The sequence below is a fragment of the Streptomyces sp. LUP30 genome (assembly GCF_001746365.1).
GTDB lineage: Bacteria > Actinomycetota > Actinomycetes > Streptomycetales > Streptomycetaceae > Streptomyces.
In genome coordinates, this window is sequence record NZ_MJAJ01000039.1 from 1 (window position 1) to 56,999 (window position 56,999).

The window sequence follows — 56,999 nt, forward strand, 5'->3', positions numbered from 1 at the left end:
CGGACGTGGAACGCGGCTCGGGATCCCGCGCCGATCGGCCGCCGGTCGCGGGGCGGGCCGTCCCGGCGCCTTCGGCGGCGGCCGGTCCCGTCGGGTCCGTCGGGGCGCCGTCCGGCGTCGGGGGCCGGGACGGACGGGGCGGAGCCGTCGGGCGCGGGGGCACGCCGGGCTGGGGAGGCACGTCGGGTCGCGGGGGGACCGAGGCGCGGCGTGCTTCCGTGCTCATGCGCCCCCCGTTTCTTCGTCCCCGGGCCGTCGTTCTGGTACGCGGGCCGTCGTTCTCGTCGCCCGGCGGCCCGGGCGGACGCGGCGGTCCGTTCCGGGCAGCCATACCCGCACGGGCGGAGCGGCATCCCGACGCGGGCGTCCGGTCGGAGCCGTCCCTGCGTGCGTGCGCGTCACTCTACGGCTTGTCGCCCGGCAAACGGGAACCCGTCCCTGCCGCCGGGGGCTTCTGCCCGGAACGTCCCCCTACCCTGCGGTAATCCTGTCTGGCAGGCTGCGTGCATGACTGCGCGCGCCGCCGACCGGGCCCGTTACGACCGGGCCACCGCCCATCTCGACGCTCCCCTCGCCCTCGTGGACCTGGAAGCCTTCGACGCCAATGCCGACGATCTGGTGCGCCGTGCCGGGGGCAAGCCGATCCGCGTCGCCAGCAAGTCGGTGCGCTGCCGAACGCTGCTGGAGCGCGTCCTGGCCAGGGACGGCTTCGCCGGGATCATGTCGTTCACCCTCGCCGAGTCCCTGTGGCTGGCCCGCTCGGGATTCGAGGACATCCTCCTCGCCTACCCGTCGGCCGACCGCAGCGGCTTCGCGGAGCTCGCCGCCGACCCCAAGCTCGCGGCCGCCGTCACCGTCATGGTCGACGACGTCGCCCAGCTGGACCTGATCGACGCGGCGCGCGGCGAGGGCGCCGAAGTGGTCCGCGTCTGCCTGGAGCTGGACACCTCGCTCAAGTTGCTCGGCGGCCGGCTGCGGGTCGGCGCCCTGCGCTCCCCGCTGCACTCCCCCGCCCAAGTGGCGGACGTGGCGCGGGCGGTGTCCCGGCGGCCCGGTTTCCGGCTCGTGGGGATCATGGCGTACGAGGGACACATCGCCGGTGTGGGGGACGCCGTCGCGGGGCGGCCCTTCCGCTCCCGGGCCGTCCGGCTGATGCAGGCCGCCGCCCGGCGCGAGCTCGCCGAACGGCGCGCCGCGGTGGTGCGCGCGGTGCGGGCCGTCGTCCCGGACCTGGAGTTCGTCAACGGCGGCGGCACGGGCAGTGTGCAGCACACGGCAGCCGAGGACGCGGTCACGGAGATCGCGGCCGGTTCGGGGCTGTACGTGCCGCGTCTGTTCGACAACTACACGTCGTTCAGCGGGCGTCCGGCCGCGCTGTTCGCCCAGCCCGTCGTGCGGCGGCCCGGGGTGGGGATCGTGACCGTCCTCGGCGGCGGGTATCCCGCCTCCGGCGCGGCCGGGCCCGACCGGCTGCCCGTGCCGTATCTGCCCGAGGGGCTGCGGTACGACCCCCAGGAGGGCCCCGGCGAGGTGCAGACCCCGCTCATCGGCTCCCCCGCCGACGATCTGCTGATCGGCGACAAGGTGTGGTTCCGGCACGCGAAGGCCGGTGAGCTGTGCGAGCGGTTCGACGAACTGCACCTCGTCGAGGGGGACTCGGTGACGGCGACCGTGCCGACCTACCGGGGCGAGGGACGCACGTTCCTGTGATCCGGAGCGCGCTCTACAGCGGCGTCACGTAGGCGCCCGAGATCCCGCCGTCCACCAGGAAGTCGGTGGCGTTGACGAAGGAGGAGTCGTCGCTGGCCAGGAAGGCGACGGCGGCGGCGATCTCCTCGGCCTCGGCGAACCGGCCCACCGGGATGTGGACCAGGCGGCGGGCGGCCCGCTCCGGGTCCTTGGCGAACAGCTCCTGCAGCAGCGGGGTGTTGACCGGGCCGGGGCACAGGGCGTTGACCCGGATGCCCTCCCGGGCGAACTGCACGCCGAGTTCACGGGACATGGCCAGCACACCGCCCTTGGACGCCGTGTACGAGATCTGCGAGGTGGCGGCGCCCATCCTCGCCACGAACGACGCCGTGTTGATGATCGAGCCCCGGCCCTGGCGCCGCATGTAGGGGATGGCGGCCTTGCAGCACAGGTAGACGGAGGTCAGGTTGACCTCCTGGACCCGCTTCCAGGCCTCCAGGCCGGTCTCCAGGATGGAGTCGTCGTCGGGCGGCGAGATCCCGGCGTTGTTGAACGCGATGTCGACGCTGCCGTAGGTGTCGTGAGCGGTCCTGAAGAGTGCCTCGACCTGCTCGGGGTCGGTGACGTCGACCTTCACGAAGAGGCCGCCGACGTCTTCGGCGGCGGCCTTGCCGCGGGTCTCGTCGACGTCGCCGCAGACCACGTGCGCCCCCTCGGCGGCGAGCCGGCGGGCGGTGGCGAGGCCGATGCCGCTGCCGGCTCCGGTGACGACGGCGGTCCGGCCCACGAGCCGGCGGCAGACGATCTCTCTGGTCACTGTGCGGGGCCCTCCGTGCTGATGAAGACGTTCTTGGTCTCGGTGAAGGCGGTCAGGGCGTCCGGACCCAGCTCACGGCCGACGCCGGACTGTTTGTAACCGCCGAAGGGGGTCCAGTAGCGGACGCTGGAGTGGGAGTTGACGGACAGGTTCCCGGCGCGCACGGCCTGCGAGACGCGCAGGGCGCGGCCCACGTCCCGGGTCCAGATGGAACCGGAGAGGCCGTAGGGGGTGTCGTTGGCGAGCCGGATCGCGTCCGCCTCGTCCGTGAAGGGGAGCAGGACGGCCACCGGCCCGAAGATCTCCTCGCGGGCGGCGGCCGAGTCGGGCGCGGCGCCGGTGAGGACGGTCGGCGGGAACCAGAAGCCGGGGCCCTCGGGCGCTCCGCCGCGCAGCGCCTCGGCGTCGTCGGGGACGAACGACCGTACGCGGTCCACCTGCTGACGGGAGATCAGCGGGCCCATCTGCGTGCCTTCGTCGGCCGGGTCGCCGACCACGACGGCGGCCAGTTCGCGCGCGAGGTGGTCGGCGACCTCGTCGTACACCGACTCCTGGACGAGGATGCGGGTGCGGGCGCAGCAGTCCTGGCCGGAGTTGTCGAGGAACGAGAACGGGTCGACGGCCCGCTTCAGGTCGGCGTCCGCGAAGACGACGTTGGGGCTCTTGCCGCCGAGTTCGAGGGTGACGGGCTTGACCTGGCCGGCGCAGCGCTCCATGACCTCGCGCCCGGTGCGGGTGGAACCGGTGAACACGATCTTCGCGACGCCGGGGTGGTCGACGAGCGCCCGTCCGGCGACCGCGCCGTGGCCGGGCAGCACCTGGAAGAGGTGCTCGGGCAGGCCTGCCTCCAGGGCCAGTTCGGCCAGGCGCAGGGCGGTGAGCGGGGTCGTCTCGGCGGGCTTGAGGACGACGGCGTTGCCGGCGGCGAGGGCCGGGAAGGAGCCCCAGGCGGCGATCGGCATGGGAAAGTTCCAGGGGGCGATCACGCCGACCACGCCGAGGGGCTCGTGGAAGGTGACGTTCCAGCCGCCGGGGGCGGGGATCTGCCGGCCCAGGAGCCGCTCCACGCCGCCGGCCGCGTAGAGCAGCAGGTCGCGGGCGTTGCCGGCCTCCCAGCGGGCGTTGCCGAGCAGATGACCGGCCTCGCGGACCTCCAGCAGCGCCAGTTCCTCGACGTGGGCGTCGACGACGTCGGCGAAGCGGCGCAGCAGCCGGGCCCGGTCGGCTGGGGCGGCGGCTGCCCAGGCGGTCTGGGCGGCGCGCGCACGGGTGACCGCGCGGTCGACGTCGGCCGCGTCGGCGGCGGGGACCGTGGCGATGACCTCCTCGGTGGCCGGGTCGAGGACGGTCAGCTCGTGCGGGAACGGCTCGGGCGGGCGCTGCTCGCCGGAGGACGGCGCGTGCGGGTGGGACACGGCAGGACCTTTCACAGGCGTTCGAAGGAGCGGCGCAGCTCCCAGTCGGTGACCGCGGCGTCGAAGGCGGCCAGCTCGACGCGGGCCATGTTGCGGTAGTGCGCGACGACCTCCTCGCCGAAGGCGGCTCGCGCGATCGGGCTGCCCTCCCAGAGCTCGGCGGCCTCGCGCAAGGTGGTGGGCACATGCGCGTAGTCGGCGGTGTAGGCGTTGCCGGCGCAGGCTTCGGGCAGCTCCAGTTTCTGTTCGACGCCGTGGAGGCCCGCGGCGATCAGCGCGGCCACCGCGAGGTGCGGGTTGACGTCGCCGCCGGGCAGCCGGTTCTCGAAGCGCATGGAGCGGCCGTGGCCGACGACCCGCAGCGCGCAGGTGCGGTTGTCGTGCCCCCAGGCGACGGCGGTCGGGGCGAAGGAGCCGGGCTGGAACCGCTTGTAGGAGTTGATGTTGGGGGCGTACAGCAGGGAGAAGTCGCGCAGGGCGGCGAGCTGTCCGGCGAGGAAGTGGCGCATGAGCCCGGACATGTGGTCCGGGTCCTGGTCCGTGCCGGCCATGACGTTCGTGCCGTCGGCGTCGGTGAGCGAGAGGTGGATGTGGCAGGAGTTGCCCTCGCGCTCGTTGAACTTGGCCATGAAGGTCAGCGAGACGCCCTCTTGCGCGGCGATCTCCTTGGCGCCGGTCTTGTAGATCGCGTGCTGGTCGCAGGTGACGAGGGCTTCGTCGTAGCGGAAGGCGATCTCGTGCTGCCCGGGGTTGCACTCGCCCTTGGCGGACTCGACGGTGAGTCCGGCGCCCGCCATCTCGTTGCGGATACGGCGCAGCAGCGGCTCCACCCGGCCGGTGCCGAGCACCGAGTAGTCGACGTTGTACTGGTTGACGGGGGTGAGGCCCCGGTAGTTCGCGTCCCAGGCGGCCTCGTAGCTGTCCTTGAAGACGATGAACTCCAGCTCGGTGCCGACCTGCGCGGTGAGGCCGTGCTCGGCCAGCCGCTCCAGCTGGCGGCGCAGGATCTGGCGCGGGGCGGCGGTCACGGGCGATCCGTCGTGCCAGGCCAGGTCGGCGATCAGCATCGCCGTTCCGGCGTTCCAGGGCACGCGCCGCAGGGTGGAGAGGTCGGGACGCATGGCGAAGTCGCCGTAGCCGCTCTCCCAGGAGGACATGGCGTACCCGTCGACGGTGTTCATCTCCGTGTCGACGGCGAGGAGGTAGTTGCAGCCCTCGGTGCCGTGCCGGAGGACCTCGTCGAGGAAGAATCCGGCGGCGAACCGCTTGCCCTGGAGCCGCCCTTGCATGTCGGGGAAGGCGAGGACGACAGTGTCGATCTCACCGCCCGCGACGAGGGCGTGCAGTTCCTCGACGGCGAGCGGGGGTGTGCGGTCTGCCACGGGAGGGCCTCCTCAGGCTTCCTGGCTTCCGTCGCCTTCTGCGGGACGGCGGTCGATGGCCATAAGGTATTGCGGAGAACCATTGCTTGGGAAGGGGGCGCGGCCTGATGGCGGTGAGCGCTGACGGCGGACCGGACGACCGGCTGACCCCGGTGCTGCGGCCGGTGCGGGCCGGGAACGGCTTCGAGGAGGCGCTGGAGCAGATCCTGCAGGTGGTCCGGCTGGGGCTGGTGCCGGGGGGTGGCCGGCTGCCGGCCGAGCGGGAGCTGGCGGAGCGGCTCGGCATCAGCCGGGTGACGCTGCGCGAGGTCCTCAAGGTGCTCCAGGACCAGGGGCTGGTCGAGTCCCGCCGGGGCCGGTACGGCGGGACGTTCGTGCTGCCGCGCACGGACGGCGGCGGCGAGGACGAGCTGCGGCGGCGCGTCGCGGAGACCGACGTCGAGGACGTGCTGCGCTTCCGGGAGGTGCTGGAGGTGGGCGCGGCGGGTCTGTGCGCCGCGCACGGGCTGTCGGACGAGCGGGCGGGGCGGCTGCGCGCGGCCCTGGCCGGCACGGCGGACGCCCCGCTGGCCGACTACCGCCGCCGGGACACGCTGCTCCACCTGACCCTGGCCGAGCTGTGCGGCTCCCCCTCGCTGACGGCGCAGTACGCGGCGGTGCGGGCCACGGTGAACGACCTGCTGGACTGCATACCGCTCCTCGTGCGCAACCTGGAGCACTCCCAGCGCCAGCACGCGGCGCTGGTGGAGGCGGTGCTGGACGGCGACGCGGACGGCGCGCGGGAGATGATGCGGGAGCACTGCGCCGGGACGGCGGCCCTGCTCAGGGGCTTCCTCACCTGAGGGGCGCGCACGCAGGGACCGTACAATGGTATGAAGGCGGTCCATTGAACGGCCGGAGGGGCACATGACGACTACGGCGGAGGCGACGGCGACCGGGACCGACGCGGCGGGCCCAAGGCCGCTGATCGGCGTCAGCACCTATCTGGAGTCGGGTGCGCGCTGGGGCGTGTGGGAGCTGGACGCGGCGCTGCTGCCCGCCGGATACCCGCGGCTCGTGCAGCGGGCCGGCGGACTGGCCGCGATGCTTCCGCCGGACGCGCCCGGACACGCGGCGGCGACCGTGGCCCGCCTCGACGCACTGGTGATCGCGGGCGGCCCCGACGTCGAACCCGGCCGCTACGGCGCGGAGCCGGATCCCCGCACCGGGCCGCCTGCGCGGGAGCGCGACGCCTGGGAGCTGGCCCTGATCGAGGCGGCGCTGGCGGCCGGCCTGCCGCTGCTCGGCATCTGCCGCGGCATGCAGCTCCTGAACGTCGCTCTCGGCGGCACCCTGACGCAGCACCTCGACGGGCACGTCGAGGCGGTGGGCGTCGTGGGCCGCCACCCGGTCGAGCCGGTCCCGGGCACGCTGTACGCCCGGGTGGTGGCGGAGGAGACCTCCGTGCCGACCTATCACCATCAGGCGGTGGACCGCCTGGGCGCGGGGCTGATCGCGGCGGCGCACGCGGCGGACGGCACCGTGGAGGCCGTCGAGCTGCCGTCCGCCGCCTGGGTGCTGGGGGTGCAGTGGCATCCGGAGATGGGCGAGGACGTCCGCGTGATGCGCGCCCTGGTCACCGCCGCCTCCCGCCCCGGGGCCCGGACCACAGGCCCCGCTCAGTGACGGACGCCGGGCGCGGGGCCGGTCAGCCTCGGGTCAGGGTGAGGAGTTCCCGCGCCGGGCCTGTCGGGCGGTGCCCGGTGGGCCACACCGCGCGCAGGTCCCGGGTCAGCGACACCCCGTCCACCGGAATCCCCACCAGCCGCCGCAGTGCCAGCTCCTCGCCCACCGCGAGTTCGCTCAGCACCGCCGGTCCGGCCCCGCTCACCGCCGCCGCCTTCACCGCCGTCGTCGAGGAGAGTTCGATCAGCGGGCGCGCCAGGCCCCCCAGGGCCGTGTCGAGCACCTGACGGGTCCCCGAGCCCTCCTCCCGCAGGATCAGCGGCGTCGAGGCCAGCTCGGAGGCGTCCAGCGGCCGTCGGCGGCGGGCCCACGGGTGGCCGGGCGCGACGACGACGAGGAGGCGGTCGTGCGCTATCACGGCGGAGTCCAGGCCGGCCGGCACCGTGAGCCCCTCCACGAAGCCGAGGTCCGCCTCCCCCGTGAGCAACCGTTCGGCGACGGCCGCGGAGTTGCCCGCGAGCAGCGACACCGCCGTGTCCGGCCGCCCCGCGCGCAGCGCGAGCAGCCAGCCCGGCAGCAGGTACTCGGCGATCGTCATGCTGGCCGCCACCCGCAGGCGCGAGTCCCGCCGGTCCCGCAGCGCCTGCGCCCCCGCGTCGAAGGCCCGCGCCGCCTCGACGACCCGCCCCGCCCAGTCCGTCACCAGCGCGCCCGCGTCGGTCAGCCGGGAACCGCGCGGCGAACGGTCCACCAGGGCCACGCCCAACTGGCGTTCCATGGAACGGATCCGGCTGCTCGCGGCGGGCTGGGTGATGCCGAGCTCCCGCGCGGCCGCGCCCAGGCTGCCCAGCCGGGCCACCGCCAGCAGCAGCTCCAGCGCGCCCAGGTCCGGGACCCGGTGCGCGATCGAGCCGCCGCCGTCGCGTCGGTCTTCCTCCACACTCCCCATAAGCCCAGCTTATGCCCCCATAGAGACATCCTCCCTGGTCGCGGCCGCACCAGCGGGCGACCGTGGAGGCATGGTCACCGCCGCCCAGCCCCTGTCCGCGCTCGCCCGCCCGCGCGCCGCCGCCGTCCGTCACCTCGGACCGAACTGGTACGCCACGGTGATGGGCACCGCGATCGTCGCGACCGCGGGCGTCGCGCTGCCGGTCCGGGTGCCGGGGCTGCGGCCGCTGTGCGCCGCGTTCTGGGCGCTCTCCCTCGTCCTCCTGACGGCATTGCTCGCCGCCCGCGCCCTGCACTGGCGACACCATCGCGACCAGGCCCGCGCGCACCTCCTCGACCCGGCGACGGCCCCGTTCTACGGCTGTCTCGCGATGGCGCTGCTCGCCGTCGGGGGCGGCGCGCTCGCCGTGGGCCGGGACTGGATCGGCGTCGACGCCGCGGTCGCCCTCGACGCCGTGCTGTTCACGGCCGGCACGGTGATCGCCCTCACGGCCGCCGTCGTCGTGCCGTACCTGATGGCCGTGCGTCACCGCGTGGCGGCCTCGCAGGCCACGCCGGTGTGGCTGCTGCCGCTCGTCGCGCCGATGGTGTCCGCCGCGCTCGGCCCGCTGCTGGTGCCGTATCTGCCGGCCGGACAGCCACGGCAGACGCTGCTGTTCGCGTGCTTCGCGCTGTTCGGACTGAGCCTGCTGGCCACGTTCGTCATGCTGCCGCTGGTGTTCGGACGGCTGGTGACCGGCGGACCGCTGCCCCTCGCGCTCACGCCGACCCTGTTCCTCGTGCTGGGGCCGCTCGGCCAGTCCACGACCGCCGCCGGGAAGTTCGCCGAGGTCGCTGCGGGCGTGGCGCCGGGGGCGGACGGCCGCCCTCTCGGTGGGCCGGGTGGTCTCGGTGGTCTCGCCGTGCTCTACGGGGTGCCCGTCATGGGCTTCGCGCTGCTGTGGCTGTGTCTGGCCACCGCGCACGTGGCGCGGGCCCGCCGGCACGGCATGGGCTTCGCGATGACGTGGTGGGCGTTCACCTTCCCGGTCGGCACCTGTGTGACCGGGTCGGCCGCGCTGGCCCGGCACACCGGGCTGGTCGTCTTCGACGTGCTCGCCTGCGCGCTGTACCTCGTGCTGGTCGTGGCCTGGGGCGTCGTCGCCCGGCACACCGTGCGCGGACTGCTCAGCGGTGCGCTGCTCGCAGCGCCTCGCCCAGCGCCTTCGGGGCCTCGGCGAGCGACGGGCCGTACCACGTCAGGTGCCGTCCGCTGACCAGCGCGCAGGGCACTGCGGGGAAGGCCTCGGGGCCGTCGTCGGCGGTGAAGCGGTAGGGCTCGTCCGGCAGCACGACGAGGTCCGGCGCGGCCGCCCGCAGCTCCTCGACGGGGATGCGCGGATAACGCTCGGGGTGACCGGCGTGGAGATGGTCGACGCCCAGGCGGGCCAGCACGTCACCGGCGAAGGTGTCCCTGCCCAGCACCATCCAGGGACGGCGCCAGATCGGCACGACGGCGGTCCTGCGGCCGGCGAGAGGCGGCGGCGCCGCCCAGGCCTCCTCGGCCCGCGCCAGCCAGTCCGGTCGGGAGGGTCCCCCGCAGGCGTCGAGGACCCGCGCCAGCTCCCGGAAGGCCTGCGGGACGTCCCGGACCTCCGTCACCAGGACCCGCAGTCCGGCCGCCCGCAGAGCATTCAGGTCCGGTTCCCGGTTCTCCTCCTCGTTGGCGATCACCAGATCGGGGGCGAGGGCGACGATCCGCTCCACGGCGGGATTCTTGGTTCCGCCGATCCGGGTGACGTCCAGGTCCGCCGGGTGGCTGCACCAGTCGGTGGCCCCGACCAGGACGCCGGGGACGGTGGCGGCCACGGCCTCGGTGAGCGACGGCACCAGGGAGACGACCCGCACTACCGCTTCCGCCCCCGGTCCCGTACCGCCTCGATGTGCTCGGCCACCGCGACGACGACCACGCGGGTGTCGGCCACGGTCGCCCGCCAGCGATGGCGGACGCCGCCGGTGAGGTACAGGGTGTCGCCGCGGCCGAGCCGGTAGGCGCGGCCCTCCGCCTCGATCTCCACCGCGCCGTCGGCGACGTACAGCAACTGGTCGTTGCGGTACTGGAATTCCCGCCCGGCGTCGTGGTCGCCGGTGAACTCGGAGGCGTGCATCTGGTGGTGCCCGCGCACCAGTGAGCGGGAGCGGGGCCCGGCGTCGGGCGCCCGGCCCTGGAACTGTTCGGCGACCTCGGCGCGCACGACGTCCACGCTGCAGGCCGGGTCGGCGGCGGCGAGGAGCTCGACGGCGGTGGTGCGCAGCGCGTCGGCCACCTTCTCCAGGGAGCTCGTGCTGGGCCGCGCGCGGTCGTTCTCGATCTGGCTCAGGAAGGGCACCGACAGGCCGCTGCGCTCGGCCACGACGGCGAGGGTGAGCTCCAGGGAGCGGCGCCGGCGGCGCACGGCCGCGCCCACCCGCAGGGGCTGTTCTTTGTGGTCGCCCATCGCTCCGGCTCCCTCCTTCGCTCGTCGGCACCGTGTGCCCGGTGTGCTCGCGGACACGTCTGGTGAGTTCTCTGCACCCTATGCAGGTTCGGCAAACCGTTTCACGTGCCCGCCACATCGAGGACACGCGGGGTGACGCGCGACCTCACAGTTCACGCCAGTCGACCGGAGCCCGAGGGCGGCGGGTGAGGGGCCGCCCTCCCGTTGTCCGGTTCAATGCGCGGGCGGCCCTGAGTGTTCCCGCTCGTCCCCGGCGTCACCGGCGGTCCGGCTCGGGGATGAGTGTAGCTCTGCGTGGTTGGCCGAATTCCTCCCCTCTGCTCCCAGGGCGGAAGGGCTCCGGGCTGCCGGCGCGAAACGTGCCGAGAGGGCGGGAGGGGGCGCGGGAACGGCGCGAGGGGTGCGCCCCGGCGCTGGCCGCGAGGCCATGCGCCGGTGCCCGTCCCTCGTCGCTCGATCTCGGCGAGCAGCGAGCAGCGAGCAGCGAGCAGCGAGCAGCGAGGCGTGGAGCCGTCGACGACGGTGCAGGCGCCGTCGAGGCCCTGCTCACCCATGACCGTGCGGCATGATGCGTGGCGTGACCGGACGACTGATGCTTCTCGACACCGCCTCGCTCTACTTCCGCGCCTACTTCGGCGTCCCCGACTCCGTGAGGGCGCCGGACGGCACGCCGGTGAACGCCGTGCGCGGTCTGCTGGAATTCATCGACCGGCTGGTGAAGGACCACCGGCCGGACGAGCTGGTCGCCTGCATGGACGCGGACTGGCGGCCCCAGTGGCGGGTCGACCTGATCCCCTCCTACAAGGCGCACCGCGTCGCCGAGGAGCGCGAGAGCGGGCCGGACGAGGAGGAGGTGCCGGACACGCTCTCGCCGCAGGTGCCGATCATCGAGGCGGTCCTGGACGCGCTCGGCATCGCGCGCGTGGGGGTGCCCGGCTACGAGGCGGACGACGTGATCGGCACGTTCACCGGCATCGCGAAGGGCCCGGTGGACATCGTCACCGGCGACCGCGATCTCTACCAGCTGGTGGACGACGCGCGCGGGGTGCGCGTGCTGTACCCCCTGAAGGGCGTCGGCACGCTGCAGCTGACGGACGAGGCGTGGCTGCGCGAGAAGTACGGCGTCGACGGGCGCGGGTACGCCGATCTGGCGCTGCTGCGCGGCGACCCGAGCGACGGCCTGCCGGGCGTGCCGGGCATCGGGGAGAAAACCGCGGCCAAGCTGCTGGCCGAGTTCGGCGATCTGGCCGGGATCATGGCGGCGGTCGACGACCCGACGGCGAAGCTGACCCCGTCGCAGCGCAGGCGGCTGGACGAGTCCCGGCCGTATGTGTCCGTGGCGCCGAAGGTGGTCAAGGTCGCCGACGACGTGCCTCTGCCGCAGGTGACCACCGCGCTGCCCCGTGCTCCGAGGGACGCGGCGGCACTGGAAGCACTCGCGCAGCGCTGGGGGCTCGGCGGGTCGTTGCAGCGACTGCTGACGACCCTGGCGGTCTGAGAGGGGGGCGTCCCAGGGAAGCGATGCTAACTTAGGTTAACCTAAGTGCATCGACATGGGAGGCCGACATGGCAGAACGTCCGGCACGGAAGCCGCGCAAGCCTCACTCCGCGCAGGTCGTCCGCACCGAACGGCTCACCCCGCACATGCAGCGCGTCGTGCTCGGCGGTGAGGGCCTGGCGGAGTTCACCGCCGGGACGTGCACCGATCACTACGTGAAACTGCTCTTCGGTCCCGAGGGGGTGAACTACCCGGAGCCGTTCGACTTGGAGCGGATCCGGGCCGAGTTCCCCCGCGAGCAGTGGCCGGTGACGCGGACGTACACCGTGCGCCGCTGGGACGCCGAAAACCGCGAGCTGACCCTGGACTTCGTGATCCACGGCGACGAGGGCCTCGCCGGGCCGTGGGCGACGCGCGTGCAGCCGGGCGAGACGGTCCGCTTCAACGGCCCCGGCGGCGCCTACACGCCCGACACGGCCGCCGACTGGCATCTGCTGGCCGGCGACGAGAGCGCCCTGCCCGCCATCGCCACCGCCCTGGAGTCGCTCCCCGCCGGCGCCGTCGCCCACGCCTTCGTCGAGGTGGCGGGTCCCGAGGAGGAGCAGAAGATCGACTCCGACGTGGAGGTCGTCTGGCTGCACCGCGGCGAACGGCCGGTCGGCGAGCGGCTCGTCGAGGCCGTACGGGCGCTCCGCTTCCCCGAGGGCCGCGTGCACGCGTTCGTGCACGGCGAGGCGGCCTGCGTGAAGGAGCTGCGCAAACTGCTGCGCGTCGAGCTGCAGATCCCGCGCGAGGACCTGTCGATCTCCGGATACTGGCGGCTCGGCCACAACGAGGACGGCTGGCAGGCCTCCAAGCGGGAGTGGAACGCCCGCGTGGAGCAGGAGCAGGAGCAGGAGCCCGGGGGCGGGACGCCGACCGCGTGACCTCGGCGGCGGGCGGCCCGCACCCAGGGAGCGGGCCGCCCGCCGACTCGCGCCGGAGGGGCGTCAGGGTGCGCCGGCCGCCCTCGCCGACCGCCGGCGCAGCCCGAACCGCCGCAACTACACCGACCGTTGGTAGGACCGGAACGTCCGTATGGACAGCCACACGGCCGCCGTCGCGAGCGCGAGCAGCGCCCCGCCGCGGACGAGCACCGAGCCCCAGTCCGGGTCCGCGGACAGGGCCGAGCGTCCGGCTGTCATCGCCCAGTCCAGCGGGTTGAAGCGGGCCACGTGCCGCATCCAGCCGGGCATGCGCTCAGGCGCCATGAACGCACTGGAGAGGAAGGTCAGCGGCAGCAGCAGGAACGTGTTGACGCCGATGATCGACTCCCGTTCCCGCACGAGCATGCCCAGGGCGTTGGACAGCGCCCCGAAGACCGTGCCGAGCAGCACCGACGCGACGACCAGGACGGCGACGCCCTCGATCCCGCCCGGGTAGTCCGCCCCGCCCGCCAGCCCGAGCAGCACGATGACGACCGACTGCAGGGCGGTGACGATGCCGTTGTGCACGACGTTGCCGTTCATCAGCGCGGCCCGGCTGGCCGGAGTGGTGAGGAAGCGGTCGAGGGTGCCGCGCTGGATCTCCTCCAACGTGCCCATGCCCGCCCAGAGGTTGGAGGCGAGCGCGCTCATCACCACCACTCCCGGCACCAGATAGTCCAGATAGGAGCCGGCGCCGAAACCGCCGAGCTCGACGACGCTCTTGAAGAGGCTGCCGAAGAGGAACAGCCAGATCACCGGCTGGATCAAGGTGATCACGGCGTAGGCGGGCTGACGGGCGGACACCATCAGCTGACGTTGCGTCATATACCAGGTCTGGACGATCGCGGTGCTCATCGCGCACCCCCGGCGAGCGCGAGGGCCTCGGTGGTCCCGCTTCCGGCCTCGGCGTAGCGTCGGCCCGCGTACCGGAGGTAGACGTCGTCGAGGGAGGGCCTGGCGACGGTCGCGGTGGCGACGGCGACCCCGGACCGCTCCAGCGCGCCGAGCAGGGCCGGCATCGCGGCCGCCCCGTCCTGGGCGCGCACACTGACCCGCGGCCCGTCGAACATCACCTCGGACACGCCCGGCAACGCGCTCAGGGCGCCTTCCAGGAGCACCCGGCCGGTGTCGCCCGGCGCGGTGCGCAGCTCCAGGTGCACGGCGTCGCCGCGGAGTTCGCCCTTGAGGGAGTCGGGCGTGCCGGTGACGACGACACGGCCCCGGTCCACGATGGCGACCCGCTGGGCGAGCCGGTCGGCCTCCTCCAGATAGTGCGTGGTGAGCAGGATCGTCAGCCCTTCCTCGTCGGCCAGCCGGCCGATCTCGTCCCACATCGCACCGCGGACCTGCGGGTCCAGGCCGGTGGTGGGCTCGTCGAGGAAGAGCACCTCGGGCCGGTGCACCAGGCCGAGCGCCACGTCGAGCCGGCGCCGCATGCCGCCGGAGTAGCTCTTGACCTGGCGACGGGCGGCCTCGGTGAGCGCGAAGCGTTCGAGCAGTTCGTCCACCCGGCGGTCCAGGACGGCGCCCTTCACGCCGTAGAGCCTGCCCTGGAGGCGGAGGTTGTCCCGGCCGGTGGCGACCGGATCGGCGCCGGAGTTCTGCGCGACCACGCCGATCACCCGGCGCACCCGGTCCGGATGGCGCAGCACATCGTGTCCGGCGACGGTGGCGGAGCCGGAGTCGGGGCGGGCCAGGGTGGTGAGGATCTTGACCGCGGTGGACTTTCCGGCGCCGTTGGGGCCGAGCAGCCCGAAGACGGAGCCGCTCTCCACGGTGATGTCGAGGCCGTTCAGGGCGGTGACCTGACCGGGGTAGGTCTTGACGAGCTGACGCGCCTGCACTGCGGGCGCACGAGTCTTGCTCATGGCGATGCTGCTCTCTGTGTGAGCGGACATGACTGCCGATCCGCCGCAAGAGCACCGGGCTATCCTGGGTGTGCCGCACCTCGATCGCCTGGAACTGCCTCACGGCGGGTTCGGTTCGGGGTTCGAGACCCCGGCGGGACTGCTGCGAACAGTCCTGCCGGGGCCCTTCTCAGCTGCTGACTTCCTGCGGTGACTCCCCTGCCTCGTGGAACCGCCGCCACTCCCGCACTCCGGGCAGCGAACCGTTCCTGACCTCGTCGAGGAAGCCGCCGACCCACTGGGCCTGCGCCTCGACCATGTGCAGCTGGTACTCCGTCTCGACGAGGAAGAGCCTCGGCACCGTCTCGTAGGCCTTCTGGAGCACGCCCCGGCCGCCGGCCAGCTGGAGTTCCAGCGCCGTCAGCCTCGACTCCAGCAGGCGCACCACCTCGTCCGGCGGCAGCGCAGCCATCAGCGAGAGGGCGGTCTCGAAGATCGGGTACTCCTTGGCCGGGACGGCGAGCAGGTCGGACAGCCACTCGGCCATCTCCTCGCGCCCGGCGTCGGTGAGCCCGTAGACCGTGCGCTCGGGCCGGTTTCCCTGCCGCTCCACACCGGTCACCTCCACGAAGCCGTGCTTCTCCAGGTTCTGCACGACCGTGTAGAGCGAGCCGTAGTTCGTCTTCGTGCTCGTGTCCTTGCCCTGGCTGCGCAGGGTCTGGGCGATCTCGTACGGATGCATCGGCTTCTGCCACAGCGTCGTCATCACGGCGAGCGCCAACGGGTTGCCGAGTTTGCGGCGCTTCCTCGCCACGGACGATCACCTCGCTTCCGAATATCCGTAGCCGAACATATCGCGACCTTCACCTCTGGACAAGAGACGCGACATAACGCGATCGAGTGACCTTTCGGGAACGTGAGGACTTGGGCCCGCCCCGGACACGGCGGCGTGACGCGGACGAAACAGCGCGTCCCTAATTTCTGTCGCCCGACAGGAATTACCGTCCCCACTGGGCCAAGGCAGGTTCCGCCGTGACGACAACGACACCCACCGACGTACGCCCCGACCCGCCGCACTCCCCCGACGCCGGCGACGGCTCCCTCGCCGAGTTCGGCTACCGCCAGGAACTGCACCGCAGCCTGGGCCGGTACGCCTCGTTCGCCGCCGGGTTCTCCTTCATCTCCGTCCTGACGACCGTCTTCCAGTTCTTCGCCTTCGGGTACGCCTTCGGCGGCCCGGTCTTCTTCTGGGCCTGGCCGGCGGTTCTCGCCGGCCAGCTGCTGGTCGCCGCGTGCTTCGCGGAACTGGCCGCGCGCTACCCGATCTCCGGCGCCATCTACCAGTGGTCGTCGCGGCTGTCGACGCCCTCGTTCGGCTGGTTCGCGGGCTGGATCATGGTGATCGGGCAGATCGTCGTCGTCGCCGCGGCCGCGCTGGCCCTGCAGATGGTGCTGCCGGCCATCTGGTCCGGCTTCCAGCTGATCGGCTCCGACCCGGCCCCCACCTCCCCGGACGGCGCGGCCAACGCGGCCCTGCTCGGGGTGCTCCTGCTGGTGCTGACGACGCTCGTGAACATCCTGGACAACCGCGTGATGTCCATGATCAACCGGATCGGCGTGACCGCCGAGATCATCGGCGCGGTGCTCATCGTCGTCCTCCTGCTCACCCACTCCGAGCGCACCCCCGGCATCACCTTCCACACCGAAGGGGCGGCTGGCGGCGGCCTGTTCGGGGCGCTGCTCGTGGGCTCGTTCACGGCTGCCTACGTGATGATCGGCTTCGACAGCGCGGGCGAGATGAGCGAGGAGACGCACCACCCGAGGCGCACCGCGCCCCGCACGATCCTCACGGCCCTCGGCGCGGCCGGCCTGCTCGGCGGGCTGATCGTGCTGGGCGGCCTGCTGGCCGCGCCCAGCCTGACGGACGGACGGCTCGGGGTCGACGGACTCAGCTACGTCCTCACCAGCAGCCTCGGCGACGGGGTCGGCAAGGCACTGCTGGCGGACGTGGTCGTGGCGATCGCGGTGGCGACGCTGGCCATCCAGACCGCGGCCTGCAGGATGCTGTTCTCCATGGCCCGCGACGGTCAGCTCCCGTTCTCCGCCCGCCTCGCCCGCGTCAACGGCCGCACCGGCATGCCGAGCGCCCCCGCACTGGTCGTCGGCGCCCTCGCCGCCGCCCTGCTGCTGCTGAACTTCGCCTCGCCGGACGCTTTCCTGGCCATCGGCACCACCTGCATCGTGATGCTGTACCTGGCGTACGCGATGGTCACCGGCCCGCTGCTGCTGCGCCGGCTGCGCGGCGGGTTCCCCTCGGGCGGCACGGACGAGACGGGCGCCCGCCTGTTCTCCCTGGGCCGCTGGGGCGTTCCGGTCAACGCCCTCGCGCTCCTGTACGGCCTGCTGATGACGGTCAATCTGGCCTGGCCGCGTGCGGCGGTGTACGACCCGGCGGGCGGCCACTGGTACTTCCAGTGGTTCACCGTGCTGTTCCTCGGTGCGACGGTCGCCGTCGGCGTGGCCTACCGGGCCTGGCGCAGGCGGTCGGCGGAGCCCGCCGGGGCCGTGCCGGAGGCGGCTGCGGCGTGAGGCCCGCACGCGCGCGTGCGGGGAGCGGTCCGCTCAGTCGCCCTGCACGCGCGCGTGGACGTGCATGTCGTGCCAGCCGTCCGGGTGCAGGCAGGCGCTGCGCCTGGTGCCCTCCAGGGTGAAACCGGCCTTGCCGGCGACCCGGCAGGAGGCCTCGTTGGCGGTGGCGTGATGCAGTTCGAGCCGGTGGAAGCCGATCTCGTCGAGGGCCCAGCGCGTCAGGGCGGTGGTGGCCCGGGGGGCTACTCCCCGGCCGCGGGCCGTCCTGGTGGTCCAGTACGCGACCTCCGCGACGCCCTCGTCGAGCAGGATGCTGCGCAGCGCCACCCGGCCCAGCAGTTCGTCGGTGTCCGAGTCGACGACGGCCCACTGGGCGGTGCGCTCCTCCTCCCAGGCCGCGCGCCATTCCCTGATCCAGCCGGTCACCTCTTCCTCGGAGTCGGCGGCGCGGATGTGCCACTGGTGCATCGCCGGGTCCTGGAAGGCGGCGTGCACGGCGGGGGCGTCCTCGGGCCGCCAGGGACGCAGGAGGAGCCCGTCGCCGGTGGGGAGCACGGGTTGCGGGGCGCCCGAGAGGGTCCGGGCGGGCAGGACGGGGCCGACTGTGTAGGGCATGAACCGCATCCTGCCGACGGCACGCGAGGAGTCAACCGACTTTTCCGTCGCCGTACGCTTGACCCCGATGAGACGTCGTACGCCGCCCCCGCCCTCTCCGCTGCCGCAACGCGACGGGATCGACCCGGTGCGGGTGCGGCTGCCGGGCGAGGGCTCCTGGGCCACCGTCCGGGAGTACCTGGTGGAGCGGCTCGGCGCGGCGCGTGCCGGGGTCGTGGACGCCATGCTGGAGGCCGGGCACATCGTCGGCGCCGACGGGCGGGCGGTGAGGGCGGACACGGCCTGTGCGCCGGGGACGTTCGTCTGGTACCACCGCGAACCGCCGCCCGAGACGCCCGTGCCGTTCCCGCTGGAGATCGTGTACCGCGACGAGCACCTGGTCGTCGCCGACAAGCCGCACTTCCTCGCCACCACCCCGCGCGGCGGTCATGTCGTCGAGACCGCGCTGGCCCGGCTGCGGCGGGAGCTGGGCGTCCCCGCGCTGGGCGCCGCGCACCGGCTCGACCGGCTCACCGCCGGTCTGGTCCTGTTCGTCGTGCGCCCGGAGGAGCGCGGCGCGTACCAGACGCTGTTCCGCGACCGCCGGGTGCGCAAGGTGTACGAGGCCATCGCGCCGTACGATCCCGGGCTCGCGCTGCCCCGGACGGTGCGCAGCCGGATCGTCAAGGAGCGGGGCGTCCTGGCCGCCTACGAGGTGGCGGGCGAGCCGAACGCGGTGAGCCGCGTCGAGCTCGTCGAGCACGGGGCGCGGGGGCTCGGCCGGTACCGGCTGCTGCCCGCCACCGGCCAGACCCATCAGTTGCGCGTCCATATGAGCGCGCTCGGCGTGCCGATCCTCGGCGATCCGCTGTACCCGGAGGTGGCCGACCCCGTGCCGGCCGGCGACTTCCGGCGCCCGCTGCAACTGCTGGCGCGGGAGCTGGAGTTCACCGATCCGGTCACCGGGCGGCGGCACCTGCTGCGCAGCGGGCGCGCCCTGGACGCCTGGGCGTCGTACGACCGTTGGGCCGCCGCCCCGCAGCCGCGGGACGACCGGCCGCCGGACGCGGTTCAGTAACCGCGCCACCAGGCGAGGAAGCGCCGCCAGGCGTTCGGCCGGCGGGCCGGGCCCGTGGGCTGCGGGGTGGCCGGCGCGGACTGCGGCGCGGGCGCGGGCGTCTGCGCCGGGGCGGCCGCCGGCTCGCGGACGGGCGCCGGGGCGGGCTGCGGCGCCGTGCCCACCGGCGGCGTCAGGCGCTGCGGCGGGATCGGGGCGTGGCTCGGCTTGTGCTTGACGTCCTGCTGTTCCTTGGGTTCGAAGCGCACCGGCAGCGCCACCAGGTGCCGCGAGGCGATCGACATCGTCCACCGCAACTCGTCCTCGGCGCAGTCGAGTTGCACGTCGGGCAGCCGCATCAGCAGCGCGTCGACACCGACGTCGGCGATCGCCCGTCCGATGTCCTGGCCGGGGCACTCGTGCGGACCGCTGCCGAAGGCGAGGTGGGAGCGGTTGCCCTGCATGTGGGCGGACAGGTCGGGGCGCACCCGGGGGTCCACGTTGCCGGGCGCGGGCGCGAAGAAGAGGCCGTCGCCGCGGCGGATGCGCTGGCCCCCCAACTCCGTGTCCTGCTTGGCGAAGTAGCCGAAGATGGTGCTGAAGGGGGGCTCGTCCCACAGGGACTGCTCGACCGCCTCCGCCACCGTCATCTGGCCACCGTTGAGCCGGGCGAGGAAGCGCGGGTCGGTGAGGACCATGCGCAGCGCGTTGGAGAGCAGGTTGACGGTGGCCTCGTACGCGGCGAAGAGCACCAGGCGCAGATGTTCCCTGACCTCGTCGTCGGTGAGTCCCGCCGGGTGGGTGACGAGGTGGCTGGTGAAGTCCTCCTCGGGCTTGGCGCGGCGGCGGGCGGTGAGCCGGGCGAGGGCCCCGACGACGTACTCATGGCTGGAGACGGCGGTCTCGCTGCCCTTGAGGGCGTCGCGGGCGGCGTGCACCATCTTGTCGTTGTACTCGTCGGGCATGCCGAGGACGTGGCACATCACGGCCATCGGGAGGTGCTCGGCGAAGTCGCCGACGAGGTCGGCCCGGCCCTGCTCGCAGAAGCGGTTGACCAGGCGCTGACTTGAGCGGTTGATGTAGCGGCGCACACTGCGGTCGTCGATGGTCGCCATGGCCGCCGTGACCGCGCCCCGCAGCCGCTTGTGCTCGTCGCCCTCGGCGTGGGCGCAGATGGGCTGCCAGGCGATGTGCGGCATCAGCGGGTGGTCGGGCCGGACCCTGCCCTGCAGCAGCTGCGACCAGATGCGGCTGTCCTTCGTGAACTGCGAGGGCGTGCGCACCATGCGCAGGTTCTCGGCGTGTCCGAGGACCATCCACATCGGCAGGTCGTCGTGGAGCAGGACCGGCGCCACGGGGCCGTGTTCCTCGCGCAGCCGCTCGTACAGTTCGTTCAGGTCCTCCGCGCCGGGGCCGTACAGGCGGGCCAGTCCGCCGGGGCCCCGCACGTGCGCGGGGCAGCCGGGCGGCGGGTCCAGGGCGAGGTCGCGCGGGCCGGTCGGGGTGGGGTGTTCGGGAGTCACAGGGGGTCGCTCCGCAACTGTGCTGAATCCGGCGTCGTGCCGGATCCGGTGTCGGTGGATGGTGGTGCCGTGCGGGTCAGGTGAGGCTGCGGCTCAGAGCCAGGGAGTGCAGGAACCGCATGAGGGTCATCAGGACGTCCCGGCTGGAGGCGCGACGGCGGACGTCGCACTCCACGATCGGGATCTCGGGCGGCAGGTCGAGCGCGGCCCGCAGGTCATCGAGGGGGTAACGGGGTCCGTCGGGGAAGGTGTTGACGGCGACGACGAACGGCACGCCGCCCTCCTCCAGCCGGCCCATCACCTCGAAGCTGACCTCGATGCGGCGGGTGTCGACCAGGACGACCGCGCCGAGCGCGCCCTCGAACAGCCCGTTCCACAGGAACCAGAAGCGTTCCTGGCCGGGCGTCCCGAAGAGGTAGAGGACGACCTGCTCGGTGATGCGGATACGGCCGAAGTCCATGGCCACGGTGGTGGCGGTCTTGGTCTCGGAGCCGTAGTTGTCGTCGACCCCGATACCCGCCTGGGTCATGGTCTCCTCGGTGGTCAGCGGCCTGATCTCGCTGACGGAGCCGACCATGGTGGTCTTGCCGACGCCGAAGCCGCCCACGATGACGATCTTCGCCGCGGCCGTGGTGGTGTGCGGCAGATGGTCCTCGGCCCGTGGGCCGGGGATCGTGTCAGAGCCGTTGAAGTCCATGCATCACCGCTTCGAGAAGGGAACGGTCGGGGAGCTGCTGCCGGACGATGGGGGCCCGCGCCTGGACGAGCTCGGCCGCCAGCATCTCGGTGAGCAGCACCGTCACCACGCTGAACGGCAGGCGCAGATAGGCCGAGATCTCGGCCACGGACAGCGGGGCGGCGCACATCCGCAGCACCGCCGTCTGTTCCGGGGTCGCCGACGAGGGTGCCTCGGCACGCGCCACGATCAGCGTGACGAGGTCGACGGGCGCGCGTTCGCCGTCCGCGCCCGTGATGATGTACAGCCGCTCAGGGTTCTTGCCCTCCCCCTCGTTCCCGTCCTGGCCGTCCGCCGGGGAGGGTGCGGACGGCGGGACCGGTGGGGGCGGCGGGGACGGCTGGGGCAGAGGTTGTCGCCGACGGCGTTGCGGAGGGGTCATACGCTCTGCCCGTTGCGGCGGGGCGGGCTGGTCAGATGGGCGCCGATACGGACCACGAGGTCGCGCATCATGCCGCTCATCCGGCCGGCCTCGCAGCGCACGTCGGCGAGGACGGCGAGGTAGGCGTTGGCGCCGGCGGACATCATGTAGAAGTAGGCGCCGCTCAGGTCGATGACGACCATGTCCATCTCGCCGCTGCTGGAGTGGATCTCCTGGCCCACGGCGGCGGCCAGGCTCTGCAGGCCGGCGCAGGCCGCGGCGACGCGGTCGGCGGCGTCGGGGTCGCCGGCGTAGCGGGCGATGCGCAGTCCGTCGGCCGAGAGCACGACGATCATCTCGATGCCGGGAACCCCGTCATAGAGCTCCTTGAGCAGCCAGTCGAAGTTTTGGCGCTGCTGGATCACGTGAGGTCCCCTTCATCGTCGGCCTCGGTCTCGGCCTTGTCCTCGAGCAGGTGCAGGTAGGCGGTGGGATTGCGGGTGAAGTCGGTGGGGTGCGCTCCCGGCGGGGCCGCCTTCACCAGGCCCTCCCAGAAGGCCTCGAACGCCAGGCCGGGCTCGCGCCGCTTCTCCTCGGGCTGCGGCTCGGGCTCGGGCCGCGCGAACGGGTCGGGCTTGCCCTCGCGTGCGGCGTCCTGTGCGGCGTACGCCTCCCGGTAGCGCTGGGCGATGGAGACGGTGGTCTTGCTGCGGCGTTGCGGCAGGCCCTGCTCGGTCCACTCGGTGACCTCGGGCACCTCGTCGTCGGTCAGGGAGACTCCGGCGGGGATGCGGGCGTTGGTGGGACGGCGCTTCTTCGGCGGCCGCTTGGGGCCCTCGCCGATCTGACTCAGGTCGATCTGCGGCACGGCGGTGGCGCCGATGCCGTGCGCGAAGCCGGGGGCGGGATCGGAGGTCTGCATCTCGCTCGGCACGATGAGGACGGCCCGGACGCCCCCGTATGCCGAGGTGCGCAGGGAGACCTGCAGGTTGAACGAGGTGCACAGACGGCCGACGACCGCGAGGCCCAGGCGCGGGGTGCCGCCGACGTCCTGGATGTCGACGCCCGCCTTGGCCTGCTCCAGCATGCGTTCGGCCTTGGCGCGGGCCTCTTCGCTGAGGCTGACGCCGGCGTCCTCGATCTCGATGGCGATGCCGGTCTGCACCTCGACGGCGTTGACGTGCACCTTGCTCTGCGGAGGCGAGTAGCGGGTGGCGTTGTCGAGGAGTTCGGCGAGCGCGTGGATGAGCGGCTCGACGGAGAGCCCGCCGATGTTGACCTTGGCGATGGAGTCCAGCTGGATGCGCCGGTACTCCAGGATCCGGGACATGGCGCCGCGCAGCACGCTGTACAGCGGGACAGGCTGCGGCCAGTTGCGGCTGGGGCGGCCGCCGCCGAGCACACCGATGGAGTCGGCGAGGCGGCCGATCAGCGCGGTGCCGTGGTCGATGCGCAGCAGGTCGTCGAAGACCTCGGGGTTGCGTCCGTGGTCCTCCTCCATCTCCCGCAGTTCCGCCGCCTGTTGGTGGACGATGGCCTGCATGCGGCGGGCGATGCTGACGAAGGAACGCTGGGCCGAGTCGCGCAGGGACTCCTCGTGGTCGACGATGTCGAGGATCGTGCGGACCACGGCGCGCTGCGCGTCGTCGAGTGCGCGGAAGGCGGGGTCGCTCTGGCTGAGGTCGCGCATCACCTCTCTGGGGGAATTTCCGGCCCGCAGCCAGGCCACGGCGCTGGGCACGTGCTCCTCGGCGAGGCGGCGGTTCTCCTCCGCGTGATCGGCGACGCGCCGTTCCAGGTGGGCGACGCGCCGGTCGGTCTCCGCGCGCAGTTCCCGCAGTCGCCGGCCACGGCGGACCGACTCGGCTCCCACCGCGATCACCAGGAGGGTCGCGACGGCTCCGCAGACGCCGACGGCGAGCCGGGCCGGCGTCGCCACCAGGGCGACGGCGGCTCCGGTCGCCGCGGCCATCAGTATCGCCGGCAGCAACAGCACGCGCGCGTAGGGAAGTTCTCGGCGACCGGGTGGGGACTGAACACTCACCATGTGGGCACCCTCTGTAGGGATCTGTCGGCATCTTCGGGATATTGGGGAACAAGCGCACGAATACGCCTCAACTCGGTGCGCCGCGGGCGAGCTTAGTCCGACAGGATCATCGCCGTGTCATATTCGGCGACCGCCTGAAACCGTTCCCGTACGTGGAGTAACCTCGGCCTATTTACACGCTCTGCGATCTTTCGCACACAAGGAGTGACGGCGCACGGGCGTGCGAATCAATTCACCGGGACGGATGAGGCGACCGCGAACCGGCGATCACACACCGCGGTCGGGCCGCTCAGGCGCCGACGATGCGCAGGGCCGCGTCGGCGGTGGCGCCCGCGAACTCCGCGACGGAGCGGTCCGGATCGGAGCGGTGCACGAGGATGACGCCCTCGATGAGCCCGAAGACCAGATCGGTGCGCAGATCCAGCTCGCTCTTGGCCAGCGCACCGCCCGCGGCGGTCGCGGCGATCAACTGCCGGTAGGCGTCCTTGAGTTCGGCGCGCACGGCGTGGAACCCGGCGAACCGCTCGGTGCGCACCTCGGGCAGCAGGTAGAGGCCGCCGAGATCGTGGGGGCCGCCGCACAGCAGCTCCACGTCGGCGCGGCACAGCTCCCGGAGCCGGTCCGCGGCGGGCCGCGCGTCGTCGGCGAGCAGTTCACGCGCGTAGGCGAGCGAGGGCGTGACCGTCGACTCCAGCAGTGCGGCGAGCAGTTCCTCCTTGCCCGACACATAGTGGTACATGGAGGCCTGGCGCATGCCCGCACGCTCGGCGACGGCCCGGGTGGTGGTGGCGGCGTACCCGCGGGTGGTGAACAACTCCGCGGCGGCCACGAGAAGTTCCGCGCGTGGCGCGAGCCCGCTGTCCGGGCGCTGCGCGGCGCGCGGCCGGCCCACTCGACGTCCGCTGCCCGACTCCATGCGTTCGATCCTCGCACACGGCGGCCCGCGACGATCTTCGGGCGGAGCCGGTGAGGACTCGGTAACCGCCCCGCAACCCGAGGGCAACGGCGGCGACCCGACGCGGCCCTAATTTCTGTCGCGCGACAGAAATACCGCGACAGCGACGGAACCGAGCTGCGGAGGTCCGCAATGGCGGCGACAGCGACCACGTACGGAGCACGCGCCCACGCCCGGGCGCAGGAGGGCGCCCGGGCCGAGGCGATGCCGGTCGTCCCGGCCCGGGACTGGCCGAACCCGCCCTGCGAGGCCGGTCATCTGGTGTGGGCCGAGACGGTCGCGGGCGGCAACTACACCCACCGGGTCCTCGCCCGGGGCACCGAGCTGCGGCTGACCGACCCGCACGGCGACGCCTGCGCCCATCTGCTCCTCCACGTGGACGGCCGCCCCTGGGAGCGGCTGAACGTGGCCGACACCGTCAAGGTCCAGTGGAACGCCTACCTCGGCGAGGGCGTGCTGCTCCTGTCCGACCAGGGCCGCGTCCTCGCCTCGGTCGTCACCGACACCGCCGGCCGGCACGACGCCCTGTGCGGCACCTCCACCCTCGTCCGCAACACCGAGCGCTACGGCGACGGCGCCCCCCAGGGCCCCTCCCCCGCCGGCCGTGAGCTGTTCAAGCTGGCCGCCGCCAAGAACGGCCTGGAGCCCCGCGACCTGCCGCCCTCGCTCTCCTTCTTCCAGGGCGTGCGGATCCGTGACGACGGCTCCCTCGACTTCACCGGCTCGGCCGGCCCCGGCGGCAGCGTCACCCTGCGCACCGAGCAGGACGTCACGGTCCTGATCGCCAACGTGCCGCATCCGGCCGACCCCCGCCCCGAGTACGTCAGCACCCCGCTGGAGGTGCTCGCCTGGCGGGCCGAGCCGACCCGGCCGGGCGACCCGCTGTGGGAGGCGACCCCGGAGGGCCGCCGCGCCTTCCTCAACACCGCCGAATTCCTCGCCGCCAGGGGGCTCGCATGAGCACGAAGACCGTCCTGCGGACCGTCGTCCCGGCGCGGGCGGCCTGGTCCTGCACCGTCCTCGCCGGCCACACCCTCACCATCACCGACCTGCACGGCAACCAGGCCGTCGACTTCCTGGTGTACGACGCCCACGACACGTCCGTGCGCTACAGCGCGCCCGACACGATCCACGCGCAGGGCGGAGTCTTCCTCACCACGGGCAGCGTGCTGATGTCCAACGAGCACACCCCGCTGATGACGGTGACCGCCGACGCCGTCGGCCGCCACGACACCGTCGGCGGCGCCTGCTCCAAGGAGTCCAACACCCTGCGCTACGGCCACCACACCTTCGCGCAGCACGCGTGCGTCGACAACTTCCTGGCCGAGGGCGCGCGGCACGGCCTCGGCAAGCGCGACCTCGTCTCCAACATCAACTGGTACATGAACGTGCCCGTCGAGAAGGACGGCGCCCTCGGCATCGTCGACGGCCTCTCCGCCCCCGGCCTCTCGCTCACCCTGCGCGCCGAACGGGACGTCCTCGTCCTGGTGTCCAACTGCCCGCAGATCAACAACCCCTGCAACGGCTTCGAGCCGACCGCGGTGGAGATGACGATCAGCGCCCCCGACGGCGACGAGGACCCGACATGACCTTCGACAAGCTGCTCGTCGCCAACCGCGGTGAGATAGCCGTCCGCATCATCCGCACCGCCCGCGAACTGGGCCTGCGCACCGTCGCCGTGTACTCCGACCCCGACCGGTCGGCGCCCCACGTCCGGCTCGCCGACGAGGCGGTGCGGCTGGGACCGGCCCCCGCCAAGGAGTCCTACCTCGACGCCGGCCTCGTGCTGAAGGCGGCCCAGGAGACCGGCGCGGGCGCGATCCACCCGGGCTACGGGTTCCTCTCGGAGGACGCGGCCTTCGCCCGCCGCTGCGCCGACGCCGGCATCGTGTTCGTCGGCCCCACACCGGACCAGCTGGAGCTGTTCGGCGCCAAGCACACGGCCCGTGCCGCGGCACGGGCCGCCGGGGTGCCGCTGGCGCCGGGCACCGGACTGCTGGATTCGCTGACCGCTGCGGAGAAGGAAGCCGGGGCCATCGGCTATCCCGTCATGCTCAAGGCGACCGGCGGAGGCGGCGGGATCGGCATGTCGGCCTGCCGCTCACCCGGCGAACTCGCCGACGCCTGGGAACGCGTCCAGCGCGTCGCGGCCGCCTCCTTCTCCTCGGCCGGCGTCTTCCTGGAACGGCTCGTCGAGGACGCACGCCACGTCGAGGTCCAGGTCTTCGGCGACGGCGAGGGGAAGGTCGTCACCTTCGGCGACCGCGACTGCTCGCTGCAGCGCCGCAACCAGAAGGTCGTGGAGGAGGCCCCCGCGCCCGGACTGCCCGACCACGTACGGGCGGAACTCGCCTCTTCCGCACGCGAGTTGTGCGCCTCGGTCGGCTACCGCTCCGCGGGCACCGTCGAGTTCGTCTACGACGCGGCCCGTGAGGAGGCCTACTTCCTGGAGGTCAACACCCGCCTGCAGGTGGAGCATCCGGTCACCGAGGAGATCTACGGCGTCGACCTCGTCGCCTGGATGCTGCGTCTGGCGCGCGGCGAACGGGACGTCGTCCGCGAGCCGGGTCCGCCGCGCGGCCACGCCGTCGAGGCCCGCCTGTACGCCGAGGACCCCAGCCGCGGGCACCGGCCCAGCGCGGGCCTGCTGACCCGGGTCGAGTTCCCGGGCGGCGTGCGCGTCGACGGCTGGGTGGAGACGGGCTGCGAGGTGACGACGTCCTACGACCCCATGCTCGCCAAGGTGATCGCCTACGGAGCGGATCGCGCCCTCGCGCTGCGACGGCTCGACGAGGCGCTGGCCCGCACCCGCGTCGACGGCATCGAGACGAACCTCGGCCTGGTGCGCGCGGCGCTCGCGGACCCCCGCTTCGTGACGGCGTCCCACTCGACGGCCACCCTCGCCGAGGTGCACGACCCGACCCCGCGCATCGAGGTGACGGCCGGCGGCACCCTCACCACCGTGCAGGACTGGCCCGGCCGCACCGGTCACTGGCAGGTCGGCGTCCCGCCGTCCGGCCCGATGGACGACCGCTCGTTCCGGCTCGGCAACCGGGCGCTCGGCAACCCCGAGGGCGCGCCGGGCCTGGAGTGCACCCTCCAAGGGCCGTCCCTGCGGTTCACGCACGCCACGACGGTGTGCGTGACGGGCGCGCCGGCCACGGTCACCGTGGACGGCGCCGCGGCCGCGCAGTGGGAACCGGTGACGGTCCCCGCGGGATCCCTGCTGGAGATCGGCGCGCCCGTCGAGCACGGCCTGCGCACCTACGTCCTGTTCGCGGGCGGCCTCGACGTCCCCGCCTTCCTGGGCAGCGCGAGCACCTTCACACTGGGCCGGTTCGGCGGACACGGCGGCCGCGCGCTGCGCACGGGGGACGTCCTGCACGGCGGGACCGTCACCGAGGGCGCTCCGGCGACGGACCGACCCTCCTTCGGTCCCGTCTGGCACATCGGCGCCGTCGAAGGCCCGCACGCGGCACCGGAGTTCTTCACCGAGGACGACATCCGCGACTTCTACGCCGCCGACTGGAAGGTCCACTTCAACTCCGCCCGCACCGGGGTGCGCCTGGTCGGCCCCAAGCCGCGGTGGGCGCGCACCGACGGCGGTGAGGCGGGCCTGCACCCCTCCAACATCCACGACACCCCGTACTCGGTCGGCGCCGTCGACTACACGGGCGACATGCCGGTGCTGCTCGGCCCGGACGGACCCTCGCTCGGCGGCTTCGTGTGCCCGGCCACGGTGCTCACCTCCGAACGCTGGAAGCTCGGCCAGCTGCGCCCCGGCGACACCGTCCGCTTCCGGCCGGTCGACGTGGACGGCGGGCCGCGCCCGGCGATCGTCGACGGCGGGATCCTCGCGACGGACGGCGACGTCGTCTTCCGCCGCAGCGGCGACGACAACCTCCTGGTCGAGTTCGGGCCGCCGCAGCTGGACCTCGCCCTGCGGATGCGCGTCCACGCCCTGATGGAGGCGGTGGCCGCGGCTGACCTGACGGGCGTCACCGACCTCACCCCGGGCATCCGCTCCCTGCAGATCCGGACGGACCCGGGCCGGCTGCCCCAGCGTGAACTCCTCGCGATCGTCCGCGAGACCGTGGCGGCGCTGCCCCCCACGGACGAGCTGGTCGTCCCCTCCCGTACCGTGCACCTGCCGCTGTCCTGGGACGACCCGGCCACCCGCGAGGCGATCGCCCGCTACATGGCGGGCGTCCGCGACGACGCCCCCTGGTGCCCCTGGAACATCGAGTTCATCCGCCGGGTCAACGGCCTGGAGTCGACGGCGGACGTCTACGACACCGTGTTCGCCGCGGAGTACCTGGTCCTGGGCCTCGGCGACGTCTACCTCGGCGCCCCGGTCGCCACCCCCCTCGACCCCCGCCACCGGCTGGTGACCACGAAGTACAACCCGGCGCGCACCTGGACGGCCGAGAACTCGGTCGGCATCGGCGGGGCGTACCTGTGCGTCTACGGCATGGAGGGCCCCGGCGGCTACCAGTTCGTCGGACGGACGACCCAGGTGTGGTCCCCGTGGCAGCAGCGCGGCGCGTTCGAGACGGGCTCGCCCTGGCTGCTGAGGTTCTTCGACCGGATCCGCTGGTATCCGGTCGAGGCGGACGAACTGCTCGACCTGCGGGCCGACATCATCTCCGGACGGTTCGTGCCGCGTATCGAGGAGGGCGCCTTCTCGCTCGCCGAGCACCAGGCCTTCCTCGCCGAACACGCGCACTCCGTCGGCGAGTTCGGCTCCCGCCAGCGGGCCGCCTTCGCGGCCGAGCGGGACGCCTGGGAAGCCGCGGGCGAGTTCACCCGGGCGCAGGCCGCCACCGTCCCGGCCGTCGCGCCGGCCGAGGTCACGGTCCCGGTCGGCGGACGCCTCGTGGAAGCCGAGTTCGCCGCCTCCGTATGGCAGTTGAACGTGTCGCCGGGCGACCAGGTGACGGCGGGCCAGCCGCTGCTCGCCCTGGAGGCGATGAAGATGGAGTCCAGGGTGCACGCGCCGGTCGACGGCGTGGTGGCACAGGTCCTGGCCCGACCCGGCGACCAGGTCGAGGCCGGGACGGCACTGCTCGTCCTCGCGCCGGCCGCCGTCTGAGAGAGGAACCGGAGATGTCCAGCACGCTCAGCCGCGTCCGCACCGCTTACGACCGCATCGAGGCCACGGACCGCCCCGAGATCTGGATCGACCTGCGACCCAGGGACGAGGTCGAGGCCGAGGCGGAGGCGATCGACCGGCGCGTCGCCGCCGGGGAGCGCCTCCCGCTCGCCGGCCGGCTGCTCGCCGCCAAGGGGAACATCGACGTGGCCGGACTGCCCACCACGGCGGGCTGCCCCGCGTACGCCTACCGGCCCGCCCGGGACGCCCCGGCGGTGGCCTCGCTGCGCGCGGCAGGGGCGCTGCTGCTGGGCACGACGAACCTCGACCAGTTCGCGACGGGCCTGGTGGGCACCCGCTCCCCGCACGGCGCGGTCCGCAACGCCCTTGACCCGGCGCGGATCAGCGGCGGCTCCAGCTCCGGTTCGGCCGTGGCGGTGGCCCTCGGCCTCGTCGACCTCGCGCTCGGCACGGACACGGCGGGCTCGGGCCGGGTCCCGGCGGCCTTCAACGGCGTCGTCGGCCTGAAGCCGACCCGCGGTCTCGTCCCGACCGAGGGCGTCGTCCCCGCCTGTGCCTCGCTCGACTGCGTGACCGTCTTCGCCCGCACCCTGCCGGAGGCCGAACAGGCTCTCGCCCACATGACCACCGGCGCGGCCCCGCCCCTCCCCGGGCGGCCCGCCGGCCCCTGGCGCGTCGCGGTCGCGCCGCTCGACCAGCTCGGCGAACTGGACCCCGGCTGGGCGCAGGCCTACGAGGCGGCGGCGCGGCAGCTCGCGTCGGCCGGGGCCGAGCTGCGCACCCTCGACCTCGCCCCGTTCACCGAGGCCGCCGCGATGCTGTACGAGGGCGCGTTCGTCGCCGAGCGCTACACCGCCGTCGGGAGCTTTGTCGACAAGTTGCTGGCGGAAGGCGGTGCGGGCCTGGACCCGACGGTCGCCGGCATCATCACCCGGGCCCGCGACGTCCCCGCCCACCGCCTCTTCGCGGACCAGGACCGACTGGCCGCCCTGCGCACCCGCGCCCTCGCCGAGCTGGCCGACGCGGACGCCCTGCTCCTGCCCACCGCGCCCGGCCACCCCACCCTCGCCGAGGTCGCCGCCGACCCGCTGGGCGCCAACGCCCGCCTGGGCCGCTTCACCAACTCCACCAACCTCTTCGACCTGGCGGCGGTGGCCGTCCCGGCCGGGGAGGTGAACGGCCTCCCGTTCGGCGTGATGCTGATCGGGCCGGCCCACACGGACGAACGACTGGCCCGGATCGCCGCACAGCTGCGGCCCGAGACACGGGTGGCGGTGGTGGGCGCGCACCTGTCGGGTCAGCCGTTGAACGGCCAGCTCCTCGCCCTGGGCGCCCGTCTCGACCGGACGACCGCCACCGCCCCGGTCTACCGTCTGCACGCCCTGCGCACGAGCCCGCCGAAGCCTGGCCTGGTGTACGTCGGACCGCGGGACGGCCTCGGGGCGGCGATCGAGACGGAGGTGTGGCGCATCCCGGCGGAGGGCCTCGGATCCCTGCTGGCCGCGCTGCCCCGCCCGATGACCCTGGGCCCGGTGGAACTCGCCGACGGCACCCGGGTCCCCGGCTTCCTCTGCGAGCCCTGCGCCCTCACCGACGCCGAGGACATCACCGCATACGGCAGCTGGCGCACCTATCTGAAGGGGCGTCAGGGGCAGCCCACCTAGGAGTTCCGTTCTCCCTCGGGGCGAGTACGGAGAGTCCGGAGAGTCCAGGGCGTGCGGGGACGGCGGGTGCGGGGAGGGCGCGCCCTCCCCGCACCCGCCGTCCGCGCTCAGCCCACCGACGAGTAGGCCACGACGCCCCGCAGCAGTGCGTCGACCGCCTTGCGGGCGTTCTTCGCGACCGTCGTGCTCTCCGCGGGAGCCGCCGCCGCGATCTGCCCGAGTACGTCGATGACCTGCTTGCACCAGCGCACGAAGTCGCCGGCGGGCATCTCCGCCTCGCGCAGCACCTCGTCCAGCCCCTTGCCCGAGGCCCACATGTACGCGGACCAGGCGAAGCCCAGGTCGGGTTCGCGCTGTCCGACGCCCTCGGTCTGGCTGATGCGGAAGTCCTCCTCCAGCGCGTCCAGCCGGCCCCAGATGCGCACCATCTCGCCGAGCGCGGCCTTCGCCTTGCCCGAGGGCAGCTTCGGCGCCATCGCGTCGTCGCTCATCCGCGCCTCGTACACCAACGCCGAGACGCAGGCGGCGAGTTCGGCGGGGCTGAGCCCCTCCCAGACGCCCGCGCGCAGGCATTCGCTGGCGAGCAGGTCGAGTTCGCCGTAGAGGCGGGCGAGCCGTTTGCCGTGCTCGGTGACCTCGTTGCCGCGCAGGTAGTCCAACTCGGTCAGCAGTGCCACGATCCGGTCGAAGGTACGGGCGATGGTGTTGGTGCGTCCCTCGATGCGGCGCTCCAGCTGCGAGGTGTCGCGCAGCAGCCGGTGGTACCGCTCCGCCCAGCGGGCGTGGTCCTCGCGGTCGGAACAGCCGTGGCACGGGTGCGCCCGGATCTCGGTGCGCAGCCGTGCGATCTCCCGGTCGTCCGCGGCCTGGGAGCGCTGCTTGCGGGCCCGCTCCGGCGGGATGTGCCCGGCCTTGGTGCGCAGCGCGGAGGCGAGGTCGCGGCGGGACTGCGGCGAGCGCGCGTTGAACGTCTTGGGGATCCGCATCCGCTCCAGCGCCTCGACCGGCACCGGGAAGTCGATCGACGCCAGCCGTTTGACCTGCCGCTCGGCGGTCAGGACCAGCGGGCGCGGCCCGTCGTGGTGGTCGAAGCCGCGGTGCCCGTTGGCCCGCCCGGCCGGCAGACCCGGGTCCAGCACCAGCGCCAGCCCCGCGTACTTGCCGGTGGGCACGTGGATGACGTCCCCGGGCTTCAGCTTCTCCAGCGCCACAGCGGCTTCCACGCGTCGCTGAGCGGCGCCCTGCTTGGCCAGTTCCGTCTCGCGGTCCTTGAGGTCGCGGCGCAGCCGCGCGTACTCCTCGAAGTCGCCGAGATGGCAGGTCATGGAGGCCTTGTAGCCCTCCAGTCCCTCCTCGTTGCGCTGCACCTGCCGGGAGATCCCGACCACCGACCGGTCGGCCTGGAACTGCGCGAACGACGTCTCCAGCAGTTCGCGCGAGCGGTGCCGCCCGAACTGCTCGACGAGGTTGACCGCCATGTTGTACGACGGCTTGAAGCTGGAGCGCAGCGGGTAGGTGCGCGTGCCCGCGAGGCCGGCGAGGTGATCGGGGGCCATCGCGCGCTGCCACAGCACGACGGCGTGTCCCTCGACGTCGATGCCGCGCCGCCCCGCGCGCCCGGTGAGCTGGGTGTACTCGCCGGGGGTGATGTCGGCGTGCTGTTCGCCGTTCCACTTGACGAGCTTCTCCAGCACCACCGACCGGGCGGGCATGTTGATGCCGAGGGCGAGGGTCTCGGTCGCGAACACGGCCTTGACCAGACCGCGCACGAACAGTTCCTCGACGACCTCCTTGAACGTCGGCAGCATGCCCGCGTGGTGGGCGGCGATGCCCCGCTCCAGGCCCTCCAGCCACTCGTAGTAGCCGAGGACGTGCAGGTCCTCGTGCGGGATGGCGGCGGTGCGCTCCTCGACGAGCGCGCGGACCTCGGCCCGCGCCTCCTCGTCGTTCAGCCGCAGTCCGGCGTACAGGCACTGCTGGACGGCGGCCTCACAGGCGGCGCGGCTGAAGATGAACGTGATGGCGGGCAGCAGCCCCTCGGCGTCGAGCCGCTCGATGACCTCGGGCCGTCCCGGCGTCCATACCCGGGAGCGCTGCCTGCGCTCGCGCTCGCGGTCGGCCTCGCGCATGCTCCGGCCCCGCCTGCGGTCCTGGTACGACGGCCTGGAGGCCTCCATGCGGGCCAGCCGCGTGAGGTCGGGGTTGACGGCCCTGCGGTGGCCCTCGCCCTCCTCGAACAGGTCGTACATCCGCCGCCCGGCGAGCACGTGCTGGAACAGCGGCACGGGCCGGTGTTCGGAGACGATCACCTCGGTGTCGCCCCGCACGGTGTCCAGCCAGTCGCCGAACTCCTCGGCGTTGGACACGGTCGCGGACAGCGAGACCAGGGTGACCGACTCGGGAAGGTGGATGATCACCTCTTCCCACACGGCGCCCCGGAAGCGGTCGGAGAGGTAGTGCACCTCGTCCATCACCACGTACCCGAGGCCGAGGAGCGTCTGCGAACCGGCGTAGAGCATGTTCCGCAGCACTTCGGTGGTCATCACGACGACCGGGGCTTCGGAGTTGACGCTGTTGTCGCCGGTGAGCAGACCCACCTTGTCGCTGCCGTAACGGCGGCACAGGTCGGAGTACTTCTGGTTCGACAGCGCCTTGATGGGCGTCGTGTAGAAGCACTTCTTGCCCTGTTCGAGGGCGAGGTGGACGGCGAACTCGCCCACGATCGTCTTGCCCGAGCCGGTGGGGGCGGCCACCAGGACGCCCTTGCCCGCCTCCAGCGCCTGGCAGGCCTCGATCTGGAAGGGGTCGAGACCGAAGTCGTACATCTCGCGGAAGGACGCGAGCGCGGTGGCCTGCTCGACAGCGCGCTTACGTGCTGCCGTGTACCGCTCGGCCGGTGAGAGATCCTCTGTCATCGTGCTTTCGAGCGTACCGGGCCGCACTGACAACAGGACGATCATTATCCGGATCAGGTGCTTCCGAACCTGGGTACGCCCAGCTCACGGGGGCGCGTCGGGCTCCGGCGCGAGGGCCGGTGACGCGCCCCGCGCCGGGCGGGCGACGCCGGGTGAGCAGCGCCCAGGACCGCCCTCGGGGCGCCGGCGCTCTCCGAACGCGGAAGCGGCCGGCGGCGCCGCTCGGGCGCCCCGGCCGCGGCCCGCAGCGGGATGGAGGAAGAGGGTGATCTCGCAGGTCACGAGGACGACCCGGAAGTTCGGCGACGTCCGTCAGGTCACGTCGTCATAGCCGTTGACCCGGTCCGTGCTCGACTGCTCCGGCAGCGCGCGAGAGACGGACACCGTCTCGACCTCGCCGATGTCCTCGGGGGTGAGATCAAGATCGGACGCCTCGTCGTCGGCCGGGCCGAGGGCGTCGCGGCGCCGCTTGCGACGGTCGTTCAGCAGGGAGAAGGCGGTCGCGCAGAAGTACAGGACCCAGATCGGACCGGCGAGCGCCAGCATCGTCAGCGGGTCGGTGCTGGGCGTGGCGACCGCGGCGAACACCGTGATGCCGATGATCATCCCGCGCCACCAGCTGAGCATGCGCGTGCCGGTCAGCACCCCGGTCAGGTTGAGCATCACCAGCAGCAGCGGCAGCTCGAACGAGAGTCCGAAGACCAGGACCATGCGGACGATCAGATCGAGGAGATCGTCCAGCGGCAGCTGGTTGTCGAGGTCCGCCGGCGAGAACTGCAGGAGCACCTTGGCCATGGTCGGCAGCGTCTTGTACGCGAAGAACGCCCCGCCGAGGAACAGCGGAACACCCGTGCCGACGAACGCATAGGCGTACTTGCGCTCGTGCCGGTGCAGACCCGGCGCGACGAACGCCCACAGCTGGTAGAGCCAGACCGGCGACGCGAAGATCACGCCGGCCATCAGGGAGACCTTGAGGGCGAGCGTGAAGGGTGTGAGCAGACCGTTCAGCACGATGCGCGCGCAGGTCCCGCTCCGCTGGGTCGCCAGCTCGGAGAAGGTCGAGTCGCACCCCACCGCGTTGAGAATCGGGTTCGTGAAGAACTCGATGATGTTCTTGTAGAAGAAGGCGGCCACGATCGTGACGACGACGATGGCCAGCATCGCCTTCGCGAGCCGGTTGCGAAGCTCACGAAGGTGATCCGCGAGGGGCATCCGCCCCTCCGGGTCCTTCTCCTCTTTGCGGGCAGACTTCAGCAACCCACGTTCCCATCTCGTGCGGCGGGCCGGAGGTCACCGGCCCTGCGTCAGCGCTTGGTCGTGTCCGTCGGCTCGGTGACCGGACGGGAGCTGGTCACATCGCCGGGGGCGGCCTGGATGGTGCGCGTCGACGGGGTCTGCTCGTCGTGGTGGGGCGGGCCGGCCGGGGTGGTCGTGCTGCCGCCGTCCTCCTTCATGGCCTTGGCCTCGCTCTTGAGGATGCGAGCGGACTTGCCCAGCGAGCGCGCCATGTCGGGAAGCTTCTTCGCGCCGAACAGCAGGATGACGACGACGAGGATGAGAATGATCTCGGGGGCGCCGAGCCTTCCGAACATAAGTCTTTACCTTCTCACCGAGGCTGCGGGGGCGGGTTGCCGTCCGACCGGTCGGACGCATGTCCGAACGATCGTGTTGACAGCGATCGTAACGCTCAGGGGTAAACGTGAGGCAATCCCCGTGCGTACTCCCGGTATGCGGTCCGGGCCTCGTTATCCGAGCCGCGACCAGCAGCGTACCTGCCCCCACCACCGGCGCGGGAGGCCGAAGCGGCCCGAAACGCATCAGCCTCAGGAGTCACGCGAGCGGCCCTGACAGGGCGGAACCGGCCACGGTCACCGTCACAGCGTGTCCACGGCGCGCGCCGCGCTCACCGCCGCCCGCTCCAGGTCCTGAGCGGCCCGGTCGACGCGGCGCGCGGACTCGGCGACCTGCCGCCCCAGCCGCTGCGCCTCGACGAAGACCCGCACGGCGAACACCGCGAGAACGGCGAGACCTGCAAAACCCAACGCAACCGCGAACATCGCCCAGAACATGGGGCGAGCCTAGACCCCCTACGGGGAATGCAGCCGCAGGGTCCTGACCCCGCCGCCGGTCAGCAGCTCCACAATCCGATCACCGGCCGGCTTGCGCACCGCGGCCCCGCAGTCGGGGCAGGTGAACGAGTAGAAGGTGGTGCGGCTGGAAGCCCCGATGGCCAGCCGCAGCGCACCCGCGGCGAGCTCGAAGGCGCCCCGGCAGTCCGGACACCCTGCTCTGAACCGCACCGGGGCCGCGCTGCGCATCCCCGCGAACGCGGAAGCCACCGAGATGCCCCGCACACCGGACGCCGTCGACTCGCTCACGACTCCCCCCGCTCCCCTCCGTCGAACCGGCCCTCGCCGTGCACCGCGAGCGGCACGTCGGCCGCCCCGCCCGCCTCGATACCGTCGTACGCGGCCAGCGCCTCGCGGGCGGCCCGGCGGGCGCTGTCGGCGAGCTCCGGCGGCGAGACGATCCGGCCGTCGCGGCCGAGCCGCAGGGCCAGCCGCCTCAGCGACGCCGGCTCCGGCGTACGCAGAGCAATACGCAGACCGCCCTCGGGCAGTTCATCCGCACTGTCGTGCGGGTAGTACTCGGCGACCCACCGGCCGCCCGGGCCCACCTCGACCACGACCTCCGGATCCTCCGCAGCCGGCTGCACCAGCCCCTCCGACAGGTCCCGCAACTCGATCTCGGGCGGCGCCGAGGGCTCGTCGAGGATCCTGATCTCGGCGACCCGGTCCAGCCGGAACGTGCGGCGCGCCTCCGAGCGGCGGCACCAGGCCTCCACATAGGTGTGCCCGACGCTGACCAGCCGGATGGGGTCGATCTCGCGCTCGCTGAGCTCGTCACGAGCGGGCGAGTAGTAGCGGATCCACAGCCTGCGCCGCTCCGAGATCGCCCGGTCGACGTCCGCGAAGACCCCGCCCTCCGACTCGAACGTCACCGACAGGCGCGCACTCGCCCCCGCCGCTTCGCCGGCCGCCGCCTCCACCTTCGCCGTCGCCCGCAGCAGCGCCTGCCGGTCGCCCTCCCGCAGCCCCGGCAGCGTGGCCACGGCCCGGGCGGCCACCAGCAGCGCGGTCGCCTCGTCGGCGGCCAGCCGCAGCGGCTCGGCGGCGTCCGCGCCGAGCGCGGCCGGATTGTGCCACCAGATCCGCTCGCCGTCGGTGTCGATGTCGAGAAGGTCGCCGCCGCGGAAACTGGTCCCGCACATGGGCAGCACGTCGAGGTCCGAGACCAGCTCGTCCTCGGTGATGCCGAAGGCGCGCGCCACATCCTCGATGCGCGCGCCGGGCCGCTCCCTGAGATACGTCACCAGGGAGAGCATCCGCCGGGTCTGGTCGATCGCGTTCGCCGGCCTGACCGGTTTGCCTGCCACTGTCTTGCTCGCTCCCCCTCAGCCCTTGGCCACGGCCCGCAGCCGGTCCACGACGTCCGCCCGCAGCTCGGCCGGCTCCAGGACCACCACGTCCGGCCCGAACTCCACCAGCCAGGCGTCCAGCCCGTGCCCGTACGGAATCTCCAACTCGTCCCAGCCGTCCCCGAGTTCCCGCACCGAGGTGGCCTTCGCCCGCAAGGGGTACCCGGAACCCGTCCGCAGCCGGATCAGCGCGCTGCGGTCGGCGGTCTCCCCCGCCCAGCTCGCGACCGTCTCACGCACCGTGACGACATCGGGAACGGGCGCGGTGAACGCCGCCCCGCGCGAGCGCACCCGGCCGGTGATCCGCGACAGCCGGAACACCCGCTCGGCGCCCCGGTCACGGTCGAAACCGGCCAGATACCAGTGGCCGCGCCAGCACTCCAGCGCCCACGGCTCGACATGCCGCGGCTCCGGGTGCGCGGCGGTGGCCTTGCGGTAGTCGAACACCACGGGCCGACGGTCCCGGCAGGCCAGCATCAACGGCTCGAAGGCCGCCTCGTGAACGGGGATCCGGGGCTCCAGCGCACCATGGGCCTCGTAGGGGTCCACGTCCTCCGGGAGTCCCGCCGCCCGCAGCTTCTGCAGCGCGCCGCTGGCCGCACCCGCCAGCCGGGCCTGCTGCCACACCTTGGCGGCCAGCCCGAGAGCCGCGGCCTCCTCGGCGTCGAGCGTGATGGGCGGCAGCCGGTTGCTGTCACGGCGCGCGAGGTAGCCGATCTCACCGTCCAGGCTCTCCACGGTCTCGATGACCAGACCGAGCTCGCGCAGATCGTCCTTGTCCCGCTCGAACATCCGGTTGAAGGAGTCGTCCGACGACGCCGCCCCGCCACCCGACCTGAGCGCCGCACCCCTGCCCGGCCCGAAGGCCTCGACGTATGCCTCGATGGAGTCGCGCAGTTCGCGCTTGCTGAGCGGCCGCCGCGTCCCGAGCAGACACAGCGCCAGGTTCATCAGCCGCTCGGCCTTGGCAATGGCCATCGACGCCCTTCGCCTCCCCTATGGTGCTTACGATCGAGACCGTACCGCCCCGCGCCGCCCGGACAAAAGCCGAGGGCCCATGCCCGGGCAGGCATGGGCCCCGGATGATCGGCGCCGGTCGCACCGCGATCAGCACGGACCGGCGGTGCGACGATCAGACGCCGAGCAGGTCCACCACGAAGATCAGCGTCTCACCGGGCTTGATCGCCGGCGTCGGGCTCTGGTCGCCGTAGGCGAGGTGGGCCGGGATGGTCAGCTGGCGACGCCCGCCGACCTTCATGCCCTGCACGCCCTGGTCCCAGCCCTTGATGACCCGGCCGCCGCCGAGCGGGAAGCGGAACGGCGTCCCGCGGTTCCAGCTGGCGTCGAACTCCTCGCCGGTGCTGAACGCGACACCCACGTAGTGGACGGAGACGGTGTGACCGGCCTGCGCAACCTCGCCGTCGCCCTCCCAGATGTCCTTGATCTCGAGGTCCGCCGGGGGCTCGCCGCCGGGAAAGTCGATCTCGGGCTTGTCAATGCTCACGTCACTGGCTCCTGCACGTCTCACGGAAAGGCAACAACACGGACAGTCTTACACCTCCGACGGCCTCACATCTTCGCGAGGATGTCCACCGAGAACACCATCGTGGAGTCCTTCTCGATGCCACTGCCGTTCGGCGGGTTGTCGCCGTAACCCAACGACGGCGGGACGACGATGACGACCCGACTGCCCACCTTCTTGCCGGTCAGTCCCTGCGCCCATCCCTTGACCACCTGCTGCAGCGAGAACGACGTCAGCGCGTGGCGGCCGTACGTCGAGTCGAACTCCTTGCCCGTGTCCCAGATGACGCCCTTGTACTGGACCAGCACGGTGTCGGCCGCCGCGAGCACGGGGCCGTCCCCCTCGATGACGTAGTTCGACACCAGCTTCGTCGGCGGCTTCGCCTTGGGGATGTCGATCGAGGGCGCCTTGCCGTCGGTGTTCGTGCCCACCTTCGGCACGCCGGCCCCGTCCTGCGGCACGTCCTTGCCCTTGGCGGAACTGTTCGCGTTGAACGAGTCCTTGATGTCGAACACGAACACCAGCGTGTCCGTGCCCTTCACCCCCACCTGCGCATTGCCCTTCTTGCCGAAGGCCCAGGTCGGCGGCACCGCGAACTCCACCCGGCTGCCCACCTTCTTCCCCGTCAGCGCGTAACGCCAGCCCTCCAGGGTGCTGCCCTGCGCGAGCTGGGTCAGCAGCGGCACCTTGTGGTCGTAGGTGTTGGTGAGGACCCTCGCCGTGTCCCACACCTGTGCCAGGTAGTCGGCCTGGATGTAGTCGTTCTCCGCGACCGTCTTCCCACCGCCCGCGATCACCGTCCTGACCGCCAGCTGATCCGAGGGCTTGCCCGGGCCCTTGGCGACCGTCGGCTTCTCACCGAACTTCACGCCCGCCGTGATGGCGGGCAGCGGACCGTCGACGATCTTCGGCGCGGGCGCCGCCGACGGGGCCGCGGCCGAGGGCGACGCCTTGTCGCTCGCCTTGCTCGAATCGGACTTGTCGTCGCCGCACGCGGACAACGTGACGAGTCCCGCGGGAACGGCGGCAAGGATGAGGGAGCGTCGGCGCACGATGAAGCCTCGTAATCGGTTGATCTTCGGATGGCGTGCGCGCAACTCTACGACGTGAAACGGGCACCGTACGGGAAACGTACGGTGCCCGTGTTGCGTTCCGCACCCGTGCCGAGCACGCGCGGAACACCTGCTCACATGCCGGCGATCAGCTTCTCCACCCGGTCGTCCACCGAACGGAACGGGTCCTTGCACAGCACGGTGCGCTGCGCCTGGTCGTTGAGCTTCAGATGCACCCAGTCCACCGTGAAGTCCCGGCGCTGCTCCTGCGCACGGCGGATGAAGTCACCGCGCAACCGCGCCCGAGTCGTCTGCGGCGGCACCGACTTGCCCTCGAAGATCTTCAAGTCGTTGCAGATCCGCGCCGCCTGACCCTTGCGCTCCAGCAGGTAGTACAGACCACGACGACGGTGGATGTCGTGGTAGGCGAGGTCTATCTGCGCCACCCGCGGATGCGACATCGTCATGTTGTGCTTGGCCCGGTACCGCTCGATGAGCTGGTACTTCATCACCCAGTCGATCTCGGTGCCGATCCGGTCGAGGTCCTCCGCCTCGATCGCGTCCAGCGTGCGGCCCCACAGCTCCAGGACCTGGTCGACGGTGCCGGTGCGGATCCCGCGGCGCTCGACGAAGTCCACGGCCTTCTCGTAGTACTCCCGCTGCACCTCCAGCGCGGAGGCCTCGCGCCCACTGGCCAGCCGCACCTTGCGACGGCCCGTGATGTCATGACTGACCTCGCGGATCGCCCGGATCGGGTTCTCCAGCGTCAGATCCCGCATCACCGTGCCCGCCTCGATCATGCGCAGCACCAGATCCGTGGCGCCGACCTTCAGCAGCATCGTCGTCTCGGACATGTTGGAGTCGCCCACGATGACATGCAGACGGCGATACCGCTCGGCGTCCGCGTGCGGCTCGTCACGGGTGTTGATGATGGGCCGCGAGCGGGTCGTCGCCGAGGAGACGCCCTCCCAGATGTGCTCGGCCCGCTGGCTGACGCAGTAGACCGCCCCACGGGGCGTCTGCAGCACCTTGCCCGCCCCGCACAGCAGCTGCCGGGTCACCAGGAACGGGATCAGGATGTCCGCCAGCCGGGAGAACTCCCCGTGCCGCGCCACCAGATAGTTCTCGTGACAACCATAAGAGTTGCCCGCCGAGTCCGTGTTGTTCTTGAAGAGGTAGACGTCGCCCGCGATTCCTTCCTCGTGCAGGCGTCGCTCCGCGTCCACCAGGAGTCCCTCGAGAATGCGCTCGCCGGCCTTGTCGTGGGTGACCAACTCGGTCACGTTGTCACATTCCGGTGTCGCGTATTCCGGATGCGAACCCACGTCGAGATAGAGGCGGGCGCCGTTCCGCAGAAAGACATTGCTGCTTCGGCCCCATGACACGACACGGCGGAAGAGGTACCGCGCCACCTCGTCGGGAGACAGCCGACGCTGTCCCCTGAACGTACATGTGACGCCGTACTCGTTCTCCAGCCCGAAAATGCGGCGGTCCATGAGTGAACATTACGCCCGATCCCCTGAACTGAAACGGGGTTCGGCAGCACGGTTTGGATCATTTTCCGATGAAGCCGCAACCACCCCACTTCCCGCGGGAACTGCCATTACCCGCCCTGTGGCCAGCAAAACCACCAGGGACACGGCGCCCGCGGCGCCCGGCACCGCGAACCCCCACAACGCGCCACCGGCCTCCACGACCGGCCCCGCCAGACCCGTCCCCACCGACGCCCCCACCGTGAACGTCGTCACCAGCCAGGAGAACGCCTCCGTCACCGTCCCACGCGGCGCATGCCGGTCCACGATGACGAACGCGCACGCGATGGCAGGGGCCAGGAACACGCCCGCCAGCGCCGTCAGCGCCACCATGGCCACCGCACCCGGCATCAGCGTCAACGGCAGGTAACACACCGCCAGAGCCGCCACCAGCCCGACCAGTCGCCGCTCCGGCGCCCCCGCCCAGCGCCGCGCCCCGTACGCCACACCGCCCACCAGTGCGCCCAGCCCCAGCGCCGCCATCAGCCAGCCGTACACGGCGTCCCCGCCGTGATCGTCCGCGTACGGTACCGACGCCACCGTGATCGAACCCAGCGCCACCCCCACGAACAGGAACGCCCCCAGCAGCGCCAGCAGACCCCGCGACCGCAGCGCCCCCAGCCAGTGCGCCTCACGCGGAGCCGACCGCCACGCGCGCGAGGGCGGCGACACGACCACCCACAGCGCACCCAGCACCCCGACGGCGTTCAGCACCAGGAGCGCGGCCTGCGCCGACCACACCGACACGCACATCGTCACCAGCAACGGCCCGACGGTGAACATCACCTCCTGCGCCACCGCGTCCATCGCGTACGCCGTGTGCACCTGGTCCTCGCGCCGCAGCACCGCCGGCCACAGGGCGCGCAGCCCGCCCTCCAGAGGCGGCGTGAAGAGCCCGGCCGCGGCCACCGCCCCGTAGGCGACCGGCAGCGCACCCGTCCCCGCGAACGCGAACACGGCCATGGCCAGCGCCGAGGCCAGCGCCGCCGGCAACTGGACCCGCGGCTGCCCGTACACGTCGACCAGCCGCCCCAGCGACGGCTGCCCCACGGCGTTCGCGACGCCGTACACCGCCGCCAGCGCCCCCGCCAGGCTGTACGTGCCGCCCTCCGCCCGCACGAACAGCACGATCGCGATCGCGGCCGTGGAGTTGGGCAGCCGCCCCACCAGCGTCCCGGCCAGCAGCCGGGCCGCGTGCCTCGCCCTGAGGATCTCCAGGTATCCCGCGGCCAATGTCCTGCCTCCGTCGGCTCGCCGAGGCAGTGAGCCACCCCGAAGTTTTACGTATAACGCCTCTTGTCATACGTACCATGTGCGCTGTTCGCCAGTCCAGACGAAGGAGCAGGCCCACCGTGGCACGAGGTAGCACCCGCCCCACGAGCCGCGACGTCGCCCGGGCCGCAGGCGTCTCCCAGGCCGCCGTCTCCCTCGTCCTCGGCGACAAGTGGCGAGGCCGCGTCTCCGAGGCCACCGCCCAGCGCGTACGCGAAGCAGCCCGCGCACTCGACTACCGCCCCAACCTCGCCGCCCGCAACCTCCGCCTCGGCCGCACCCGCACCGTCCTCCTCGTCGTCCCCGCCCTCACCACCGAGTTCTTCGCCGGCGTCTACACCGGAGCCGCACGCGTAGCCGCCGAACACGGCTTCGGAGTCGTCCTCTACCCCTCCCCCGAAGGCGTCGGCCCCGCCCGCGACCCCTTCGCCTCCGCACAGGCCGCCCTCGACGGCGTCCTCGCCTCCTCCATGGCAGCCGACGCCCTCACCGCCATCCGCGGCGACCAACTCCCCCTCGTCATGCTCGACAGCGACCCCACCGGAAGCCTCGGCGCCGCCACCGTCAACCTCGACATCGCCGACGGCGCCCGCCAGCTCGCCGATCACCTCCTCGGCCTCGGCCACCGCCACTTCCTGCACCTCGCGGCCGACGTCCCCTCCTGGACCTTCCACGTCCGCGCCCACGAACTCGCCACCCGCATCGCCGCCACCCCCGGCACCACCCTGCGCACCGCGCCGGCCCCCATCTCCATCGACGAAGCCCGCGCCGCCGCCGAAACCGCCCTCACCACCCCCGGCCCCCGCCCCACAGCCGTCGTCTGCGACGACGACAAACTCGCCGCCGGCGCCTACAAAGCCCTCCGCCGCCTCGGCCTGCGCGTCCCCGACGACATCTCCGTCACCGGCCTCGACGACCTCGCCCTCGCCACCGCCCTCGACCCCGAACTCACCACCGTCCGGCTCGACGCCGAACTCTTCGGCGAACGCGGCATGCAAGCCCTCCTCGACGTCCTGGAGGGCCGCACGCCCGACGCCACGGACATCCCCGTCCACCTCGTCGTACGAGCCTCCACAGCCCCGCCCAGCACCTCCTGAAACGCCCTGTGCCCCGGCCGACGACCCGACCGGGGCACACAGGAACCACCACACACGGAACGGACCTACTCCTCGTCGGAGCTCTCCGCCTCCGTCGACGCACCGTCCGTCTCCAGCAACCGGCCCAGCTGACGCCCCACGATCCGCTTGAACTTCCGCTGCTGCGGCCGGGTCCGATCGAGCACCGCCACCTCCAGCCGCTCCGCCGGAATCTCCCGCTGCGTGCCGTTCGTGTCCCGCGACAACGCCTGCACGGCCAGCTTCAGCGCGTCCGCCAGACTCATCCCGTCCTGATGTTGCTGATCCAGAAAAGTGCTGATCTGCTCCGCATTGCCACCCACCGCGACCGAACCGTGCTCATCCACGATCGACCCGTCATGCGGCAGCCGATAGATCTGATCACCGTCCGGAGTCTCACCGACCTCCGCCACGACCAGTTCCACCTCGTACGGCTTCTCCCCCGCCGAGGAGAAGATCGTGCCCAACGTCTGCGCGTACACGTTGGCCAGACCGCGCGCCGTCACATCGTCACGGTCATAGGTGTAACCCCGCAGATCGGCATAGCGCACACCACCGATCCGCAGATTCTCGTACTCGTTGTACTTACCGGCGGCCGCGAAACCGATCCGGTCATAGATCTCGCTGAACTTGTGCAGCGCACGGGACGGGTTCTCACCGACGAACACGATGCCGTCGGCATACTGCAGAACGACCAGGCTGCGGCCACGGGCGATGCCCTTGCGCGCGTACTCCGCGCGATCCGCCATCGCCTGCTGGGGTGAGACATAGAACGGCGTCGACACCGGTTAACCGTCCCTTTCTGTCGAAGTCACTGGATCACCTGGGACAAGAACGAGCCCGCCGACTACAGCAGAGCGGCACGCGGGCCGTCCGGCTGCTCCAGGCGGCGCTCGAGAATGGAACGGGCGATCTCCGACGACTCCTCGTCGGTCAACCGACGGAAACCGTCCTCGGTGATCACGGTGACGATCGGGTAGATCCGACGCGCGACATCGGGACCACCGGTCGCCGAATCGTCGTCCGCCGCGTCGTACAGAGCCTGCACCACCAGCGTCGTGGCCTGCTCCTCGGACAGATCGGCACGGTAGAGCTTCTTCATCGCCCCCCGCGCGAACACCGAGCCCGAACCCGTCGCCGCGAAGTGATGCTCCTCCGACCGGCCACCCGTCACGTCGTACGAGAAGATCCGGCCGCGGTCCCGGTCCACGTCGAAACCGGCGAACAACGGCACCACCGCCAGACCCTGCATCGCCATGCCCAGATTCGACCGGATCATGGTCGACAGCCGGTTCGCCTTGCCCTCCAGCGAGAGCTGCGCCCCCTCGACCTTCTCGAAGTGCTCCAGCTCCAGCTGGAACAGCTTCACCATCTCCACGGCCAGACCCGCCGTGCCGGCGATGCCCACGGCCGAGTACTCGTCGGCCGGGAACACCTTCTCGATGTCCCGCTGCGCGATGACGTTGCCCATCGTGGCCCGGCGGTCACCGGCGAGCACCACGCCCCCGGGGAACGTGACGGCCACGATCGTCGTCCCGTGCGGAGCCTCGATCACTCCCTGCGTCGGGGGCAGCTGCCGCTTGCCGGGCAGCATCTCCGGCTGGTGCTCGGAGAGGAAGTCCATGAAGGACGAGGACCCAGGCGTCAGGAAGGCAGCTGGCAGACGCCCGGTGCTACGAGTGTTGGCTTCCACGCGTTTCCTTCCACGTAAGCAGCAGCCCGCCTAATGGCTTCGGGCCGATCCTTGAACTGCCCCAGTGCGGCATTGCAGCTGAAGCACAGTACGCCTCGGACCCTACCCGTCCGATGGCAGTGATCCACATGCTCGGCGGGAGCAGCAGGACAGATGCAGCAGATGCCCTGCTGCTCCGCGACCATCGCGTCCGACTCGGCCGGACTCAGGCCGTACTTCCGTCGGAAGTGGCTGACTCGGTTCCGCTCGGCACGGCACGCCCGGCAGTAGCTCGACCAGCCGTCCGAGGACGACTTGTTGCGCTCCCACTCGGCGTGCGGCTTGACCTGTTCGCAGTGCGGGCACCGCTTGTGCCCGCGAGGAACGGGCACCTTCACACGGACCGTCCTGCCTTGGGCTTCCTGCCGACGCCGGTAGTACTCCGCGGCGCATTCACGACAGTTGGCCTGAAGGCCGTCAGGCCTGGAACTGTTGCCCGCGAATGCGCCGACCGAACGGGACTGCTGACAGCCGGAGCACTTCTCAACTGGCAGGTCGTTCACGGGTGTGACTACTGTCCACCCTTTTGGACAAACGACCTCACGAAATCCTCGGCGTTCTCCTCGAGGACGTCGTCGATCTCGTCGAGGACGGAGTCCACGTCGTCGCTCAGCTTCTCGTGGCGCTCCTTGAGGTCCTCGGAGCCCTGCGTCTCCGCGGCCTGCTCCTCGACCTCCTCCGTGGAGTGCGTCGCCTTCTGCTGGCCGCCGCCGGTGTCCTTGGTCGCCATACCCTCACCCCGCTCTTTCGCCCGACATGGTCGACAGGTCGGCATTCCCGCCGATCGGTGATGATCAGACCCTACAAGCCGGGTCCGACATCGGCCCCGCAGTTGCGTCAACGTACGAGGGTCATCTCGATGATTCCCGGACGGGGGGCTTTCCACCCGTCCCGCAGGTTCCGTCCGGGTCACGGTTCAGCCGCCCGACAGCACCCTGACCAGGTCTTCTGCGGTGCGGCACCGGTCCAGGAGCTCCTTGACGTGATTTCGCGTTCCGCGAAGGGGTTCGAGGGTTGGGACGCGTTGGAGCGAGTCCCGGCCCGGCAGGTCGAAGATCACGGAGTCCCAGGAGGCCGCGGCGACGTCGTCGGCGTACTGCTCCAGGCAGCGGCCGCGGAAGTACGCGCGGGTGTCCTCCGGAGGCTTGGTGACGGCCCTGTCGACCTCGGACTCGTCCAGGAGGCGTTTGATGCGGCCGCGGGCCACGAGGCGGTTGTAGATGCCCTTCTCGGCCCTGACGTCGGCGTACTGGAGGTCGACGAGATGGAGGCGGGCGGCGTCCCAGTCGAGGTCGTCGCGGCGCCGGTAGCCCTCCATGACCTCCCGTTTCGCGACCCAGTCCAGTTCGCCGGCGAGGCTCATGGGGTCGTTCTCCAGGCGGGTGAGGGTGTCCTCCCAGCGGGCGAGGACGTCCTTGGTCTGGTCGTCGGCGTCCGCGCCGAAGCGCTCCTCGACGTATTTGCGCGAGAGCTCGTAGTACTCCATCTGGAGCTGGACGGCGGTGAGCGTGCGCCCGCTGCGCAGGGTGACCAGTCGCTTGAGCCCGGGGTCGTGCGAGACCTGGTGGAGGGTGCGGACGGGCTGGTCGACGGCGAGGTCGACGGCGATGAAGCCGTCCTCGATCATGGACAGGACCAGGGCCGTGGTGCCGAGCTTGAGGTAGGTCGAGATCTCGGAGAGGTTGGCGTCACCGATGATCACGTGGAGGCGGCGGTACTTCTCGGCGTCGGCGTGCGGTTCGTCGCGGGTGTTGATGATGGGGCGCTTCAGCGTCGTCTCCAGGCCGACCTCGACCTCGAAGTAGTCGGCGCGCTGGCTGAGCTGGAAGCCGTGTTCGTGGCCGTCCTGGCCGATGCCCACGCGGCCCGCGCCGGCGAAGACCTGGCGGGAGACGAAGAAGGGCGTGAGGTGGCGCACGATGTCGGAGAAGGCGGTCTCGCGCTTCATCAGGTAGTTCTCGTGCGTGCCGTAGGAGGCGCCCTTGTTGTCGGTGTTGTTCTTGTAGAGGTGGATCGGCTGGGCGCCGGGGAGTGCGGCGGCCCGTTCGGCGGCCTCGGCCATGATGCGTTCGCCGGCCTTGTCCCACAGGACGGCGTCGCGGGGGTTGGTGACCTCGGGGGAGCTGTATTCGGGGTGTGCGTGGTCGACGTAGAGACGTGCGCCGTTGGTGAGGATGACGTTGGCGAGGCCGATGTCCTCGTCGGTGAGCTGGCTGGAGTCGGCGGTCTCGCGGGCGAGGTCGAAGCCACGCGCGTCCCGCAGCGGGTTCTCCTCCTCGAAGTCCCAGCGGGCCCGTCGGGCCCGGTGCATCGCCGCCGCGTAGGCGTTGACGATCTGGGACGAGGTGAGCATGGCATTGGCGTTGGGGTGGCCGGGTACGGAGATGCCGTACTCGGTCTCGATGCCCATTACTCGCCGTACGGTCATGCGGCCCTCCTTGCCCGGCGGCACCCTCGGTCGTGGGCGCCGCTCAGATACCGGTGGTGCTCCGGTGCGTGTGCGGTGCCCGTCCCCGCAACTAGCGACCCGGCGGTACGGAAGAGCCTAGAACGCCTCTGCGCTGGTGGGGAGATCATTTGCGTCATTGCCTTGCTCCAGCCGTGGCCCGGAAAGCAGTCGGCTGCGGGTACCCGTGGTGGGCACCCGCAGCCGCCCTGTTCTTACAGGTACTGCCCGGTGTTCGCCACCGTGTCGATGGAGCGTCCGGTGTCCGCGCCCTGCTTTCCGGTGATGAGGGTACGGATGTAGACGATCCGTTCGCCCTTCTTTCCGGAGATGCGGGCCCAGTCGTCGGGGTTGGTGGTGTTGGGGAGGTCCTCGTTCTCCTTGAACTCGTCCACGCACGCCTGGAGGAGGTGGGAGACGCGCAGGCCCTTCTGGTTGTGGTCGAGGAAGTCCTTGATGGCCATTTTCTTGGCGCGGCCGACGATGTTCTCGATCATGGCGCCGGAGTTGAAGTCCTTGAAGTAGAGGACTTCCTTGTCTCCGTTGGCGTAGGTGACTTCCAGGAAGCGGTTTTCCTCGGATTCCGCGTACATGTGTTCCACTGCCGTCTGGATCATGCTCTGGACGGTGGTGGTCTTGTCGCCGCCGTGTTCGCCCACGTCCTCGGCGTGCAGGGGGAGGCGTTCGGTGAGGTACTTCTGGAAGATGTCCTTGGCCGCTTCGGCGTCCGGGCGCTCGATCTTGATCTTCACGTCGAGGCGGCCGGGGCGCAGGATGGCGGGGTCGATCATGTCCTCGCGGTTGGAGGCGCCGATGACGACCACGTTCTGCAGGCCTTCGACACCGTCGATCTCGGCGAGGAGCTGCGGGACGATGGTGTTCTCGACATCGGAGCTGACGCCGGATCCGCGGGTGCGGAAGAGGGATTCCATCTCGTCGAAGAAGACGATGACGGGGGTGCCCTCGGAGGCCTTCTCCCTGGCGCGCTGGAAGACGAGGCGGATCTGCCGCTCGGTCTCGCCGACGTACTTGTTGAGGAGCTCGGGGCCCTTGATGTTGAGGAAGAAGCTCTTGCCGGTGGCCTGGCCGGTGACTTCGGCGACCTTTTTGGCCAGCGAGTTGGCGACGGCCTTGGCGATGAGCGTCTTGCCGCATCCGGGGGGTCCGTAGAGGAGGACGCCCTTGGGCGGGCGGAGCTCGTGCTCCTTGAAGAGGTCGGGGTAGAGGTAGGGCAGTTCGACGGCGTCGCGGATCATCTCGATCTGACCGCCGAGCCCGCCGATCTGCTCGTAGCCGATGTCGGGGACCTCTTCGAGGACGAGTTCCTCGACCTCGCTCTTGGGGACGATCTCGTAGACGTACCCGGAGCGGGGTTCGAGCAGGAGGGCGTCGCCGGGCCGGATGGTGACGTCCAGCAGGGGCTCGGCGAGCCTGACCACTCGTTCTTCGTCGGTGTGTCCGAGCACCAGGGCTCGTTCGCCGTCCTCGAGGATCTCCTTGAGGGTGACGATGTCGCCGACGCGCTCGTATTCCATGGCCTCGACCACGTTGAGCGCTTCGTTGAGCATGACTTCCTGGCCGCGTCGGAGTTCGTCGAGCTCGACGCCGGGGCTGACGTTCACGCGGAGTTTGCGGCCGCCGGTGAAGATGTCGGCCGTGCCGTCCTCGTTCGCCGTGAGGAAGACTCCGAAGCCGGCCGGCGGCTGGGCGAGCCGGTCGACTTCTTCCTTGAGGGCCACGATCTGGTCGCGGGCCTCGCGGAGCGTGTTGGCCAGTCGTTCGTTCTGGGCGGACACGCCGGCCAGGTTGGTCTGCAGCTCGACGATCCGCTCTTCGAGAATCCTCGTGTGTCGCGGAGAGTCGGCGAGCTTGCGTCGCAGGACGGCGATCTCCTGCTCAAGGTAGGCAATCTGCCCGGACGGGTCGTCGGACCCTCGTCCCGGGCGGATGCCGCGGTTCATGTCGTCGTCGTGGGCTGCCACGGTCCTCACCTCCTCCAAGGGGAGCTGGACGCTTCCAGACCCTACCTGGGTGGGTGTCGATTGAAACCCCTAGATCACAAAGACTGTCGGGGTGTGTCCGATCTTCACCCTTGCGCTCTCCCTCACGCCAGGGGAATACCCACCGAACATGATTGGAAAGCGGCCGAGGGTAGGGTCGAAGTGTTCAACACCCGCCGGAGCCTGCATGGTTCCCTGGCGGCTCGACGGTAAACGGCAGGAGTTATGGGCGTGCAGCAGGAGGCCGGTGTCGGTGGCGAGGCCTTGGAGGTGTGGATCGATCAGGATCTCTGCACCGGTGACGGGATCTGCGCGCAGTACGCGCCGGAGGTTTTCGAGCTGGACATCGACGGCCTGGCGTATGTGAAGGGCGAGCAGGACGAGCTGTTGCAGGCCAAGGGGGCTGTGACGCCGGTGCCGTTGCCGTTGCTGGGGGACGTGGTGGACTCGGCGCGGGAGTGTCCGGGTGACTGCATTCATGTGCGTCGCGTTTCGGACAGGGTCGAGGTCTACGGTCCCGACGCGGAGTGAGCGTCGTGGTTCGGGGTGTGACGGCTGTCTGATTTCTCACAGGGCGAACGGCCGGGTTCAGACGGCGCGGGCGCCTGCGGGGGTCGAGCGGATGAACCTGTGGTCCTTCCACTGCCATCTGGCGCTGTCCTTGACGTCGGGGCAGCAGCTGGGCACGTCGGCGGTGGAGTAGCCGAGAAGGGTGGCGACGACGGCTCCGTCGGTGATGCCGAGGCCGGTGACGGTGTTGCGGGCCTTGGGGTCGATGAGGGTGGCGACCACACGCGCGTGGGTGTCGTCGGCGCCGTGGGTGAGGACGTAGACGCCGTCGGGCGGGGTGCCCATGGGGGCGTCGCAGTGGACGACGGCGACTGTTTCGGGAGCGCCGTCGCCGTCGAGGTCGCCGGTGGCCTTTTTCACGACGAGGGCGGTCACGGGGCCGCATTGGATCGGGAAGTCGACGCCGGTGGTGGCGGGAGCGGCGGCGGGCCTGGCCGGGGAGCCGGCGGTCTGGGCGGCTGTCGCGGGTTTGGGTTGCAGCAGTGAGGAGAGGGCGACGACGCCGGCGACGGCCGTGGCGGTCGCGACCCAGTGGATGGGCCGGGTGTGGGTGTGTGCCAGTTCCGGGACGGCGGAGTGCTGCACTAGGTGTGTCTCCTGCGGGGCTGTGCCGGTGGGGGTGGGATTGGCCAGCATCGTGCCACACGTCACAGGGTGGGGGAACGGCGGGGGTGCGGGATTTCGGACGTCCGGGGTGTGGTGTTCCGGGCGGGGGCGAACGGCGGCGGTGAACTGGCGAGGCGCCGTGGTGGAGTTCCCGGTGGGTGGGGGGAACTCGGCCACGGCGCCTTGTCGTTGTGGGTGGTGCGGGGTCGGTCAGCGGCCGTTGGCTCCGTCGGCGTTGGGGCCGGCGTAGTCCTCGCCGTAGGCGCCCTTGGCGGGGCGGCGGCGGCGCATGGGGGGCTCGACGCCGTCGGCGAGGCGACGGGCGGTGAGGAGGAAGCCGGTGTGGCCGATCATGCGGTGGTCGGGGCGGACGGCGAGGCCTTCGATGTGCCAGTTGCGGATCATCGACTCCCAGGCGCTCGGCTCGTTGAAGCAGCCGATCTCGCGGATGGACTCGACGGTGCGCGCGAGCTGGGTGGTGGTCGCCACGTAGCAGCAGACGATGCCGCCGGGCACCAGGGCCTTGGAGACGGCCTCCAGGCATTCCCAGGGGGCGAGCATGTCGAGGATGACGCGGTCGACGTCGGTGTCGCTCAGGTTGTCCTGGAGGTCGCCGACGGTGAGCTGCCAGGCCGGGTGCGGGCCGCCGAAGTAGCGCTCGACGTTCGTCCGCGCGATCTCGGCGAAGTCCTCGCGGCGCTCGTAGGAGTGCAGCATGCCCTGGTCGCCGATGGCGCGCAGCAGGAAGCTGCTGAGGGAGCCGGAGCCGACGCCGGCTTCGACGACGCGTGCGCCGGGGAAGATGTCGGCGAAGGCGAGGATCTGCCCCGCGTCCTTGGGGTAGACGACGGCTGCCCCGCGGGGCATGGACAGGACGTAGTCGGGGAGCAGGGGGCGCAGCGCGAGATAGGCGACGTTCCCGGTGGTGCGGACGACGCTGCCCTCGGGTGAGCCGATCAGTTCGTCGTGCGGGAAGGAACCCTTGTGGGTGTGGAAGTTCTTCCCGGCTTCGAGCGTGAACGTGTAGTGGCGGCCCTTGGGGTCGGTCAGCTGAACCTGGTCCCCGACCTTGAAGGGCCCGCGCCTGCGGGCGGCACCGGTCGGTTCGGACATGTGACCAGCCTACCGGCGTTTGGCGGGGCCGCCGACCATCGCCCGGGGGGCGCGGTGGTCAGTTGGGGCGGGCCATGGCCTTGACGAAGGCGCGCTCGACGTCGGCGGCGGAGAGGACGCCGAAGATCTCTCCGGTCTCCTCGACGACGAGGTATTCGGTGGCGGGGGTGGCGCGCAGGACGTCGAGGAGGTCTTCGCCGGCGAGTTCGGCGGAGACGCGCATGCCGTCGGTGAGGTCCTGGGCGAGGCCGCTGACGGCGACCCAGGGACGGCGGTGTTCGGGTACGCCGACGATGGCGGCTTCGCGGACGAGGGAGAGGGGCTCGCCGTGGGCGTCGACGACGACGAGGGCGCGGGCGCCGGCGTCGTTGGCGCGGCGGAGGGCTTCGGAGAGGGGGGTGTGGGTTTCCACGGGGACGGCGCGGCGGGTGAGGGTGCGGGCGCGCAGTTCGGGGAGGTGTTCGCGCAGGCGGGCCATGCGCAGGCTGTTGCCGGCGCCGGTCCAGATGATCGCGGCGAGGATGGCGGCGAGGAGGGCGTCGGTGACGGTGTCCATGCCGACGCTGTCCTCGGCGGTGGTGCCGAGGGCGCCGGACTGGGTGAGCAGGGGGAGGCCGATGAGGACGGAGACGGCGAGGGCGCGGCCGACCCAGGCGGCGGCGATGGTGCCGCTCATGGGTTTGCCGGTGATCTTCCAGACGACGGCGCGGAGCATGCGGCCGCCGTCGAGGGGGAGGCCGGGCAGCAGGTTGAAGATCGCGACGATGAGGTTGGAGATCATCAGGCCGGCGAGCAGGACGCCGGGGACGGTGCCGCGCTCGACGGGCTGCATGGCGAGGTAGAACAGGCCCGAGAGGGCGAGGGAGAGGAGGGGGCCGACGAAGGCGAGCCAGAACTCGCGGCCGGGGGTCTCGGCTTCTTTCTCGATCTCGGAGACGCCGCCGAAGAACTGGAGCTGGATGCGGCGGACCGGGAGTTCGAAGCGGAGGGCGGCGACGGTGTGGGCGAGTTCGTGGATGAGGACCGAGGCGTAGAAGGCGACGGCGAAGAAGAGGGAGACGAGGTAGCGGGCGGCGCCGAGTTCCGGCAGCACGCGGTCGAGCTGGCCGCCGAAGACCCAGGTGATGAGGGCGGCGACGAGGAACCAGCTGGGGGCTACGTAGACGGGCACGCCGAAGGGGCGGCCCATGAGGAGGCCGCCGCGGGGCTGCTCCGGGGGGCGCGCGGGCGGGGGGCCTTTGGGGAGGCCGGGGGGTGTGGGGCGCGGGGCGCCGGCCCGGTCGGCCCGGGCTTCGGGTGCGGCGGCCGCGTCGTCGTCCGGGGTGGGGCGGGGGGCGTTGCTGTCGTCGTGGGGCGTCGGCGGCTGCCGGGGGGCGTCCGGGGGGCCGTCGGCCGGGGCTTGGTTCGACTGGGGGTCGGTGGCCGGGGACGCAGGTGTCGCGGGGTGCTCGGCCGACTGCTCGTTGTCCGGCCGCGGCTGCCCGCTCCCGCCGCTTTCCACCACGGTGTCCCCTCGATCGAAGCGTCTCCCGCCGGTGACGGGCGGGAGGGTCTGGGACCGATGGTATGCGGCGGTGGTGGTGTGTTCCGCCCCGGCACCCCCTGTGTTTCCCCGCCGGTCTTCGGTGTCCGGGGTGGGGAGGCGGTGCGGGCGGGGGTGACTGTCGGTGGCGGGCCGTAAGGTCTGTGGTCATGGAGAGCAGCAGCGAGGACGTCGTCCAGGTGGGCGACGGCGGTGTCGTGGAGGGTCCGGCGGGCGTGGTGGCGGGTGAGGTCGCGGCCGGGTCGGAGGAGGTGGCGCCGGTGGTCGCGGCGGTGGCGCCGGCCTCGCTGTCGCCGTCGCGCGCCGGTGACTTCATGCAGTGCCCGCTGCTGTACCGGTTCCGGGTGATCGATCGGTTGCCGGAGAAGCCGAGTCCGGCGGCGACGCGGGGGACGCTGGTGCACGCGGTCCTCGAGCGGCTGTTCGACGCGCCGGCGGCCGAGCGGACGGCGCCGCGGGCCAAGTCGTTGATCCCCGGCCAGTGGGACCGGTTGCGGGAGAGCCGGCCCGAGGTGGTGGAGCTGTTCGCCGACGATCCGGAGGGCGAGCGGCTTGCGGGGTGGCTGGCGGAGGCGGAGCAGCTGGTGGAGCGCTGGTTCACGCTGGAGGATCCGACGCGGTTGGAGCCGGCCGAGCGGGAGCTGTTCGTGGAGGCGGAGCTGGAGTCGGGGCTGCGGTTGCGCGGGATCATCGACCGGGTCGATGTGGCGCCGACCGGCGAGGTGCGGATCGTCGACTACAAGACGGGCAAGGCGCCGCGGCCGGAGTACGCCGAGGGCGCGCTGTTCCAGATGAAGTTCTACGCGTTGGTGGTGTGGCGGCTGAAGAACGTGGTCCCGCGGCGGCTGCAGCTGGTCTACCTGGGCAGCGGGGACGTGCTGACGTACGACCCGGTGCTCGCGGATCTGGAGCGGGTGGAGCGCAAGCTGCTCGCGTTGTGGGAGGCGATCCGGCAGGCGACGGAGACGGGTGAGTGGCGGCCGCGGCCGACGAAGCTGTGCGGTTGGTGTGATCACCAGGCGCACTGTCCGGAGTTCGGCGGCACTCCCCCGCCGTATCCGCTGGCGGTGACGCTTTCCGCGCCGGAGCCGGTGAGGGCGGCCGAGTCGGAGGGTGGGGCGCAGGGCAGAATGGGGCCGGGCTAGAGAAGGAGATTCATGTGGCCATCCGCGTCCTACTGGTCGACGACCAGCCGCTGCTGCGCACGGGCTTCCGGATGATTCTGGAGGCCGAGCAGGACATCGCGGTCGTCGGCGAGGCCGGAGACGGTCTGCAGGCTCTCGACCAGGTGCGGGCGTTGCAGCCCGATGTGGTGTTGATGGACATTCGTATGCCGCGGATGGACGGGGTGGAGGCGACCCGTCAGATCACCGGCCCTGGGCGGGACGGGCCGGCGAAGGTGCTCGTGCTGACGACGTTCGATCTCGACGAGTACGTGGTGGAGGCGTTGCGGGCGGGGGCGAGCGGGTTCCTGCTGAAGGACGCGCCGGCCGTCGAACTGGTGCAGGCGATCCGGGTGGTGGCCGCGGGCGAGGCCCTGCTGGCACCGAGCATCACGCGTCGGCTGCTGGACAAGTACGCCACGCATCTGCCGTCGGGCGACGAGCCGGTGCCGGACACGCTGCACACGCTCACCGACCGTGAGGTGGAGGTGCTGAAGCTGGTGGCGCGGGGCCTGTCGAACGCCGAGATCGCCGCGGATCTGTTCGTCAGCGAGACGACGGTGAAGACGCATGTGGGGCATGTGCTGACGAAGTTGGGGCTGCGCGACCGGGTGCAGGCCGCGGTGTACGCGTACGAGAGCGGTCTGGTGCGTCCAGGCGCTCAGTGACGCGCGGCTCGGGTACGACGGTGAAGGGCGCCCCTTGTCGGCAAGGGGCGCCCTTCGTCGTCCGTGGTGCTCGGGGTGGGTCAGTTGCTGGAGCCTCGGCCGAGTTCCCACAGCTGCAGGGTCGCGGAGGAGTTCAGCACGTAGGCCGTGCCCGTGACGTCGTTGTTGGCGGCGACGTACTGCTTGCCCTGCCACAGCGGCAGGATCGGGACGTCCTTGGCGACGATGTCCTGGACCTCGGTGAGGGACTTGGCGGCGCTGAGGCGGTCGGCCTCGCGGCGGGAGGCCGGGATCAGCTTGTTGATGATGTCGCTGTTGGAGTACGGGGACTTGAGGAAGTTGTCCTTGTCCAGGAACGGCGCGACGAAGTTGTCGGCGTCGGGGAAGTCGGGGAACCAGCCCATGCCGTAGACGGCGTACTCGCCCTTGCGCTCGGCCGGGACGAACGAGTCCCAGGGAGTGCCCTTGATGGTGACGTCGAACAGCCCACTGCTGTTGAGCTGCTTCTGCAGCGTCTCGAACTCCTGCTTGGTGGCCGGGCCGTAGTGGTCGGTCGTGTAGTTCAGCGTCAGCTTCACCGGGGTGCTGATGTCGGCGTCGGCCAGCAGGGACTTGGCCTTGCCGACGTTCGGGTCGCCGTAGGTGTTGAAGAACGAGTTGGAGTGACCGGTGACGGTGGCCGGGACCAGCGAGTAGAGGGGCTCGGCCTGGGAGCCGTAGACCTCGGAGACGAGCTGGCCGCGGTTGACGACCTGGGCCATCGCCTGGCGCACGGCCTTCGACTTGACCGTCGAGTCGGTGGTGTCGAAGGCGAGGTAGCGGATCTCGAGGCCGTTGAGCTCGACGAGGTCGATGTCGCCGGAGGCCGAGGAGTCGGAGAGCTTGCGTATCTGCTGGGGCGACATGGTGCGGGTCATGAGGTCGATGTCG

Annotated in this window: 53 protein-coding genes (1 of these 53 running past the window's edge); 16 read left to right on the plus strand and 37 right to left on the minus strand. The window is 71.7% G+C overall.

The features are described from left to right. Nucleotides 1–507 precede the first annotated feature (507 nt). Nucleotides 508–1,710: an amino acid deaminase/aldolase gene (locus BG482_RS27140; protein WP_069771782.1), complete on the plus strand. Its 1,203-nt coding sequence runs from the start codon at nt 508–510 to the stop codon at nt 1,708–1,710. Nucleotides 1,711–1,723: 13 nt separating this feature from the next. Here the strand turns inward: BG482_RS27140 and BG482_RS27145 are convergent, their stop codons facing one another. Genes BG482_RS27145 through BG482_RS27155 form a run of 3 tightly spaced genes read right to left on the minus strand, consistent with a single transcriptional unit; the run spans nt 1,724 to nt 5,303 of the window. Beyond that, a complete protein-coding gene (locus BG482_RS27145; protein ID WP_069771783.1) occupies nt 1,724–2,506 on the minus strand; it encodes a 3-oxoacyl-ACP reductase in 783 nt (260 codons plus the stop codon). Continuing rightward, nucleotides 2,503–3,921 (minus strand): aldehyde dehydrogenase, encoded by a 1,419-nt coding sequence (locus BG482_RS27150; RefSeq protein WP_069771784.1) that lies wholly within the window; start codon nt 3,919–3,921, stop codon nt 2,503–2,505. The genes BG482_RS27145 and BG482_RS27150 overlap by 4 nt, the downstream gene beginning before the upstream one ends. Nucleotides 3,922–3,932: 11 nt before the next feature. Beyond that, nucleotides 3,933–5,303 (minus strand): glutamine synthetase family protein, encoded by a 1,371-nt coding sequence (locus BG482_RS27155; RefSeq protein ID WP_069771785.1) that lies wholly within the window; start codon nt 5,301–5,303, stop codon nt 3,933–3,935. Nucleotides 5,304–5,410: 107 nt separating this feature from the next. Here BG482_RS27155 and BG482_RS27160 point away from each other — a divergent pair, with 107 nt between their 5' ends. Together BG482_RS27160 and BG482_RS27165 are read left to right on the plus strand one after the other, a co-directional pair. Next, the gene (locus BG482_RS27160) at nt 5,411–6,145 is read left to right on the plus strand and encodes a FadR/GntR family transcriptional regulator (protein ID WP_069771786.1); all 735 of its coding nucleotides are present in this window, start codon (nt 5,411–5,413) and stop codon (nt 6,143–6,145) included. A gap of 64 nt (nt 6,146–6,209) precedes the next feature. Then, the gene (locus tag BG482_RS27165; protein WP_069771787.1) at nt 6,210–6,968 is read left to right on the plus strand and encodes a gamma-glutamyl-gamma-aminobutyrate hydrolase family protein; all 759 of its coding nucleotides are present in this window, start codon (nt 6,210–6,212) and stop codon (nt 6,966–6,968) included. Nucleotides 6,969–6,990: 22 nt separating this feature from the next. Here BG482_RS27165 and BG482_RS27170 read toward each other — a convergent pair whose 3' ends face one another. Beyond that, nucleotides 6,991–7,917 carry a LysR family transcriptional regulator gene (locus BG482_RS27170; protein WP_069771788.1) on the minus strand — a complete coding sequence of 309 codons (927 nt, stop codon included), beginning with the start codon at nt 7,915–7,917 and terminating at the stop codon, nt 6,991–6,993. A 70-nt stretch (nt 7,918–7,987) separates the two neighbouring features. Between BG482_RS27170 and BG482_RS27175 the strand changes: the two genes are divergently transcribed. Then, nucleotides 7,988–9,172 carry a TDT family transporter gene (locus tag BG482_RS27175; RefSeq protein ID WP_069771789.1) on the plus strand — a complete coding sequence of 395 codons (1,185 nt, stop codon included), beginning with the start codon at nt 7,988–7,990 and terminating at the stop codon, nt 9,170–9,172. Here BG482_RS27175 and BG482_RS27180 read toward each other — a convergent pair. Further along, nucleotides 9,084–9,803 carry a helical backbone metal receptor gene (locus BG482_RS27180; RefSeq protein ID WP_069771790.1) on the minus strand — a complete coding sequence of 240 codons (720 nt, stop codon included), beginning with the start codon at nt 9,801–9,803 and terminating at the stop codon, nt 9,084–9,086. The two genes, BG482_RS27175 and BG482_RS27180, sit on opposite strands and share 89 nt — an antisense overlap. Beyond that, nucleotides 9,803–10,393 (minus strand): helix-turn-helix domain-containing protein, encoded by a 591-nt coding sequence (locus BG482_RS27185; protein WP_069771791.1) that lies wholly within the window; start codon nt 10,391–10,393, stop codon nt 9,803–9,805. The genes BG482_RS27180 and BG482_RS27185 overlap by 1 nt, the downstream gene beginning before the upstream one ends. Nucleotides 10,394–10,961: 568 nt before the next feature. Between BG482_RS27185 and BG482_RS27190 the strand changes: the two genes are divergently transcribed. Continuing rightward, complete coding sequence (locus BG482_RS27190) at nt 10,962–11,891, plus strand: 5'-3' exonuclease (RefSeq protein ID WP_256096486.1); 930 nt, start codon at nt 10,962–10,964, stop codon at nt 11,889–11,891. A 68-nt stretch (nt 11,892–11,959) separates the two neighbouring features. Beyond that, complete coding sequence (locus tag BG482_RS27195; protein WP_069771792.1) at nt 11,960–12,817, plus strand: siderophore-interacting protein; 858 nt, start codon at nt 11,960–11,962, stop codon at nt 12,815–12,817. Nucleotides 12,818–12,934: 117 nt separating this feature from the next. On the opposite strand, the gene BG482_RS27200 is transcribed toward BG482_RS27195, so the two are convergent. The 3 genes from BG482_RS27200 to BG482_RS27210 form a co-directional block, all read right to left on the minus strand. Next, nucleotides 12,935–13,711, minus strand: a complete 777-nt coding sequence (locus BG482_RS27200; protein WP_069771793.1) for an ABC transporter permease — start codon at nt 13,709–13,711, stop codon at nt 12,935–12,937. Further along, the gene (locus BG482_RS27205; protein WP_069771849.1) at nt 13,708–14,724 is read right to left on the minus strand and encodes an ATP-binding cassette domain-containing protein; all 1,017 of its coding nucleotides are present in this window, start codon (nt 14,722–14,724) and stop codon (nt 13,708–13,710) included. The genes BG482_RS27200 and BG482_RS27205 overlap by 4 nt, the downstream gene beginning before the upstream one ends. A 169-nt stretch (nt 14,725–14,893) precedes the next feature. Beyond that, a complete protein-coding gene (locus BG482_RS27210; protein WP_256096483.1) occupies nt 14,894–15,517 on the minus strand; it encodes a PadR family transcriptional regulator in 624 nt (207 codons plus the stop codon). A 218-nt stretch (nt 15,518–15,735) separates the two neighbouring features. Between BG482_RS27210 and BG482_RS27215 the strand changes: the two genes are divergently transcribed. Further along, nucleotides 15,736–17,292, plus strand: a complete 1,557-nt coding sequence (locus tag BG482_RS27215) for an amino acid permease (protein ID WP_069771794.1) — start codon at nt 15,736–15,738, stop codon at nt 17,290–17,292. Between the two features lie 33 nt (nt 17,293–17,325). Here the strand turns inward: BG482_RS27215 and BG482_RS27220 are convergent, their stop codons facing one another. After that, a complete protein-coding gene (locus tag BG482_RS27220) occupies nt 17,326–17,907 on the minus strand; it encodes a GNAT family N-acetyltransferase (RefSeq protein WP_069771795.1) in 582 nt (193 codons plus the stop codon). 67 nt (nt 17,908–17,974) lie between these two features. Here BG482_RS27220 and BG482_RS27225 point away from each other — a divergent pair, with 67 nt between their 5' ends. Beyond that, nucleotides 17,975–18,964, plus strand: a complete 990-nt coding sequence (locus BG482_RS27225) for a pseudouridine synthase (protein ID WP_069771851.1) — start codon at nt 17,975–17,977, stop codon at nt 18,962–18,964. On the opposite strand, the gene BG482_RS27230 is transcribed toward BG482_RS27225, so the two are convergent. From BG482_RS27230 to BG482_RS27255, 6 genes are all read right to left on the minus strand, one after another. After that, the gene (locus BG482_RS27230) at nt 18,958–20,466 is read right to left on the minus strand and encodes a cytochrome P450 (protein ID WP_069771796.1); all 1,509 of its coding nucleotides are present in this window, start codon (nt 20,464–20,466) and stop codon (nt 18,958–18,960) included. The genes BG482_RS27225 and BG482_RS27230 overlap by 7 nt on opposite strands. Before the next feature lie 76 nt (nt 20,467–20,542). Further along, a complete protein-coding gene (locus BG482_RS27235) occupies nt 20,543–21,163 on the minus strand; it encodes an ATP/GTP-binding protein (protein WP_069771797.1) in 621 nt (206 codons plus the stop codon). Beyond that, nucleotides 21,144–21,584 (minus strand): DUF742 domain-containing protein, encoded by a 441-nt coding sequence (locus BG482_RS27240; protein WP_069771798.1) that lies wholly within the window; start codon nt 21,582–21,584, stop codon nt 21,144–21,146. Before BG482_RS27240 ends, BG482_RS27235 begins: the two co-directional genes overlap by 20 nt. Further along, entirely contained in the window at nt 21,581–21,988 is a 408-nt protein-coding gene (locus BG482_RS27245) for a roadblock/LC7 domain-containing protein (RefSeq protein WP_069771799.1), read from the minus strand. Before BG482_RS27245 ends, BG482_RS27240 begins: the two co-directional genes overlap by 4 nt. After that, a complete protein-coding gene (locus BG482_RS27250) occupies nt 21,985–23,610 on the minus strand; it encodes a sensor histidine kinase KdpD (protein ID WP_256096484.1) in 1,626 nt (541 codons plus the stop codon). Before BG482_RS27250 ends, BG482_RS27245 begins: the two co-directional genes overlap by 4 nt. 289 nt (nt 23,611–23,899) lie before the next feature. Further along, the gene (locus BG482_RS27255; RefSeq protein WP_069771801.1) at nt 23,900–24,526 is read right to left on the minus strand and encodes a TetR/AcrR family transcriptional regulator; all 627 of its coding nucleotides are present in this window, start codon (nt 24,524–24,526) and stop codon (nt 23,900–23,902) included. A gap of 171 nt (nt 24,527–24,697) precedes the next feature. Between BG482_RS27255 and BG482_RS27260 the strand changes: the two genes are divergently transcribed. Genes BG482_RS27260 through atzF form a run of 4 tightly spaced genes read left to right on the plus strand, consistent with a single transcriptional unit; the run spans nt 24,698 to nt 31,342 of the window. Continuing rightward, nucleotides 24,698–25,525, plus strand: a complete 828-nt coding sequence (locus BG482_RS27260; RefSeq protein WP_069771802.1) for an urea amidolyase associated protein UAAP1 — start codon at nt 24,698–24,700, stop codon at nt 25,523–25,525. Beyond that, a complete protein-coding gene (locus BG482_RS27265) occupies nt 25,522–26,154 on the plus strand; it encodes an urea amidolyase associated protein UAAP2 (RefSeq protein ID WP_069771803.1) in 633 nt (210 codons plus the stop codon). Before BG482_RS27260 ends, BG482_RS27265 begins: the two co-directional genes overlap by 4 nt. Beyond that, nucleotides 26,151–29,657, plus strand: a complete 3,507-nt coding sequence (locus BG482_RS27270; RefSeq protein WP_069771804.1) for a 5-oxoprolinase/urea amidolyase family protein — start codon at nt 26,151–26,153, stop codon at nt 29,655–29,657. The genes BG482_RS27265 and BG482_RS27270 overlap by 4 nt, the downstream gene beginning before the upstream one ends. 14 nt (nt 29,658–29,671) lie before the next feature. Next, a complete protein-coding gene (gene atzF, locus BG482_RS27275; protein WP_069771805.1) occupies nt 29,672–31,342 on the plus strand; it encodes an allophanate hydrolase in 1,671 nt (556 codons plus the stop codon). A 107-nt stretch (nt 31,343–31,449) separates the two neighbouring features. On the opposite strand, the gene BG482_RS27280 is transcribed toward atzF, so the two are convergent. The 11 genes from BG482_RS27280 to BG482_RS27330 all read right to left on the minus strand — a co-directional run bounded on the left by BG482_RS27280 (nt 31,450) and on the right by BG482_RS27330 (nt 43,074). Next, nucleotides 31,450–34,302 (minus strand): RNA helicase, encoded by a 2,853-nt coding sequence (locus BG482_RS27280; protein WP_069771806.1) that lies wholly within the window; start codon nt 34,300–34,302, stop codon nt 31,450–31,452. Nucleotides 34,303–34,569: 267 nt separating this feature from the next. After that, nucleotides 34,570–35,514 (minus strand): twin-arginine translocase subunit TatC, encoded by a 945-nt coding sequence (gene tatC, locus BG482_RS27285; protein WP_079142205.1) that lies wholly within the window; start codon nt 35,512–35,514, stop codon nt 34,570–34,572. 47 nt (nt 35,515–35,561) lie between these two features. After that, nucleotides 35,562–35,849, minus strand: a complete 288-nt coding sequence (gene tatA / locus BG482_RS27290; RefSeq protein WP_069771808.1) for a Sec-independent protein translocase subunit TatA — start codon at nt 35,847–35,849, stop codon at nt 35,562–35,564. Between the two features lie 282 nt (nt 35,850–36,131). Further along, nucleotides 36,132–36,326 (minus strand): hypothetical protein, encoded by a 195-nt coding sequence (locus BG482_RS27295; RefSeq protein ID WP_069771809.1) that lies wholly within the window; start codon nt 36,324–36,326, stop codon nt 36,132–36,134. Nucleotides 36,327–36,344: 18 nt separating this feature from the next. Next, the gene (locus tag BG482_RS27300) at nt 36,345–36,635 is read right to left on the minus strand and encodes a hypothetical protein (RefSeq protein ID WP_079142207.1); all 291 of its coding nucleotides are present in this window, start codon (nt 36,633–36,635) and stop codon (nt 36,345–36,347) included. After that, complete coding sequence (locus BG482_RS27305; RefSeq protein WP_069771810.1) at nt 36,632–37,693, minus strand: YafY family protein; 1,062 nt, start codon at nt 37,691–37,693, stop codon at nt 36,632–36,634. The genes BG482_RS27300 and BG482_RS27305 overlap by 4 nt, the downstream gene beginning before the upstream one ends. Nucleotides 37,694–37,711: 18 nt before the next feature. After that, nucleotides 37,712–38,713, minus strand: a complete 1,002-nt coding sequence (locus BG482_RS27310; RefSeq protein WP_069771811.1) for a YafY family protein — start codon at nt 38,711–38,713, stop codon at nt 37,712–37,714. A gap of 154 nt (nt 38,714–38,867) precedes the next feature. After that, the gene (locus BG482_RS27315; protein WP_069771812.1) at nt 38,868–39,239 is read right to left on the minus strand and encodes an FKBP-type peptidyl-prolyl cis-trans isomerase; all 372 of its coding nucleotides are present in this window, start codon (nt 39,237–39,239) and stop codon (nt 38,868–38,870) included. A 65-nt stretch (nt 39,240–39,304) separates the two neighbouring features. After that, on the minus strand, nt 39,305–40,309 hold the full coding sequence (locus BG482_RS27320) for an FKBP-type peptidyl-prolyl cis-trans isomerase (protein WP_069771813.1): 1,005 nt from the start codon (nt 40,307–40,309) through the stop codon (nt 39,305–39,307). Between the two features lie 134 nt (nt 40,310–40,443). Next, nucleotides 40,444–41,805, minus strand: coding sequence for a Pup--protein ligase (gene pafA, locus BG482_RS27325; protein WP_069771814.1), 1,362 nt, complete (start codon nt 41,803–41,805; stop codon nt 40,444–40,446). Nucleotides 41,806–41,814: 9 nt separating this feature from the next. Next, nucleotides 41,815–43,074: an MFS transporter gene (locus tag BG482_RS27330; protein WP_069771815.1), complete on the minus strand. Its 1,260-nt coding sequence runs from the start codon at nt 43,072–43,074 to the stop codon at nt 41,815–41,817. A 119-nt stretch (nt 43,075–43,193) separates the two neighbouring features. Here BG482_RS27330 and BG482_RS27335 point away from each other — a divergent pair, with 119 nt between their 5' ends. Continuing rightward, entirely contained in the window at nt 43,194–44,210 is a 1,017-nt protein-coding gene (locus BG482_RS27335; RefSeq protein ID WP_069771816.1) for a LacI family DNA-binding transcriptional regulator, read from the plus strand. A gap of 65 nt (nt 44,211–44,275) precedes the next feature. Here the strand turns inward: BG482_RS27335 and prcA are convergent, their stop codons facing one another. The 6 genes from prcA to arc all read right to left on the minus strand — a co-directional run bounded on the left by prcA (nt 44,276) and on the right by arc (nt 50,388). Further along, complete coding sequence (gene prcA, locus BG482_RS27340; protein WP_069771817.1) at nt 44,276–45,013, minus strand: proteasome subunit alpha; 738 nt, start codon at nt 45,011–45,013, stop codon at nt 44,276–44,278. Nucleotides 45,014–45,075: 62 nt separating this feature from the next. Further along, complete coding sequence (prcB, locus tag BG482_RS27345; RefSeq protein ID WP_069771818.1) at nt 45,076–45,921, minus strand: proteasome subunit beta; 846 nt, start codon at nt 45,919–45,921, stop codon at nt 45,076–45,078. Next, on the minus strand, nt 45,873–46,463 hold the full coding sequence (locus BG482_RS41515) for an endonuclease VII domain-containing protein (RefSeq protein ID WP_079142209.1): 591 nt from the start codon (nt 46,461–46,463) through the stop codon (nt 45,873–45,875). The genes prcB and BG482_RS41515 overlap by 49 nt, the downstream gene beginning before the upstream one ends. An 8-nt stretch (nt 46,464–46,471) precedes the next feature. Then, on the minus strand, nt 46,472–46,690 hold the full coding sequence (locus BG482_RS27350) for a ubiquitin-like protein Pup (protein WP_069771819.1): 219 nt from the start codon (nt 46,688–46,690) through the stop codon (nt 46,472–46,474). A gap of 186 nt (nt 46,691–46,876) precedes the next feature. Further along, nucleotides 46,877–48,388: a depupylase/deamidase Dop gene (gene dop, locus BG482_RS27355; protein WP_370745895.1), complete on the minus strand. Its 1,512-nt coding sequence runs from the start codon at nt 48,386–48,388 to the stop codon at nt 46,877–46,879. A 233-nt stretch (nt 48,389–48,621) separates the two neighbouring features. After that, the gene (gene arc / locus BG482_RS27360; RefSeq protein ID WP_069771821.1) at nt 48,622–50,388 is read right to left on the minus strand and encodes a proteasome ATPase; all 1,767 of its coding nucleotides are present in this window, start codon (nt 50,386–50,388) and stop codon (nt 48,622–48,624) included. A gap of 243 nt (nt 50,389–50,631) precedes the next feature. Between arc and BG482_RS27365 the strand changes: the two genes are divergently transcribed. Then, a complete protein-coding gene (locus BG482_RS27365; RefSeq protein WP_069771822.1) occupies nt 50,632–50,937 on the plus strand; it encodes a ferredoxin in 306 nt (101 codons plus the stop codon). A 57-nt stretch (nt 50,938–50,994) separates the two neighbouring features. Here BG482_RS27365 and BG482_RS27370 read toward each other — a convergent pair whose 3' ends face one another. From BG482_RS27370 to BG482_RS27380, 3 genes are all read right to left on the minus strand, one after another. After that, on the minus strand, nt 50,995–51,561 hold the full coding sequence (locus BG482_RS27370) for a hypothetical protein (protein ID WP_069771823.1): 567 nt from the start codon (nt 51,559–51,561) through the stop codon (nt 50,995–50,997). 231 nt (nt 51,562–51,792) lie between these two features. Beyond that, the gene (locus BG482_RS27375; RefSeq protein WP_069771824.1) at nt 51,793–52,695 is read right to left on the minus strand and encodes a tRNA (adenine-N1)-methyltransferase; all 903 of its coding nucleotides are present in this window, start codon (nt 52,693–52,695) and stop codon (nt 51,793–51,795) included. A gap of 58 nt (nt 52,696–52,753) precedes the next feature. After that, nucleotides 52,754–54,199, minus strand: coding sequence for a site-2 protease family protein (locus BG482_RS27380; RefSeq protein ID WP_069771825.1), 1,446 nt, complete (start codon nt 54,197–54,199; stop codon nt 52,754–52,756). A 188-nt stretch (nt 54,200–54,387) separates the two neighbouring features. On the opposite strand from BG482_RS27380, the gene BG482_RS27385 reads away from it, so the two are divergent. Together BG482_RS27385 and BG482_RS27390 are read left to right on the plus strand one after the other, a co-directional pair. Then, complete coding sequence (locus tag BG482_RS27385; protein ID WP_107450769.1) at nt 54,388–55,383, plus strand: RecB family exonuclease; 996 nt, start codon at nt 54,388–54,390, stop codon at nt 55,381–55,383. Between the two features lie 14 nt (nt 55,384–55,397). Continuing rightward, a complete protein-coding gene (locus tag BG482_RS27390; RefSeq protein ID WP_069771826.1) occupies nt 55,398–56,069 on the plus strand; it encodes a response regulator transcription factor in 672 nt (223 codons plus the stop codon). 80 nt (nt 56,070–56,149) lie between these two features. On the opposite strand, the gene BG482_RS27395 is transcribed toward BG482_RS27390, so the two are convergent. After that, nucleotides 56,150–56,999: the 3' portion of an ABC transporter substrate-binding protein gene (locus BG482_RS27395; RefSeq protein ID WP_069771827.1), read on the minus strand. The gene runs 758 nt beyond the window's last position; the window shows 850 of its 1,608 coding nt (coding positions 759–1,608); its start codon lies beyond the right edge, outside the window — the gene reads right to left on this strand; its stop codon occupies nt 56,150–56,152.

Bases quoted from the DNA above. Each gene is read 5' to 3' on its own strand.
- BG482_RS27375 (WP_069771824.1), bottom strand. From the start codon at position 52,695: ATGTCCGAACCGACCGGTGCCGCCCGCAGGCGCGGGCCCTTCAAGGTC.
- BG482_RS27265 (WP_069771803.1), top strand. From the start codon at position 25,522: ATGAGCACGAAGACCGTCCTGCGGACCGTCGTCCCGGCGCGGGCGGCC.
- BG482_RS27175 (WP_069771789.1), top strand. From the start codon at position 7,988: ATGGTCACCGCCGCCCAGCCCCTGTCCGCGCTCGCCCGCCCGCGCGCC.
- BG482_RS27295 (WP_069771809.1), bottom strand. From the start codon at position 36,326: ATGTTCTGGGCGATGTTCGCGGTTGCGTTGGGTTTTGCAGGTCTCGCC.
- atzF (WP_069771805.1), top strand. From the start codon at position 29,672: ATGTCCAGCACGCTCAGCCGCGTCCGCACCGCTTACGACCGCATCGAG.
- BG482_RS27160 (WP_069771786.1), top strand. From the start codon at position 5,411: ATGGCGGTGAGCGCTGACGGCGGACCGGACGACCGGCTGACCCCGGTG.
- BG482_RS27260 (WP_069771802.1), top strand. From the start codon at position 24,698: ATGGCGGCGACAGCGACCACGTACGGAGCACGCGCCCACGCCCGGGCG.
- BG482_RS27170 (WP_069771788.1), bottom strand. From the start codon at position 7,917: ATGGGGAGTGTGGAGGAAGACCGACGCGACGGCGGCGGCTCGATCGCG.
- BG482_RS27350 (WP_069771819.1), bottom strand. From the start codon at position 46,690: ATGGCGACCAAGGACACCGGCGGCGGCCAGCAGAAGGCGACGCACTCC.
- BG482_RS27165 (WP_069771787.1), top strand. From the start codon at position 6,210: ATGACGACTACGGCGGAGGCGACGGCGACCGGGACCGACGCGGCGGGC.
- BG482_RS27140 (WP_069771782.1), top strand. From the start codon at position 508: ATGACTGCGCGCGCCGCCGACCGGGCCCGTTACGACCGGGCCACCGCC.
- BG482_RS27240 (WP_069771798.1), bottom strand. From the start codon at position 21,584: ATGACCCCTCCGCAACGCCGTCGGCGACAACCTCTGCCCCAGCCGTCC.
- BG482_RS27190 (WP_256096486.1), top strand. From the start codon at position 10,962: ATGCGTGGCGTGACCGGACGACTGATGCTTCTCGACACCGCCTCGCTC.
- BG482_RS27220 (WP_069771795.1), bottom strand. From the start codon at position 17,907: ATGCCCTACACAGTCGGCCCCGTCCTGCCCGCCCGGACCCTCTCGGGC.
- BG482_RS27200 (WP_069771793.1), bottom strand. From the start codon at position 13,711: ATGAGCACCGCGATCGTCCAGACCTGGTATATGACGCAACGTCAGCTG.
- BG482_RS27270 (WP_069771804.1), top strand. From the start codon at position 26,151: ATGACCTTCGACAAGCTGCTCGTCGCCAACCGCGGTGAGATAGCCGTC.
- BG482_RS27250 (WP_256096484.1), bottom strand. From the start codon at position 23,610: ATGGTGAGTGTTCAGTCCCCACCCGGTCGCCGAGAACTTCCCTACGCG.
- BG482_RS27185 (WP_069771791.1), bottom strand. From the start codon at position 10,393: ATGGGCGACCACAAAGAACAGCCCCTGCGGGTGGGCGCGGCCGTGCGC.
- BG482_RS27255 (WP_069771801.1), bottom strand. From the start codon at position 24,526: ATGGAGTCGGGCAGCGGACGTCGAGTGGGCCGGCCGCGCGCCGCGCAG.
- BG482_RS27280 (WP_069771806.1), bottom strand. From the start codon at position 34,302: ATGATCGTCCTGTTGTCAGTGCGGCCCGGTACGCTCGAAAGCACGATG.
- BG482_RS27365 (WP_069771822.1), top strand. From the start codon at position 50,632: ATGGGCGTGCAGCAGGAGGCCGGTGTCGGTGGCGAGGCCTTGGAGGTG.
- dop (WP_370745895.1), bottom strand. From the start codon at position 48,388: ATGACCGTACGGCGAGTAATGGGCATCGAGACCGAGTACGGCATCTCC.
- tatA (WP_069771808.1), bottom strand. From the start codon at position 35,849: ATGTTCGGAAGGCTCGGCGCCCCCGAGATCATTCTCATCCTCGTCGTC.
- BG482_RS27385 (WP_107450769.1), top strand. From the start codon at position 54,388: ATGGAGAGCAGCAGCGAGGACGTCGTCCAGGTGGGCGACGGCGGTGTC.
- BG482_RS27235 (WP_069771797.1), bottom strand. From the start codon at position 21,163: ATGGACTTCAACGGCTCTGACACGATCCCCGGCCCACGGGCCGAGGAC.
- pafA (WP_069771814.1), bottom strand. From the start codon at position 41,805: ATGGACCGCCGCATTTTCGGGCTGGAGAACGAGTACGGCGTCACATGT.
- BG482_RS27310 (WP_069771811.1), bottom strand. From the start codon at position 38,713: ATGGCCATTGCCAAGGCCGAGCGGCTGATGAACCTGGCGCTGTGTCTG.
- BG482_RS27195 (WP_069771792.1), top strand. From the start codon at position 11,960: ATGGCAGAACGTCCGGCACGGAAGCCGCGCAAGCCTCACTCCGCGCAG.
- BG482_RS27225 (WP_069771851.1), top strand. From the start codon at position 17,975: ATGAGACGTCGTACGCCGCCCCCGCCCTCTCCGCTGCCGCAACGCGAC.
- BG482_RS27205 (WP_069771849.1), bottom strand. From the start codon at position 14,724: ATGAGCAAGACTCGTGCGCCCGCAGTGCAGGCGCGTCAGCTCGTCAAG.